Raw genomic sequence first — 57671 nt, forward strand, 5'->3', positions numbered from 1 at the left:
GGCAATAAAAAAGCCTCCCTAAAAAAGGAGGCTTAAATACTATCTATGACAGGATAATTATTTTATAAATACTTTTTGCTGACTGGCCTTATTTCCACCACTTACTTTCACAATGTAAACACCGGCATTGACATTTAAGTCTTTTGAGAACCTGCGACCTGTGAAACTATCGGACATTACCAATGAACCAGACAAGGTATAAACATCAATTCTTTTCTCATTGACATTCCATTCATTGCTAACCATTAAAGTTGAACCATTTTGTATGTAAATGACCATATCATTATCATTTACATCATCGATATCAGTTGGCACTTCTGTTTTTGGAGTAACATTAAAATGCAAAACAAAGCGTGAATGATCTTCTCCTGCAGCAGCAGTAAACTCATAAACCGTAGAGCTGCTCATTGGTGTCAGATTACCATTTGCCTTATCTTCCAGCACTACTTCATATTCTTCAGTAAGGTTATCAAGACCAACTATTTTCAACGACTGCTTTCCTTCAACAGCCTTAATACCAATTGCCTGACCATGATTGGAAGTCAATTGTGGCAAAACGTTAATTACTGCCTTTTTCTCATCAACCATTGAATAAATAAATGAGTAATCCGTTCCACTTTGCATTAACTGTTGGGAGTCAAATTTATTCATCTCAAAGGAGCCATTCTCTCTGAGTGCAATAACCGCCTCATCTGTTAAACCAAAGTCATTACTAAGCTTTAATCTTAATACGTCAGTTTCAACAGGCTTTGCTGTCGACTTTAATGAAACACCTGTCGCATGTACCCTGTTCGAGGCACTCATATACAATTTATCTCCAGCACCTGCACTTGCAGCAGTTTTGATGTAAAATGCCTGTCCCGGTGCAATAATTCCATCGAAAGAAGTTGATCCAAGACCACTGAATACATTAAACGCTTCAAAGCTTTTACCAGCATTTGTATCCGAATTGGAAACGTACACTGTACCATCTGTACTTGCAAAATCGCCTGTTCCATCCTCATTAACAGGTAGTTGGTAGTGCGATGGATAAGGATTGGCCACTATTTGCCACCCTGTTTGCAGTGTTCTGCCATAAACATCACTGTTATTAACAAGACCTGTATGAGACAAGGTTACCTGACTCACAGCCTTGAATTGATATCCGCGAAGTATATCTTCGGAATCAACCGTAGAAGTAAATTCAAAACCGGCGTCATCTGCCAGATTAACCAGACCGCTGCTTTGATAATCATACAACGCGTATTCTGTACCTCCTGATTCAACATCTCTGTATACCTGCATGGATGGATTATAAATCGGATGTCCCATAAACCACCAGTGCAAGGCACCTAAAGTCCATGTGAAAGTAATATCACCGGTTACAGTACCTTTAAAAATGACAGATGAAGGAGTTCCATCAGAATTAGATACAACTAAATTCCCATTGGTGGTAATATCATTTAAAAAGGTTACTCTTGCCCCTTCTTCAATTAATAAACTACCAGTTGTTATAGTAACGGCTGCGATCTTCACCTCACCCATCGAAGAGGTGATCTTGGCATCTGAACCATTTGTAATCTTATCTATAACAATTCTACTAAAATCTGTTGGTTGATTGCCATCCAACCAGTTCGTCGCTTCCGTCCATACATCACTTGTTCCTCCCTGCCATGTAACAGGCGGGATCAGTGTAGGATCATCAACATTCTCAATCAGATCTTCAATAACATCATCAGACAGAACAGGTGGGTCTGCGGTAATCAAATCACCTAAATCACCTAAATCACCACCATCGCCAACTAAACCACCTCCGTCATTAGGGTCACTTAGGAATACTGTTCCTTCATTGGTCTCCTTATTTCCACCAATATCATAGCTTCCACCAACAACAAGAACCCCTGTTGCTTCAATCGTATTGTCCTCACTATTACCACTACTCTGAATGTTCAGGCTTCCTGTTACAACAAGAGTTCCATTAACAGTCAATTTCGCAGCTCCATTTGTAATTATATCAAGATCACCTGCTACAAAAAGGTATGACCCCGCATCGATGGTCACAGATTCTGTTGTAACACTACCATTAATCTTAATGTCACTATTACCACTAAGAGTAATTGATGCAGTGTTTCCTCCATCGTATTCTGCAGTTACCCCACTAACATTCAATGGATCAGGTAATACTTGTGCACTTGCATTAAAAAGCACACAAAACATAACTAGCAAAACTGTGTAAAAATATCTCATATCCAATTATTTTTCTCGCATCAGGCTGTATTCACTTTAAATAAGCCATATTCGTAACTTATACGTACAAAGTACAAATGGTTACAACTATATTTTTTGTACGAAAGCACTCTGCAAAAGTAATATAATATTGTATTAATGAATTAAATTCTTTGATGATTAAACCTTTTTAAGAGACGAATACAACACTTACCCTCAATACGTTATTGTGCATTCCCGACAATAAAACATTAATCAGAGAACCTCTCACACACTTAAGTATTATGATATTAAGCAATTGCACCTTTTCATGATCACCTAAATTTATTCAGCACAAAAAAAGCCCGTCATAAAACGGGCTTCTCCTCTATAATGTTTTCTTCTATTCCACTTTTCTTAATGCTTTCCAATCGGCCACACAGCATATTTTTCCTTTTAGCGCCGGACATTTCTCTTCAAGAATACGCTCTACATCAGCAGGACGTTCCAGTCCATTGAAAAGTTCCAGTGGGAAATCTGCATCCGACAATTCAGGCTCCGTATCCACATTGCGCAATCCGAATGTTCGTACTTCAATTTCCTCGAAGCCTGGCATTATTTGCTTGTTACTTTTAATATAACTAAAGGCTCCAACCCTGTCTTCGGCTACTACAGGCACCACATGAAAGGCTTTATCTACCTGCGGTAGCAATAATTGCCTGAACTCACGCCCTGAAATACCCAATACCATCGATAATACAATACCTCCTGATATAATAATCTCACCCGGTTTGTAACGCTGGTAATTAAAATGGATCGGGTGTGTGTTTTTAAAATAGGTGGCCCAAAACAGGTTTTCACTTTTTCCCACAGGCCTTACAAAGGGATGCAAGAGCAAATCGCCCTCATTGAAATCGTCAATTTTGTTTTCAATGGATATACCCCTTACACGAGCTAATATTTTCTCTTTAAAATGGTGATTTTTCAATGAATCAGCCATGGTATTACCTGCTTCCTGTATAATATTGATTCGGGGAAACAAAGTAACACGTTCAAGGGTAAATACCGGCTCTCCCTTTTGATTGGATAACACATGCTCAGATACAACCGTTGAATAATTACCGTTTGAGGTATCCTTAACATCTTTAACCTTAATCACACATGAAAAAGTATCTCCTGCAAAAGCAGGATTCAGGTACAAGGCATTACGAATTTCAAGATGCAGGAGGCTTGAGTGCGCAAAGTTTTCAACACCCAGGCTCAGCGTCAGGTTCATCAGGAATCCATAGGGTAAAAACATCTCATGAAAACCAAGAATCCCTGCAAACTCACGGCTATTCTCCGGGTATGAAGAGGTTGGCATCAGTCCGCTCCATAAACTATGAACCGACTCATCAACGGTGATATTAAAGTGACTAACTATTTCCTGACCTATGGATACGCGGTTAATATCCAAGCCATAATTCACTTTTCTGTTTGGTTTAATAAATCCTTGCATGGTTAATTTGAATGAGTCACAAAAATAAAGCTTTTAATGGTAGAAATAATGCTCTATACAAGGGCAGTAGCAAGAAATTGACGCTCAACTTTCAATCATAACAACAAATTAGCCTTACTACTTTCAAATTTTCAGGTCATATCTTTTCATCCTTTGAGATAATAAGGAAAGATGTTTAAAAAAATCACATGCACTTACCTGCACTTATGTACAGCCTGTTATATTTTAAACGCATATCATCCGTTTTATTGAGTTTTATCACACCTTCTTCCAACTACTTTATCTCAATTTCCAATTCTGCTCCGGTCAATTCGTTTTCATTACCATATTCAACAATTCCAAGGATACTATACTTACCACTTATCAAAGACGATGGTAAATGAAAGCTGATTGCACGATTAGCTCCAGGCAATACCGTAACAGGTGTGGTTTGAATATGTGATGATTCCCCTGTTTGAAGACTTACAACATCGAGGTATGAATTACAATCTAAAATGGTTTCACCTGTATTTTCTAGCTCCAGCACCAACTCCTGTTGATTATTGGCGTTGGCTCCCTTATGAAAAAAGCGTGTTATACTGGCATCCTTATACAGGACTGCAGGAGACGTTTGGAAGATATGAATAAGCAAGCGGTTCAAGTGCCTGCTTTTTTCATTGGCAGAGATAGTATTATCCGGTCTGTTACCATTAGATAGTAAAACATTGGCTACCGCCCAACGAACCCCATTTACAGAAGGTCGATCGGGCAGCTGCAAGGTGATTTCCACATCGCGCATGGCACCAGGTGCCAGTTCGATTAATGCCGGTGACGCTGAAAGCCATTGGGCACATCCATGCTTGTAATCACTATCTTTTATAAGCTGGGTTTTTCCCTTATTGCCTTCGGAGCAAAAGTTGTTAAAAGTAATTGTAAATGTTTGAGTAACGCTGCCATTATTAGTGATTCGAATGCGTTGACTTTTAAATCCGCCAGGCGCTTCATTAAAACTTAAACGAGATGGAGAGACTGAAACGTTTTGTGCATTCAAATTCACTAATCCATACAGGCAAACACACTGTATTAATAATACAAGCTTTCTCATGTGCAAATGACTTTATCCAACTACCCTTTTTTTGCTCAGGTAACATACTGCCAATTGGGGGCTGCAGCTAATTGAGACTTTTATTAATTGATTTCAAAGACGTCAGACTCCCCTCCTGCTCCTGCACAACCGGCAAAGGAAACGCATTATCAACAGCCTTGGTAATTGGCTAATCTTTAACATGAAAAGTGGTTGTTTTCCATATGCAGATACATGAATCCGCTTCAGCAATTTCTTCGCTCTGTTCTTCTTACCTACGTCATTTACACATACTCCTGTAATCACCGAATGGTTTCAAAAAATGTGATATTTAAACGGTTGCCTTCCTTTTTTTTTAGTAACCCTTTTTAAACTAATGAACTGAATGACTGTCGCTACCAAACACCATGAATTTTTTTATCACATTTTGAACAGTGACCATCCATTTGCAAATCATTTCTAATGGAATATCCATGTCGACTGATCTGTGTTTCAAGACAGTGCGGACAAATAGTATCTGAAAACGAATTGTGGCCGATATTACCAACATAAATATATCGAAGCCCTTTCTGTGCGGCCAGATCGGCAATGGTCATTAGCACTTCAGAGCGAGTGGCATCTACATGCATGAGCTGATGGGTGGGCACGAAGCGGTTTATATGAATGGGCACATGGCAAAAATCATTATCTATCAGCCAGTCAAACATTTTATCGATCACCTGCAGATCATCGGAATACCCCGGCACAATCAGGTTGGTTATTTCAAGCCATACACCGGCCTGCTTAAGCGTTAAAAGCGTATTTAACACTGGTGTTAAACGAATACCACATAGTTGCTGATACACCTCATCATCAAAGCATTTGAGATCAATATTAGCTGCATCAAGATAGTTGCTCAACTCAATGAGCGGTTGTGGATTTATATATCCGGCCGAAACCATAATGTTCTTCAAGCCCTTTTCTTTAGCTAAACGGGCTGTATCAAGCATATATTCATAATACACTACCGGATCAGTGTAAGTATAGGAAATAGAGTCGCACGCATTGTCAATCGCCATTTTAACCACCTCATCAGGGTATAAAACAGTGTTCCTGATCTCATTGGGTGACACCTGTGAAATACTATGGTTCTGACAATTCAAGCAAGCCAGGTTGCAGCCTGCTGTTGAGAGCGAAAGGGTTTTAGTACTGGGTAAAAAATGGTTTAAAGGTTTCTTTTCTACGGGATCGATATGTAAGGCACAAGGATTACCATAAGCTGTCGTTATCAATACGCCTTGCTTGTTGGTGCGGGTTCGGCACAGGCCTGTTTCACCATCAGTCAGGCGGCATGCATGCGGACACAAACCACAGATGATAAGCCCTTCCTTTTTCCGGTAATACCTTGCCTCATGTTTCATCTTTATCCGTAATAATCAGTGCTTCGTAGGTATAAATATCTGCGTCTTTCCAGCCATCCCATCCTATTTTGGCTTTTTCTCCTGAGCAATGCCCCAAGAACTCTTCAATACTCCAGTTGTTCCTTGTTCCCACCTTTGGTAAAAAGGTACCCTGACTAAAGCCCTTCCTGATATAGATTCCATGCCTGCCCATCTCTATTTCGCTGATATCATCAATTAATTGCAAGGGTGTCAGAAGAGAAATCTCTATGCTCATATCATCCAGATCTTCTGCCACGAGTGCTGTAAAACGGGAGTCATAAAAAGCAGCATCCACAGCCAGTTTTGCTATAAGTTCATGAAGCGCCAGCTTGCTTTCAAATTGGCCGATGCACCCCCGTAATTCATTCTTACAATATACAGATACAAAAACTCCGGACACATCAAGATCAGGACTGTTCACATCTTCCTGTTCTTCATTCAGGTGACGACACACAGCATTGCGGGCTAACTGAAGCAGAGCCCGCTTTTCTTCATTGCTTAAGCTGTATACCTCTTTTGATTCAGAAACAGCGATTGCCTGATAACCGACCACACGTGAGCTATCCCTGGTCAGTTTCATACCGGAATGTTCATAATTTAGAGGAGTATAGAAAATGGCCTTATTGTGTGTTATATATTGTAAAGTAAGTACCGCGCTCCAACCACATAAGCCGGTAAGCAGATTGGGGGACAAACTCTCCTTCTGATTATCAAGACGCCGAATTAACTCTTCGGGTTTATTGAGGCAAATAACATCAGTGGTAGTTTTATCTTCCTCTACGGCATAAGAGGCAGGCGGATAGTGTGAAAAATCGGTACTGATAACAAATAGATTGGATGGCGTAAAATAATCCTGCAGCTGCGCTGCTATTTCCTGTATTTCAGTTATATCTTTTGAACCGATCAATATGGGCACAATACTTACTCCAGGAAGGAGTTCCTGAATAAAAGGCAGCTGCACTTCAAGAGAATGTTCTTCGCTGTGCATATCATCACCCAAATGAAAGCAAGTACTTTTTGCACAAAGCTCATCGATAATTTGTTTGTTAAGTACAATTTCTCCCAATGGTGTTTCAAAGCTTGAAGCTGCTGATAATGCCGCTCCTGAATAACTGGCTTTATGACTTGAACCTATCAGAAAAACTGTCTCAAAAGATTCATCTTTGATTTGCCCGTAGGCAGCGGCTGCTACATTTCCTGAAAATACGTAACCTGCATGTGGTACAATTAATGCCCGGATAGGCAACAGCTGTTCATCTTTTTGATGCTCGTTAAGGTAATGTTTCAGCTGTGCCACCAGCGATTTTTGATCACCAGGGTAAAATACTCCCGCCACAGCTGCTTCCCTCTTCATTTTTTTAAAAAACTTTCTACTAAAGTTACGAATCTTTTACGCTATCTGAAAATCAACTAACAAAGCCCGTTTTACTTTACATGAAGGGTAATTATCTGAAATATTTTTCCAACTTTTTTTATCCCAAAATTTGCAATCAAAAGAAAAGCATATATCTTTGCACCCGCAATTGAGAAAAACAAGGATGACTCAGTAGCTCAGCTGGTAGAGCAACGCCCTTTTAAGGCGTGGGTCCAGGGTTCGAATCCCTGCTGAGTCACCAACTTTAGATCTTATAACGTAAGGTCTGTATTTTGAAAGCCGACAAAAGTCGGTATGAGGATGACTCAGTAGCTCAGCTGGTAGAGCAACGCCCTTTTAAGGCGTGGGTCCAGGGTTCGAATCCCTGCTGAGTCACCAAATTTTAAGACCTGTATCAGGTCTGTATCTTGAAAGCCGATAAAAGTCGGTATAAGGATGACTCAGTAGCTCAGCTGGTAGAGCAACGCCCTTTTAAGGCGTGGGTCCAGGGTTCGAATCCCTGCTGAGTCACCAACATTAAAGCTTCGATTATACGAAGCTTTTTTTGTTTGTATTATATCAGATTCCTCTTTATTAAATCAAGCTAAGCCCGGGTAAATAACTAAGGACACGCACCCACAAATAAGTAAGGACATGTACCCACGAATAAGTAAGGCCTCTAAACTGCCCTTTTAGCTCTATTTATGCATTAAATGTTTCAGTGGTCAATACTTTGTGAAGTATATGTTGATTTGCTTACCTTAGTTATTTTAGTTTGCCTTTACCATTTCGATAAAAGCCTGAGTTATTTCTGTAGTTTGATCTTTCCCTCTTTTTTTATATTCTGCCCATGGGCATCCTCCTGAGGTTATTATGTTTCCATCTTTTACTAAACCATTTCCTGCATAAACACTCCCCTCAAAAGCACTTTTTGCGCTTTGGTCAGAATACAACGCGTATTTTTTGTCTTTGAGAGCACCTGCTTCAGCAAGTAAATATACCGAAGCAACCTGAGCTGCAATGGGTTTATTTCTTTCAACAGCACTTTTTACAAAAGAAACAATCTCCTCTGTTGTATTATCGACTATCATGCATGGAATTATAAATCCATCGTAATCATCAATTTTTACATCGCTTAGCTTGTGATCGGGAGTTAGTGAAACAGAACCTTCATGAAGTCTTTCTCCGGAAACTGTTGCAGTGCTTACTTCAAAACCCGATTTCTTAAGCATTTGACTCATCTTAAGTGCTTCATTTTCCAGCATAAATTCTAACTGTGAAGATTCTTCTTTTATTAAAATGAGCACCTTTTTGGTATTTTGAGACTGAGCAATAGAGCAGGTAAAGAGTGCAATGAGTAACAACGCAATTTTCATGATTACAGTTTTAAAGGAACAACAATGGCAAAGATTACTAGCATAACCAATTATGTTATACATTGTTCACAACAAACTTAACACTTATCAGGCTTTAGTGTATTGAAAAAGAGGAAAAAAAAGACTTTAAATAAGGAGTATACTCTGCGCTCATGTCGCTATATTCTAATCTCTGCTTACCTTCTTCATTTGCCTGTTTATCTCAACATGCCGGCATCGCCATTTAGCACTTAGTAGGTCAATGTTCCCTGAATGTATTAATTGATGCAACCCCTTTATACCTATTTCTATTAACACAGAATCATTTCGAAACTCTAATCTTTGTTAAAGACTGTAAAGCTCCAATCTTTTGGTACAGCTATTGTTTTAACACAGTCATATATTAACATTTAAAAATTTGAAGCCATGATACTAGTTAAATTTTTCCTCGTTGCCGTAGTTACCATAGTTAGTGCCGCCATATTATTAGCAGTTGTAGACACGGTAAGTCAACTTAAACAGTAATTTCTTTATAGTTTCCCTATACATTACCCGCCGCCAGTGAACCCCAATCATTGGCGGCTTTTTTAGCCTTAAAACAATGGCTTGTTTTATTGCTTATTCCACTCTCTTTTTAAGGTTGCATATACCACATCATCAACCCATTTGCCGTCAATGAGCAAGCTCTCAAGAAAATGTGCTTCCTTTCTAAAGCCCAGTCGATCAAGCAAACCAATGGACTTTATATTCTGTGGATCAACCGAACCAATAATCCTGTGCTTGCCCAGTGTGTTGAATAAATAATCCATAACCACTCTCATAGCTTCGGCTGCATAACCATTACCATGTTTATTTTTAGCCAGGGTACAGCCCAGTTCAGCTTGTTCATCTCCGATAAAATGTATGCCTAAATCACCTATTAGCATTGAGCTTTCCGCTTCAATAATTGCCAGTTGAAACCAGGTATCGGCACGGTTGATCTCCTGTGATACCTTTCGTAAGAAATCATAAACATCATTTATTGTGTCAGGAATCCACCCCTGGTATTTATTAGTTTCTGAATCTGAACGATAGTTAAACATCGCATGGGCATCTTCTGTGGCTACAGGACGTAGAATTAGCCTTTCTGTTCGTAATTCTATATAAGCTTTCATGTTAATACATCCAATAATAATTAAACGCTGTATTAGCGGCAATGTAATCCAATAATTTTCCAATCACTAAATTTTCACATGCAAATAGGTTTAGTGTCTGAAAATTAAAACCCTTGCCATAGTCCCAAATTTCTTTCTCTCCATGCCTGTTCTGATACCAGTATATGCCTTTTGAATCAGTCACATTAACAGGCCATGCTTACAATTATTTTTGAACAATAAGTTATTATAATGCAACAAATGAACCACTTAAGACGTTAGAATCTAAAATAGGCCTATCTCAAAGTCCGTTAAAAAATGATCTGCCATGAGAAAAACACACCAACTACTGACATTACTAAGCTGCCTTCTTTTTATCGTTCACCATTCCAATTCTCAAAGCATTGTAAGTTCGGTTGAGAAAGATTACCCCGGTGTACACACTGTTGTAATTAATGGTTATTACAGTCAGGTTGAAGTTATTGGCTCCAGCACTTCAACGGTTCACCTTAAAGCCAATATTTCATCATCTCTTCACCCCTACCTGACCATTCATCACAAAAGTGAAAATGGAACACTAAGCATTGAGGTTGATCAACCTAAATCGAACCCTGATAATACCAAGGGGCTTATTGCCCTTACAGTTCCATCGAGGACAAATATCGTTGTTAAAAACACCAATGGGCAGGTTATATTGAAAAACCTGTCGGGCACCAAACAAACCATCAATACCACCTTAGGAAAGGTACATGTTGAAAACATTACAGCTACTCTTGATGTAGAGACCGTATCGGGCGATGTAACAATAGCCGGATTGAAGGGGCAATTGCAGGTATCAGCCCAGCTGGGAAATCATGTACTAAGACGTATTACGGGCGAATCAACTGTTAATACAGGGAGGGGGCATGTCTCCATCAGTGAGCATAGCGGTCCACTAAAGGTTCAAACTACCAGTGGACGTCAGACAATTAAAACGATGAAGGGAAATATGGACCTGGTTTCCACAGAAGGTGATCTCACATTAATCAATATTCAAGGAAATATTAATGCTGAGTCGACTTCAGGCAAGGTTAATATTGAGCAGGCCTCTGGCATATTAACCATTAATACAGTTGCGGGAAGTCAAACGGGTAAGGCAGTGCGACTGACCGGAAACTCATCATTTACATCACTATCAGGTAACATCTATTTTCAGTTATCCAACACTCAGAACGAGTTTAGCTTTTTAATGAATTCCAAATCAGGTATGCTAAAAGCTTATTCTAATACCGGACGTAGAAATCTGACCCTCGGTTCAGGTCCTATTAACATTAATACTCAAACAGCATCGGGTAATCAAACGTTTCATTAAACCTACCATATTTCTAAGGTGCATTGTGGGTTAAGCCAATGGAACTCATACAACATTGAAACAGATGACACTGAGTAAAGAGGCTATCCAAATTTTAAGTTTCACGCAAAGGCCGCTAAGAATTACGCCAAGACAACAAAGTATATGATGTTACTTTTCAACCCCTTGCGTTCTTTGCGAGCAATATCCTTCATTTTGGACATCCTCTTGCCTGACAATAAATAGTATACCATTTAAAATTAAAAGGACACTGCCGCAATATCATGCGGCAGTGTCCTTTTTATGATCGATAAGTTATCAGTTAAACTACTGCTGTGTCCAGCCACCACCCAAGGCCTTATACAGGAACACCATTGACAGCAGTTCATCCCGTTTGGCATTATTCAGTTGTATTTCGGCATCTAGAAGACTTCGTTGGGCATCTAACAGATCCAGGTAATTAATTACACCATTGAGGTATTGCAATCTGGCCAACTTCTGATAGTTGCGTGATGCAGCTTCGAGGTTGGACTGCGCCTGATACACTTCTTGTGCTTTTCTTACGGTCATTATTGCGGCGTTGGTTTCCTGAAAAGCCGTTAAAACAGTTTGCTGATAGGCATAAATCTGTTGTTCAAGCAAGGCCTCGGTTACTTTTTGTCTCGCTTTTAACTTCCCTCCCTGAAAGACAGGTGCCAATATATCGCCTGCAATAAACCAATAGGGTGATTTTAACAACTCGCCTAAGTCATCGTTTTCCCTGCCAAAGCTTGAGGTTAATGAAAAACGGGGGAAACGGTCGGTGGTGGCCACGCCAACCTGGGCATTGGCAGCAATAAGCTCCTGTTCAGCCTTGCGTATATCCGGTCGACGCTCCAGCAATTGAGCTGGTAATCCGGCCGGCAGCTGATCAGGCATTTCCTGCTCATCAAGTCCTGTCCACTGGTCTATTTCACTTTTATAGGTACCTAATAACAAAGCCAGGGAATTTTGTGTCAGTCTTATTTTACGTTCCAGTACCGGCAATAGTGTCATCGTCTTAGCCAGTTCCACTTCTGCCTGTTGAACGGATGTTTCTGATGTCAATCCACCCCTAAATCGTTTATTGGCAAAGTTCACGCCTGCCTCCCGCGCCTTCAGGGTCTGACTGATAATCTCGAGTTCGTCATACTGAGCAATCAGAATAAAATAGGTTTCGGCAACTTCGGCCACTATCGTCATTTGCAAAGCCCGCTGCCCCTCTTGTGTGGCCAGATACTCGGCAATGGCAGCTTCACGCCCCCACCTGATATTACCCCACAGATCGAGCTCCCAGCTCAAGGTCCCTTTCAGTTCCAATTCTGGTGATATTTCCTCATTATTTCCGCCGAAATTCTCCATCTCATTCTCTGCATGAAAATCAGCCTTTAAATGTGGATACAAGTCGGCAGAAGCAATACGTTTGGCAGCCATGTATTGCTTTAGACGCGCCGTGGCTATCAGCATATCCTTATTATTCTCAAGCGCTTCATTGATAAGGTTCTGAAGAATCGTATCAGTATACAGTTCCCACCAGGCCAGATCATCAATGGTACTTGTATCAATACTCATCTCCTCTAACTTATTGGGCAGGTTCAATTCGGGACGCGTATATTTTTTGCCCACCTTACAGGAGGTACTCAGCACCACCAGCAGCGTCAATACAGTAACAACTTGAAATAAAGGTTTTAATATATGTCTGTTCATTATCGTTTACTTTAAGCGCTTAGTAATTTTCTCTTTAAGCTTATAGGTCACCACAAAGAAAAATGGCACCAATACAATACCCACTGTAATGGCGACCAACATTCCAAAGAACACTCCTGTACCAATTGAATGACGGCCTGCTGATCCTGGTCCTGTTGCCAAAACCATTGGCAGCATGCCTAATACAAAAGCAAGGGAAGTCATAACAATAGGTCTGAAACGCAGTTTGCCGGCTAATATGGCAGCCTGCACCACATCCATGCCTTTATCAACTTCAACCTTTGCAAATTCAACAATCAGGATGGCATTTTTTGCCGCTAAGCCGATAAGCGTCACCAGGCCAATCTGGAAATATATATCGTTTTCCAATCCTGTGACCCATATTCCGGCAAATGCTCCCAAAGCAGCAATAGGCAGTGATAACAAAACTGCAACAGGCACCAGCCAGCTCTCATATTGAGCCGCCAGAAACAAAAAGACAAAAAGGAAAACCAGTCCCATGATCATACCTGTCTGACCTCCTGCCTGCTTCTCCTGGTAAGATAAACCACTCCAGTCGAGCCCTATGTTATCGGGTAAATGATTCTCTACTAATTCTTCCATTACTTCCATAGCCTCTCCAGAACTGTATCCACTGGCCGGCACACCCCTTATTATAGCTGATGAAAACATATTGAAGCGCTTGATATTACCCGGTCCGGTTGTATAACTGGTGTTTCCCAAAGCCGTTAAAGGCACCATGGCTCCGTCTGCCCCTTTTACAAAGAATAAACCCAGGGTGTTTTGGTTGGCGCGATACGGTGCTTCGGCCTGAATATATACTTTATAAATACGATTAAACATATTAAAGTCATTCACATACACCGAGCCCAAAAAGGCTTTCATAGTAGAAAACACGTCGGCCAGTGGAATGCCCAACAGCTTAACCCGGTCACGGTTAACATCAAAATAAAGCTGTGGTATATCAGCCTGCAATGCCGATGAGATATTATTCAGCTCTTTACGTTGCGATGCATAGTACAATAAGGTATCAGTGGCTTCTACAAGGTTTTCCCAGCTTGCACCCGACTTAGCCTGCAGTTGCAGCTCAAAACCGCCTGAAGTACCCAATCCCGGAATGACAGGTGGTTTATTAAAGAAGAAGCGTGCCTCAGGAATTGAGTGCAGGTCTTCACGTGCTTTATCAATGACACTTTGAAGACTTAATTCATCATCTGTCCGCTCAGCCCATGGTTTTAATGTTACAGTAAGATCAGCTCTCGACTGATTAACCCCTACACGCGGGCTTGTACCTGAAATACTCTGAACATATTCAACAGCCTCCTGCTGCATAAAGTAATCCACCACTTTGGCGGTAATGATTCTCGTACGCTCCAGCGAGGCCCCTTCGTTTAATTCAATTTCGACATTGAAGAATCCCTGATCTTCTTCTGGAATAAAAGATGTGGGTATCACCCGCCCCAGTATAAAAATAAAAATAAGTGCCATTCCAAAACCTGCCAACACGCGCTTAGGATTGCCAACAGCCTTGTTAAGTATACCCTGATACTTATTATTACTGAAATCAAGCCAGGAATTTATTTTCCTAAAAACAATGTGCTTCTTTGTTCCTCCCGGTTTAAGAATTATGGCACACATGGCCGGGCTCAAGGTTAGAGCCACAACCGTTGATATCAATACTGAAACAACAATGGTTACTGAAAACTGCCTGTATAATTCACCCGTTATACCTGCCAGGAAACTTACCGGCACAAATACCGCTGCCAGCACCAAAGATGTAGCGATCAGGGCTCCCGACAGATCTTTCATGGCTTTATGAGTAGCTTCACGCGGTCCCACTTTTTCTTCTTCCATGATGCGTTCCACATTTTCAACTACCACAATGGCATCATCAACCACGATACCAATAGCCAGAATTAAGCCCAGTAATGTTAGCATATTCAATGAAAAGCCCATGGCCATCATAAAACCGAATGTTCCGATCAGTGAAATAGGAACTGCGATAACAGGTATGACCGTTGCCCGCCAGTTTTGAAGTGACAGAAACACCACGATCACTACCAACAATAATGCCTGAAACAAAGTAAGATATACTTCTTTTATCGACTCCTTAATATAATCGGTCATATCAAAGGGGATCAGGTAATCCAGTCCTTCAGGAAAATTACGGCTGATGTCAGCTATAGCCAGGCGCACATTTTCAGCAACTTCAACAGCATTGGCTCCCGGTAACAGGTAAATAGCCAGCATAGCGGCATTACCATTGTTGATACCACTTTCCTGTGTATAAGACGAAGCTTCCAGAGACACTCGGGCGACATCACGCATGCGAATGATGGTGCCATCCGTATTGGCTCTTACAACAATCTGTTCAAACTCGGTTGCTGTCTCCAGGCGCCCTTTGGTTGAAATGGGCATTGTAACATCAATGTACTGCATGGGTTGCAAACCCAGTTCACCTGCAGCCGACTCGCGGTTCTGATCTTTTAGAGCATCCTGCAGATCCTTTACTGTTAATCCAAAACTGGCCAAACGATCTGGCATTACCCATATGCGCATCCCGTAATAACGGCTTCCACGGTTAGAAACACGTCCTACTCCCGGAATACGTCTCAGCACATCCAACACATTGATGGTCGCAAAGTTACTCAGGTATATTTCGTCAAATTTAGGATCTTCAGATACCAGGCAAATGGTCATTAACTGACTGGATGACTGTTTTTCAACCTCCAGTCCGTTTTGCACTACCTCTGCCGGTAAACGCGACTCTGCAAGCTTAACGCGGTTTTGGATTTCAACGGCTGCCAGGTCAGGATCGGTGCCTACCTCAAAGGTCACGTTAACCGATATACTTCCTGAATTGGAACTACTTGACTCCATATAGATCATTCCCGGTGTTCCATTCAGCTCCTGTTCAATTGGGGTTGACACAGCCTGTGAAACAGTTAATGCACTTGCTCCCGGGTAAGATCCGCTGATCTTTACAACCGGTGGAGTTATTTTAGGGTATTGGTCAATGGGCAAAAACATTAAACCAATAATCCCGATTAATACGATCAGTATAGAAATGACGGACGAAAAGACCGGTCTTTCAATAAAAAATCCTGGTTTCATTAGTCTGCTTTTTGGTCCGTTAATACATTCGTTGTGGGCTCAACAGCTTTCACCTTTACACCTGGGTTTAGCTTTTGTTGTCCTTCGGTAATTATTTGTTCATTGGCTCCCAGACCTCTTTCAACAACAATGCTGTTTCCTATCTCAGGTCCTGTTTCAACAAACCGCTTTTCGGCAATGCTATCCCGACGCATGACGTAAACGAAGCTTCCTCCTTTTTCGATGATCAATGATTTACGCGGAATAACAATGGCACCCTCAATAATATCAAGCAGGAATTTAACCTTGGTGAATTGCCCCGGTAACAATACCTGGTTGGGGTTAGCTAACTCAGCTCTTACACCAAAGGTTCCTGTTTTAGGGTCTACCTGAGGATCAGCAAAGTCAACAATACCTTCAATCGGATATTCTCTGTTATCGGCTAAAGTTACTTTAACAGTAGGCTGCCACGAGCGTGTACTGTCAGTCTCTCCAATGGCCACATTTCTTTCTCTGCTTCGCAGATAGTCAAGCGCTGTCATTTTAAAGTCAACCAAAACGGTATCACTTTGCACAACAGTGGCTAATAAGGAGTTATTACCCGGTCCGACCAAAGCTCCTATATCTACATAACGCTGACTGATGTTACCTTTTAAGGGTGAACGAACAGTGGTAAAATCAAATTCCAGCTGATACTGAGCAAGGTTAGCCTCACTCATGGCCACTGCGGCAATGGCACTCTCCTGGGCAGCTTTGGCATTATCCAGATCAAGCTCACTGGCGGCATTTTCCATGAACAAAGGTTCAATACGCTTTAAATCACGATTGGCTTTATTAAAGGAAGCAACATCACTTTTAAGCTGAGCTTTAGCCTTATCAAGTCTGGCTTTATATTGCGACTGGTCAATTAAGAATAATACCTCGCCCTGCTCCACGCGTTTACCTTCATCAAACATCATTTTTTGAAGGTAGCCTTCTACCCTGGCTCGTACTTCAACATAACGGTAGGCCCGTATCCGACCTACATATTCACCATAAAGTTTTACATCATCTTTTTGAACAGAAGATATTACAACAGCCGGATAGTGAGGCTTTTCCTCTTTTTTACAGGCAGTAATACATAGTACTATTACTATCAGCCCAATAATCTTTTGAGTCATAGTTTGTTTAGGTTATTTGAATCGAAAGCATAAATGTAACGAATTTGATAAAAACCTTTCCTATTTTAACAAGGATTATAACAATAACCGGATAAGTGTACCATTCAAAGGCGTGGCTGATTGCGATTAAAATTAATACCGCATTAACCATTTTGTTACATTTGCTGTAACAGCGTCATGAACCAAAGTTGTTAACAATTTAAACTCAACACAGTCAATGAAAGTACTTATCTTCTATACCAAAGAATTCGCTTACACCCCATCTCAGAAGAACCTTGATAACGCCCCGGATCCGGGCGAACCTAAAACATTTAACAATTGCCTGTTGGCCTGTATTCAAATCGAAGCAGCAGACGAAGAGAAAGGCATTCGCAGCAGGGAGAAGAAACTGGCCAACCATTTGAAATGGGCAGCACGTAAAAACAACACCACCAACATTGTACTTCACTCATTTGCGCACTTATCAGACTCCAAAGCTTCTGTTGATTTCACCCATGCTTTGTTTAACGACGCGCAATCACGGCTTGAAAATGCCGATTATCAGGTTGCTCAAACGCCCTTTGGCTACTTTCTGGACCTGAAAATTGATGCTCCCGGCTTTTCACTGGCACGTATCTGGGCTGAACTGTAAGATGTTGGAATGTGCGATGTTAGATGTAAGGATGTTGGGATGTAAGGATTGTAGTAGATCTGCAGATTGAAGAACTAATTTGTATTCTGGTATGAGTAATTTTTCCTAACCTATAATAATCTAACAATGAATCAGAAAATCCTGAAAGACAGAACTAAAAAATTTGCCATTGATGCAATTAGCTTAACTGAAGAATTACCTCAAAACTAACTGAGTAATCATATAAAATCTCAATTAATCAGATGTCCATCATCTATTGCTGCCAAATACAGAGCCGCATGTTTAGCGCAATCAAAAGCAACATACATTGCCAAATTAAGTATCGTAATCGAAGATGCTGACGAATGTGAATTTTGGATGGAGATGATTATTGACAAAGAACTAGTGGCAGTAGATTCAGTCGGAAAACTAATTAATGAAGCACATGAACTTGCATCAATCTTTATAGTAACACGCAAATCTCTTAGAAATAATTGATAAAATTCATATCGTACATCCTAACATCGAATATCCAAACATCTAACATCGAATATCCCTACATCCCCTTATTTTCCCGATTCATCCTTATTTTATGAGCTCATGTTGTTAATTACTTTACATTTGTTGACGGAGAGATGAAAAAAAATTATCACGACATGCATCCTTTTAAAAACGATGTTGTCATTACCACGATTAATTAACCTATACGAATTACAACCTAAATCTTTTCCATGGATTTAAAAAGACGAATGTGGGCAGTAATTGCTCTATTTTCTCTTGTACTTGCAACAACAACAGCACAGGAGAAATTCACCATTAGCGGCGAAGTTATTGATGCTGAAACAGGAGAAGCGCTGATTGGTGTAACCATTTACACAGCTGACAAAACCACTGGTACAATGACCAATACCTATGGCTTTTATTCCTTAACACTTCCCCAGGGAGAACAAACCATTCTTTACAGTTTTGTAGGATACGAAACGCAACAGCGACAAATAGATCTGAAGTCTGATCAAAGTATTAAGATCCATCTAAAAACCAACGAAACAGCATTAAGCGAAGTAGTGGTAAGTGCTGAAAAAAAAGATAAAAACATTACAGCTACGCAGATGACGGGAGAAAAGCTGGATATGAAAACCATCGATAAACTGCCTGTTTTATTTGGTGAACGTGATGTTTTAAAAACCATACAGCTATTGCCGGGTATTAGCACCGTTTCGGAAGGTGGCAATGGTTTTAGTGTACGTGGTGGTTCCATTGATCAAAACCTGATCTTATTGGATGAGGCGCCGGTATACAGTGCGTCGCACCTTATGGGTTTTTTCTCGGTTTTTAATGCTGATGCCATTAAGGGCATGACAGTATACAAAAGTGGTATTCCTGCCAATTATGGCGGACGAGCTGCCTCAGTACTGGATATAACCATGCGCGATGGAAACATGAAGAAGTTTCAGGGATCAGGTGGTATTGGACTATTGGCTTCCCGCCTGACACTCGAAGGTCCTATCATTGAAGATAAGATGTCGTTTATTGTATCAGGCAGGCGCAGTTATGCAGACCTGATGGCCAAAGGCGCCAATCAAATTGACAGTGATACCAAAATGTATTTCTATGATCTGAATGCCAAACTTAATTGGAAAATTAACGATAACAACAGGTTGTTTTTATCAGGCTACTTTGGTAAAGATGATTTCGGATTCGAGGATTTAGGTATGGATTGGGGCAATACAACAGCTACATTGCGCTGGAATCACTTATTTAGTTCCCAATTATTTTCTAATACCACAGCCCTATACAGTGAATATGATTATGGCTTCAACTTTGGCGACCGCGGCAGCATGTCGTCGGGCATTAAAGATGTAAGTCTGAAGCAGGATTTTACCTGGTATGCCAACCCGCAAAACACCATGAAATATGGCTTAAATATGACCTACCATACTTTCTACCCTGGTGAGTTTTTGTTTGAAGACAATACCATATCAGATATAAAAGTAGCTGAAAAGCAGGCCCTGGAATCGTCAGTATACATTAGTAATGAACAAAAAATAGGCACAAAACTAACGCTCGATTACGGATTAAGAGCATCCATGTTTAACCAGTTTGGTGCCGGTGAGAACATTACTTATGATGATGACAATAATATTGTTGATAAAGAGTATTTCGGTAAGGGAGAAATCATGAAGAGTTATTATGGTCTGGAACCACGTATTGGTCTTAACTATCGTATGAATAGCAAAAGCTCATTTAAAGCTTCATATAACCGTATGGTCCAGTACCTTCATTTAATGTCAAACAGTACATCAGGGCAGCCAACCGACACCTGGATGCCAAGCTCCTTTAACATTGAACCAACAACCGTCAATCAATATTCGCTGGGTTTCTTCCGCAACTTTATGGACAACACCTTTGAGTTCTCGGCAGAAACATATTATAAATCAATGAACAACATTAGTGATTACAAGGATGGAACACAGGTAATGCTCAACGAAGATATTGAATCGTACGTATTGCAAGGGGAAGGCCGTAGTTATGGAATGGAGCTGTATCTTAAAAAGAAATACGGGGCATTTACCGGCTGGATCAGTTACACCTTGTCAAACACCGATAATAAAATAGAAGGCATCAATGATGGCGACTGGTATGATTCATCGTACGATAAAACCCATGATGTATCGGTTGTAACCAGCTACCAGTTCACCGACCGTGTTTCTGTATCGGCCAACTGGATATTCTATACTGGTAATGCAGTAACTTTTCCCAGTGGCAAATACGAGTTTGATGGCAATCAGGTTCCTTATTATACAGAGCGAAATGGTTACCGCATGCCCGATTACCACCGCCTGGATCTGAACGTTCATCTCGAAGGTAAGGGGAAAAGCCGTATCAGGTCGAGCTGGGATTTCTCCCTCTACAATCTCTACAACCAGATGAATGCGTATACGATTAATTTCCGTGAGAACGAGAATAATCCCAACGTAACAGAAGCAGTCAAACTTAGTCTATTTGGTATTGTTCCATCGGTTACCTGGAACTTTAAATTCTAAACTCCTCATTATGAAATCATATATAATATTTAAAGCCATGTTTTTCCTTTCACTATCACTATTGATTGGAGGCTCACTTCAATCATGTGAAGAAGTTATTGATGTGGATCTCAACGATGCAGATCCCAAGTTATCGGTTGATGCACAAATAACGCTTGATCAAGCGGCACAGGTTCAATTAAGCTACACAAGCAATTATTTTTCAGCTGAAGAGCCAAAACACGAAGAAAATGCTATTGTCAGCATAAGCGATCTGGATGGTAACAGTGAAACCTTATCGCACCTTGGCGATGGTCTTTATATTGGTAAATTGATGCGTGGGCAGGTTGGACAGAAATATGAATTAACCATTACTGTTGGAGATAAAATCTATAAAGGTTCAAGCAGCATGCTAACACCAACTGAAATAATCAACCTGGGTTATGAAAAGTTTGATGGCTTTGGCGGTTCTGATGGTGAAGAAGAATACAACGTTGTGATCACGCTGAAAAATAATCCTGACGAGGAAAACTACTACCTGATAAAGTATTTTTTAAATGATGAAGAGAAGGAAGATACCTACAGTGTTTGGTCGCATGAATATTTTGCAAATGAAGAAACCATTGAGTTTACACCTTTGCGTTTTTCATTTACAAAAGAGGATATTGTAACAATTGTAGCCTACTCAATTGATGAGGGCACTTACGATTATTATTCAGAATTGGATGAGATCATTGATCAGGACGGCGGAAGTGGCTCCACTCCTTTTAATCCTGCATCCAATATGGGAAAAGATATTCTCGGCTATTTCAGAGCCTGGTCATTTGACCAGCAATCGCTTAAAATTGAAGAGGAGTAAAAAAACAGTAGCCGGAAACAGATACCTGTTTCCGGCTACTCATATGCATTCTGGGTTAAGGTTATTTTATTTTTGTTTTGATAATAATGACACCGTGCTCAGCTTTATCACCGTAAAGATCTTGCGCCGACTTATCTTTAAGTACTGAAATTGATTCAATATCTTCAGCATCCAACTCTTCTAAAGAGCCATCATACTCCTCTCCATCAAGAATAATATAGGGCATTTGTTCCCCTGAGAGTCCTTTTATCCGAACGTTTTCAGCCTTATCACCACGACGAACCAACAAGTTACTTGTACCGGACAGCTTATCTTTTTCCATTGTGCCATAACCAACGACCAAAACTTCTTCTGCGGCTTGAGCAGCCTTTGTCTCAATCATGATAACACCATTCTTTGCATCTTCTCCGTATTTCTCAACAGCTTGATCACCTTTTAAGACATTTACTGATTTTATGTCATCAGCATCAATAGTATTTTCTCGTTGTTTTTCACCATCAATAATAAACAAAGGAGATTCACCATTCTCATCTATCACACTTAATTCTGAGACACTTATCTGAACATTATCTGATGATTTAAATAAAACCTTTTCTTCATTTTCTTCTTTGGTTTTAACTAAAATAACACCATTCTCAGCTCCTTCTCCATAATGCCTGGTTACTTCCGGATCTTTTATGACAGTTACCACATCAATGTTTTCTGGATTGACATTATTAATGTCTTGCTTTTGACCATCAACAACAAAGACTGGAGTCGCTTTATTATTGCTTGTAGATTTAATTTTAGCACTTCCGGAATTAAGCTGTCCTTTTTCACCCAAGCCGTTTTTGGTCGTTATTTCAACAGCGCCGTCTTTGGCTTTTTCTCCATACTTATTAGTGGCTGATTCTCCCTTAAGTACATTCATGCTGGCAATATCATCCGGAGAAATATCTTCTAAATCACCCATAAACTCCTTACCATCGACTATGTACAATGGCTTCAGTGCCTCAAATTCTGCCTGAGCTTCTTTGGTATAGATTGCAAAAACGCCATTTTTCCACTCTTTTTTGTCATTCTGCTTTAACTGCTCGATTGTTAATGCTGAAATACGACCTAAATCTTCAACTTTAAGCTTTTCAAGCTCAATAGCCGATATATCGTCTTTATTAAGGGTAAAAAACGGCATATCAACTCCATCATAATCTAACTTCAGGTGTTTACCCTTTGTTGAGATGGTTACTTTCTCACCCTTAGAATTTGTGAGACTAATGCTGTTATTAGCCAACTCATCCCCTTTTAAAGTTTTAGGGCTGCGCCATTGTGCAGCATCTTTCGACACATCCTGAAGCATAAATTCAAACTCAATTTGTATGGATTTACCCTTTAAAGATTCAGCCTGTAAAGCAGGTAAAGCTTCAACAACACGTTTAGCCTCATCTTCAAGAAGCTTTGACAGTTCATCTTGAGAAGGCGTCATTCCTTGCTCTTTACCTGTTTTTTTGGCATAAGCTACCACAACAACCTTATCTAAGGTAATAGCCCCGGCTGATGAGCCAATGTTGACATTATTAACTTTACCCTTATTGTCGACTTTAAAATTTACGGTCACATTGCCCTCAAATCCTGCCACCTGAGCTGCCTTAGGGTATTTTAGTGTCATTGCAAAGTGCTTTCTCAGGCCTTGTTCGTCATTTATTTCAATATTATCATCTGTTTTAACAACTGTTTTATCGGGGTTTGTAAAAGCCAGTAAAGCAGCTGCCACCAGCGGTAATACAAGTAATCCCTTAAGCCATCCTAATATTTTGTTGGTATGTTTTTTATTCATCATTACCAGTCTTTTTTTTGTTAAACTTTGGTTGAAGTTATTCACCAACTGTAATCGCTTGTTGCTATGTAGTAATTGAAGCAACGAGTACTGGTAGTCCCTGGGTTCATCCGTTGTTCGCACCATCGCGTTGTCAACACAGTATTCATGGTTTTGGGCAATTAGCTTACGAAGCCACCACACAAACGGATTCCACCATTGAATGATCAGCAGCCATTCGGCTAGCGAAATATCAATTGAGTGTAGTTGAGCACAGTGTTTGCGCTCATGTTCAAGAATCATCTGCCGGTTTATATCTCTCTCCAAATGCTCTGGCAGATAAATGGTACGAAAAAATGAAAATGGATTTACATCTTTTCGCTGAAGAAGCACCACGTTGAAACCTTTATATCTCTGATGCTTCCCTCTTTTATTTAAACGGTGGATATAGACATATCCCCAAATTAAACGAACGGTCAATAACAAACTAACAACGGCATAAAGTATTAAGCCTATTTGCATCCAATCTATTGGTTCAGGCACAACAATGGCTTCACCATAGGTAAGCGGCACATCCATCGTCAATACAAGTGGATTAGTGGCTACCTCTGGCTTAAACAAAAGTGACTTTAACCAAAGTGGCATAGCGAAAACCGGCACTATCCATGGTACGATAAGAGTAGCCAACAGCCATGCTCTGTTACGGTTAAAAAATTGATCTTTTGCCAATAGCAATACAAACAACAGAACAGAAACAGCAATGATCCCACCTGTCTTCAATTGTAGTTCGATAAATGTGTTCATCAGCTCTGTTTTTTCTTCTCAATAATGTCAATCAATTCCTTTAAGTCTTCCACCTTTAATTTGTCCTCGTTAACAAAAAACGAAACCACATTCTTATAGGACGACTCAAAATAGTCAGACACAACATTTTTGATAAACAGTTTACGATATTCCTCCTTAGTAACCGCCGGATAGTATTCATGCGAATTACCGTAGGAATTATGAGCTACATAACCTTTTTCTTCCAGGCCACGAATGATGGTGCTAAAGGTATTATAGTGCGGTTTAGGCTCAGGATGCTGTTTAAGCAAATCCTTTACAAAGCCTTTACCTGCTTCCCATAATATTTTCATAACATCTTCTTCGCGCTTGGTTAATCGTTTTGTAATCATCTTTATTACATTAATAAAATAGTACCATGAATGTATTGACAATACGAAGATAACTATTCATTTCGTTTTATCAACTATTTTTTTCGTTAGCAAACGAAGTTTTTAGTTAAGACATACCAAAACTCCCTTAAACGGTGAATTACAGGATGGTAAATATTTTATGCGAAAAGTGATTTTAATTCAGTCAACTGTTGTTCATTCAACGCTTTTTGATCTTTTAACAGTGTGGTGAGGGCAGTCATCTTTGCAGCATTCTCCAATACTTCAATTCGGTCAAAAGCTTGTAATAAAGATTTTCCTACCGCTAAAACACCATGATTTTCCATTAGAATAACATTAGCATTTGAGCTGGCCTTAGCCACATTGCCTGCTAACTTGTCTGAACCAGGTGCTGCATAGGCGGCTTTTTTCGGATAACCAATAATTGTATAAGCTTCTGCTAAAAGAGTGGTATTTATTGTTTGATTGGTAGTGGCATATAAGCTTCCCATCGGCGCATGGGCATGTACAATAGCTTGAACATCCGGCCGCTCTTTATAAATAGCCAGGTGCATGCCTGTTTCCATACTCACCCGATTTGTCGAATCAAGTAAATCACCATCCATTGAAACAATGGCAATTTCACTGGCTTTAATGCGCCCCTTATCTGTTTCTGAAGCTGTGATGGCAATATGGTTATCATCAAAACGCAAGCTTATATTACCTCCCAAGGAAGTTGTCAATCCTTTTTTATACAAGCGACGCATCCACTTTGCCACTTCCTTCTTGCTTTTTAAGTAAGCTTCCTTGTGCATGAGATATAGTTTTATTCAAAAATAATCATCAGAAATTAATAATTAATCCTGAATATTGTGGCTTTTATAAATATTTAAGACAAGTATTTCTTTTAAAGCAAAATGGATAACGAAAAAAATTATTTTTGTATTCAATGATTACAACTATTGCCAAGCGACATATAATATTCGGGCTATTTTTAATTTGCAATACCATTTTGATTGCACAGTCCAATAACGAGTACGAAACTGATAAACCTAAAGCAGGAGAAGGACTTCACAGCTTTTTAGTGCGACACAATCTATCGCCTAAGGAGCATAAGCAAACTTTTATTGAGCTTAACAAAGGTAAGTTTGGTAAAAATAACTCATTACTGGCACATCACACCTATTTGATTCCATCAAGCGAAATTGAGCTGTTTCAACCACTTTTTGGTGTTGACCGGGAACGCTTCCCTTTGGAGTCAAATACATTAAAAGGAAGCTCGTTTTACCTGGTGACCGGACATGGCGGCCCTGACCCCGGAGCAATTGGCAATTATGGCAGTCACGAATTACATGAAGACGAATATGCCTATGACATTACTCTTCGCTTGGCAAAAAAGCTGTTAGAAAACGGCGCTAAAGTGCATTTAATTATCCAGGATGAAGATGACGGTATTCGCGACAAACAGATACTCCGGTACGACAACCACGAAACCTGTGGAGGGAAAGAAATTCCGCTGGACCAGAATCAACGCTTGAAGCAGCGAACAACCGAAGTCAATAAATTGTATAAGCAGGATACTGAAGCCTACCGGCGTTGCCTCATTATCCATCTTGACAGCCGAAGCAAAAGAAAGCAGATCGATGTCTTTTTCTACCATCATAAAAGAAGTAAAAGTGGTAAAAAACTCGCCGGACAACTGCGCGACACCTTTGATGAGAAGTACCGGAAACACCAGCCATCAAGAGGGTTCTCAGGTACTGTCAACACTCGAAATCTTTATTTACTAAGAAACACAACACCTGTTTCTGTATTTATAGAATTGGGAAATATTCAAAATTACCGTGATCAACAACGTTTTGTTAAAGCTGATAACAGACAAGCTCTGGCCAATTGGCTATACGAGGGAATAAAGAAAGATTTTGAAAGGAATAACAAGAAATAATCCTTATTTTTGACTTTCGAAATATTTAAAATTAATCGACACATATAATACATACACATGAAACCGACACTTTTAATACTCGCAGCCGGAATGGGCAGTCGCTATGGCGGACTTAAGCAAATGGATGAATTAGGCCCGCACGGTGAATCTATCATCGATTACTCAGTTTACGATGCCATTCAATCAGGTTTTGAAAAAGTGGTATTTGTAATTCGTGAGGATTTTGCAGATGCTTTCAAAGAACGTTTTGAACCACGCCTGAGCGGTAAGATCAAAACCGAATATGTTTTCCAGGACCTGAAAGATTTACCCGAAGGCTTCTCAGTACCTGAAGGTCGTGAAAAACCATGGGGAACAGGTCATGCAATTTTAATGGCCAAAGATGCTATTAATGAACCTTTTGCCATCATTAACGCAGACGATTTCTATGGTCGCGGAGCATACAAACAAGTATTTGATTTTGTAGGAGAAAGCAAAGAGTCCAATGAGTATGCCATGGTAGGTTATGCTCTAAATAACACTCTTTCTGAGCATGGAACAGTATCTAGGGGTGTATGCGAAGCTGATGAAAAAGGTAACCTGGTAAATATTACCGAACGCACGAAAATAGGCTATGAAGGTGATAAAATCTTCTATTATGAAGAAGACAGCAAGACTGAATTAACAGGTAATGAAGCTGTTTCAATGAACTTTTGGGCCTTTAAACCCGAATACTTCCAGCATTTAGAAACAGCCTTTGTTGACTTCCTTAAAGAAAAAGGAACTGAAATGAAGTCTGAATTCTATTTTAATGCGGTTGTTGATGCCATGATTAAAAAAGGTGAAGCCTGCACTAAAGTGATTCGTACCGATGCCAAATGGTTTGGTGTAACCTATAAAGAAGATAAGCCTCTTGTACAGGAAAAACTTGATAAGCTGATCGCTGAAGGTGTTTACCCTGAAAAGCTTTGGTAAACATTAGAAAAGATACTTTGTAAAAGACCTTAAGACTTTGAAAACCTTAAGGTCTTTTTTAATTTAGGCAACCTAAACAATGATTCTGATGAATGATTTCCATACAAATCAATCACAAACCAAAAAACTTAATAAATGAAGCAATTCTTAACACTGGTTATAACCCTTATAACATTAACATCATCGGCCCAAACACCCGAAGGAAAAGTCATCGAAGGACAATCCATTTCAAGCAAAATAACCGGCTATGACGTGAACTATTCGGTGTATTTACCACCGTGTTACGAAACTTCAGAACGCTCCTATCCTGTGGTATATTTATTACATGGATACAGTGACAATGAAACCGCCTGGGTGCAGTTTGGTGAAATTAATCGTACAGCTGACAGTGCCATTGAAGCTGGTCAAATACCACCTATGATAATTGTGATGCCTGATGCTAAGGTCACCTGGTATGTGAATAAGTTTGATGGCACAGACAGTTTTGAAGATATGTTCTTCAAGGAGTTTATTCCTCAAGTTGAAAAGCAATATCGCATCCGTTCTCAAAAAGAATTCAGAGCTGTTAGTGGATTATCCATGGGAGGTAACGGCTCCTTGGTTTATGCCATTAAACACCCTGATATGTTTGGAGCATGTGCTGCTTTTAGTGCTGCTGTATACACAAACGAAGAAATGAAGGAACACCTGGTAAAAGGGAATAAACATTGGTTCGCCCCTGTATATGGCGAGTTGGATAAAAATGATAATTTACCTCAACATTGGTTGAATTACAACGTTCTTAATATCATTGAAAAAGCAGATGCCAGGACATTGAACAAGGTTAAGTTTTACATTGACTGCGGAGATGATGACTTCTTATACAAAGGCAATGCAGCCTTACATGTTTTGATGCGCGATAAAAAGATCAGGCATGATTTTAGAATTCGTGAAGGAGCGCATAACTGGTCATACTGGAGAAACAATATTATTCATGGCTTGAAGTTTGTGGGAGACGTGTTTCATAGAAAATAAGTCCTAAGCATTACCCCTCTTTTTATAACTCATTGTTAATACAGAAATATCATGACGCCCGATAAGAAAGAAAATAATGCTATCCGATATCAGGATAAATCATTTAACTGTAGCCTTGCTTTTGCTCTTCACCTCATAGGAGACAAATATAAAAGTCTGATTTTATATCATCTTAAAGATGGTCCTCAACGTTCAGGTGTACTGCAAAAAAGCATTACTGATATTTCAAATCGAATGTTTACGTACTCCATACGCGCCCTTGAAAAAGATCAACTGGTGAAGCGCACTATTTACCCTGTCACTCCGCCTAAAGTTGAATATGAGTTAAGCGAAGAAGGTAAAAGTCTTATCCCCATTATTCTTGAATTGGATAAATGGGGACAAGAATTTGCCAGAGACCATCACTTATATGCTCCGGCAGAGTAATGCAATTCGTAAGAGTGAGAGTAAATCTCGAAAACAATCCCGAAGGGATCTTCTACATAGCACATCCGAAAAGGCTTCTCTCCGGGATAATATTCCCGGATTGGCATACGTTGCTTTCCACCAGCTTCAACAATCTTTTTAACCAATCCTTCCACATCGGGATCCTGAACCGAGAAATGGAACAGTCCTGTTTTAAATGGCTCAAATTCAGGTTTAGTGTCTTTGCTTTCGTTAAACTCAAACAATTCAAAACCAATCTTATCGCCCGATGACAAATGGGCAATTCGAAAGTTTTCCCATCCTTTACCAAAAACATCAATACACATTTGACCAATGGCAGTTTCATTTTCCTCAACAACCTCTGTCGGCGGCATAATAACATAAAATCCCATCACCTCAGTATAGAACTTAACTGCTTCATTAATATCCGGAACTGTGATCCCAACGTGAGAAAAAGTCTTCGGGTATACATTCTCTTTCTTCATCTGTATGTTATTTTGTGATACAACACTGGCAGCTATCACCAGTAAAAAACTAAAAAGTATGACTATTTTCTTCATTTTTCAAATAGTTTGTTGATTGCAAACCTACTCCCCATTTAGTTGCTATACAATATCGCACAGTCGTTGCACATAGTTACACCAATGTGTATTTTTAAGAGAATCAACTCACTGTTTAAGAAAAAAATAATGAGATTAATGAAAAAGCGAGGGTCTTAAGTTTGATCTTATTACAGATTAGCTGTAACATAAATTTTAACCATCCCCTTGTTTTTAATAGTGATAAAAAATATCTTTAATACCCATAAAGCTATAAAGTCCCATTTATTAGCTTATTATAACCAGGCACCAATTAAACTCAGTGCCTGGTTTAATAACCTTATTATTCTACAAACCCATGAGCAGTGCAACCTTTGCTTTTCTGTTGCTATGTTCAAAAATCTTTGAAAATGAAAGCAATAATTAATCGACGAGATTTCTTAAAAGCCGGAACGGTAACAGCTGTCGGTGCAGCCATCCTTCCCCACGTTCTTTCCGGTTGTACAACCGGACCGGCAAAAATTGGAGGTAACATGACAATTCACGATTATTTGGAACACTTTGGTGTTACTGAACAAATGATTCAGCAAATTATAGCTGAAGGACTATCAAAAGGTGGCGACTACTGCGATGTATTTTTTCAGCACAGTATTGGCAACTACATCGGATTAGAGGATAATGCTGTTAACCGTGCCTATTCTGACATCAGTTTTGGTGTGGGTATTCGTGTTTTAAAAGGCGATCAAACAGGTTATTCCTTTAGTGAAGAAGTTAGTCTGGAAGCAATGAAATCGGCAGCCCGTACTGCCGCCAATATTGCCAACAGCAGCGCTACAGTTGAACCGGTTGCATTTGAATCACCCAAACTACCAAACTATTATAAAATCAATACAGCATGGGAAGAGGTCTCTATCAATGAGAAAATACCTTACCTGCAACAAGTTAATGAGAAAGTATTTGCACTTGACGGGCGCGTTATCAAGTCAAATGTCTGGTTTAATGATGAAACATCATATGTCCTTTTTGCCAACTCAGAAGGTCGCATGACCTGCGATTATCAACCAATGGCACAGTTATCTGTAAGCGTAACAGCCGAGCAAAATGGTCAAAAAGAGCAAAATTACTTCGATTATTCAGGTCGTCGTGGCATTGAGTTTTTCACACCGGAAGCCATAAACACCCTGGCTACTGAAGCCGTAAAACGAACAGTTTCATTATTTGACGCCGTTAAACCAAAAGCTGGTGAATTGCCTGTTGTATTAGCTGCCGGTAGTTCTGGTATTTTATTACACGAAGCGATAGGTCATGGTATGGAGGCTGATTTCAACCGCAAAGAAACCTCAATTTTTAGTGATAAGATTGGTAAAAAGGTAGCCAAAGACTTTGTATCCATTGTTGATGATGCTACGAATGAAAATATCCGCGGTTCTATCAATGTGGATGACGAAGGAAACGATACTGAAAAAACATACCTGGTGGCAGGAGGAACAATGGAATCCTATCTGCATGACCGCATCAGTGCCAAGCATTATGGCGTGAAACCTACCGGTAACGGTCGACGTGAATCATTCCGCCACATGCCTATGCCACGTATGCGTAATACGTACATGGAAAATGGTCCACATAAAAAAGATGAAATCATTGAAAGCGTGAAATATGGTGTTTATGCCGAATCATTCTCAAATGGCCAGGTTATGATCGGTGCTGGTGATTTCACATTCTACGTTAAGTCGGGTTATCTAATTGAAAACGGCAAACTGACTCGTCCTATTAAGGATATCAACATTATTGGTAACGGTCCTAAAGTTTTGGCTGATATTGAAATGGTGGCTGATGATCTTAAGATGGCAGAAGGAGGCTGGACTTGTGGTAAAAACGGACAAGGCGTTCCTGTATCGCAGGGATTACCAACCGTTAAAGTATCCAAAATCACCGTTGGAGGTGTTAATGCTTAAACTCTAACCCGAAAAACAAACAACAATGAACAATAAAGAACGACAAGAACTGGCTATGTGGGCCGTTGAGTTCGCTAAAAAGAAAGGTGCATCTGAAGTGGCTGCATCAATAGATAATTCCCGCTCTTCGGAGGTAGAAATACGGGAACAAAAAATTGAAGTGATAAAGGAATCTACCACCAATGGATTAAACCTTAACATTTATCGCGATCATAAATATTCTGGTCACTCAACCAATAACCTGAATAAAAAAGACCTGGAGAAATTTATCACCGAAGCTGTAGAGGCAACCAAGTATTTAACCGCTGATGAATTCAGATCATTACCGGATGCTTCGCTGTACCCAACCGATTTAAATAAGGATCTGAAAATTGAGGATAAAAGCTACAATACGGTGGATCCAGAGCAAAAAATTAAAATTGCCAAAGAGATAGAACAGATTGCTCTTTCAAAAAGCGACAAAATTATAACCGCGACAGGAGGTTTCTGGGACAGTTATTCTGAAAGTGTTCTGGTACATAGCAATGGATTGGTAGCTGACCGCTCTTCAACATTTTTTGGGGCATCAGGCTCTGTAACAGTCAAAGATGGAGATGCTCGCCCCAGCGGCGGTGATTGGGCCGGCGGACGCTTTTTTAGCAATGTTCCGTCTGCTGAACAAATTGGTTCCAATGCCGCTGATATTGCCCTCAGAAAAATGGGGCAGACTAAAATCGCTTCAGGTAAATATGATATGCTGATCGAAAACCGGACTGCCAGCCGATTATTATATATGTTCATGCGTCCGATGTCAGCCAGATCATTACAGCAAAAAAGCTCGTACCTGGACGGCATGTTAGGCAAACAAGTTGCTTCTCCATTGTTAACCATGATTGATGATCCGTTCATTGCAGGTGGCTTTGGCTCTCGCTTATACGACGGGCAAGGAATTGCAGCTAAAAAACGTGTGATGATCGAAAAAGGTATTTTAAAAGAATACTACATCGATAACTATTACGGGAAAAAATTAGGCATGACCCCCAATGGCGGATCCTCTTCAAATATTCGATTTGAATTGGGCACACGTGGCTTTGATGAAATCGTTAAAGATGTTAAATCAGGTATTTTTGTTACTTCGTTCAACGGTGGCAATTCCAATTCGACAACTGGTGATTTCTCCTATGGAGTGTCAGGCTTTTTGGTTGAGAACGGGAAGATCGTCAAACCAGTTAACGAAATGAATATCTCAGGAAATGCTAAAGAATTTTGGTTACAGCTGGCCGAATTAGGAAATGATCCATATAAATACTCAAGTATGCTGAGCCCTACTTTAGTGTTCAATGATATTGATTTTAGTGGATTGTAATCAACGTTATCAAGCTTATCATAGAAGCTGTCAGAAATGGCAGCTTTTTTTTGTTCACACATTACATTTTCAGATTTAGAGGTCTTTTTATATTTTTGCACTCTAAAATTGAATCGTATGGATCCGAATAGCAGTAAAAAACACCTCATAAATCGTCTTAGTCCTGAAGAATTAAAAGAACGACTGGCCAACGAAACATTCAAGCGTACAACTGTTTCTTTTTATAAATATGTTATTATTGATGATCCTGCAGAGATGCGCGACACGCTATATTCTATGTGGGATAAACTACAATGTTACGGACGCATATATATTGCCGGCGAAGGCATTAACGCTCAAATGAGCGTGCCTGATCATTTTTGGCAGGATTTTAAGGAACAGCTATACTCGATCACTGACTTTAATAATATTCCCTTTAAAATAGCCGTTGAAGATGATGGACAATCATTCTTAAAACTGCAGATCAAAGTACGTAAGCAAATTGTTGCCGACGGTCTGAAACCTGAAGAATATGATGTAACCAATGTTGGGAAGCACCTGTCTGCTGACGAGTGGAACACGGCCATGGATGAAGGGGCGATAGTTGTTGATATGCGTAATCACTACGAAAGTGAAATAGGTTATTTCGATGGTGCCATATTACCTGATGCTGAAACCTTTAAGGAAGAGCTCCCCGAGGTGGTTGATCGATTAAAAGATAATAAGGATAAAAAAATATTACTTTATTGCACGGGTGGTGTTCGCTGTGAGAAGACAAGTGCCTATCTGAAGCATCATGGTTTTTCAGATGTTAATCAGTTATTGGGTGGTATTATTGATTATTCAAGACAAGTTGAAAATGAGCATTTAGAGAATAAGTTTGTTGGAAAAAACTTCGTGTTTGATAATCGTATGGGCGAACGCATAAGTGATGACGTTATTAGTCACTGCCACCAATGCGGTAAACCTTGCGATACACATACCAATTGTTCCAATAAACAGTGTAACCTGCTTTTTATTCAATGCGATAGTTGCAGAACTGAATACAATGGCTGTTGCAGCAACGATTGCAAGAGTTATCTGCTCGCTCCACCTGCCCAAAAACAGGAACTGGCAAAACAATTGGTTTTCACCCGGGGAAAGCGTTTTCATAAACCCTTTAAATCGGCTTAATCCTGAAAGTTTATCTTTGCATCAATAATTAGATTGATTAATTTGCTTCGCAAAAGAAATACTTATGAAAATAATATCATGGAATGTTAATGGCATTCGTGCTGTGATGAAAAAAGAATTCCAGAGTTCGTTTGAATCAATGGAAGCTGACATATTATGCCTGCAAGAAACAAAGGCTCAGGATAACCAGGTTGTCGAAGCTCTCGCCGACTTCAAAGATTATCATATCTATTCCAATTCAGCAGTTAAAAAAGGTTATTCGGGAACAGCAATTATTAGTAAAGTTGAGCCTATCGCCATAACCAAAGATATGGGTATTGAGGAGCATGACCAGGAAGGTCGTGTACTTTGTGCAGAATATGAAGATTTTTACCTGGTAACTGTATACGTGCCTAACTCAGGTAGTGAATTAAAGCGTTTATCATACAGACAGGAGTGGGACAAGGATTTTTTCAATTATTTAAAGAAGCTGGAAGAAACAAAGCCAGTAATGGTATGCGGTGACTTTAATGTAGCCCATACAGAAATTGACTTAGCACGCCCAAAACCTAATTATAATAAGTCTGCGGGTTATATGCAGGAAGAAATCGACGGTATGGATCGCTTTACTCAAGGCGGTTTAAAAGATACCTTTCGACATTTTCACCCTGATGTAACGGATAAATATTCGTGGTGGAGTTACAGAGCAGGTGCACGCGGTAAGAATGTAGGCTGGAGAATCGATTATTTTTTAGCCAGCGAAAGCCTGTTACCACAACTTAAAGGCGCATTTATCCTCAATGAAATAATGGGCTCTGATCATTGTCCGGTCGGTGTTGAATTATAAGAACAATAAAGCGATAAAAAAACGGATGCTCTTGACTGAACATCCGTTTTGTATTTTATCGTCCGGCCTTGGCTAAGGCTTCCGCCAGCTCATCACACACAGCCAGTTTACCATTAATTAAAGTAGTCGTTGTAACAATTCCCTTTAAACAAAGCTGCTCATCGGGTAAGCGATAAATATCCTGGTAAAACATATATTTAATCCCCTTGTGCTCCACCCTTGTTCGTACCACAAACTTATCATTACTTCTTAAAGGCGTTTTGTACGATAGATCAATACGTGCAACCACAGCGACAATATTACGTTCAAACAGGTCTTTAAAATTTACACCAACAGAGTCAAGAAACTCATGACGCGTATGTTCAAGATAATTCTGATATACCGAATTATTTACAATACCCTGTAGGTCACATTCGTAATCGCGTACTTTAAACTCTAATTCGTAATCGTATTTTTGAGCCATAATCATTCTTTTGCATACGAAAGTATAAATAATAGCTGGTGTTTAATGCATCGACTTTCAAGGAATGCAAGAGGAAATAAAAAAAGGGTTGTCTCCACGGCATTTCTTGTATCCCTGGAGACAAACCCTTAATTAATCATCAAAGAAAATTCTAAACCTTTAGTCTCTATGATTAATGTATAATAACTGTCACGCACGTTTGCGAGTACGGTTATTACGGACAGATGATTTGGGTTAAGTTATCGGTGAGTGATCCTTCTTTGTTTTCATAAAGAACAGAACCCGCCTTTGCAGGTTCTATTCTAATATAAATCCAAATCACACACTAATATTTAAAATCGGGAAAATTATTTTACATCCCACCATAACCTGGCGGTGTAGCTATCCTGGCCTCCATTTAAAAGGGCAGCTGCAGCCTGTACATTTGCATCATTTATAACCCACTCGCGCGATGAAAACTTCAGACGGGTTGGAATATCTGCTTCTGTTTTACCAGGAGGAACATTGAACTGTGGAGTATCTAAACGGCGTGCTTCTGCCCAGGCTTCTCCTCCCTGTAAGAATAAAGCCACCCACTTTTCACGGCCAATTCGTTCTATTTTGTCTTCTGCACTGCTTACCTGGTCCAGATCAACAACATCACTTGCCAGGTAGGTATCAATATCGCTTTGAATATCTTCCAGCTCAAGGAAGTTGGCATAATACTGAATACTGGCTGCAATGGCGTTATTATAATGGGTCTTGGCATCGCCCGCTCCTGCATAACCACGAACAGCAGCTTCCGCAAGGAAAAATTCAACCTCTGCATAATCGATAAAAATACCTGGCAGGTCTTCAGGACCACCACCATACCAATAGCCATAGGTCTTGTAGTTTTTAAAAGCTATCAGGTCATAGTTGATATTGGCATACTTCCACCATGTGCCGGTTTCACCATAAGGTAAACCTTCATAGTACCATGGCCCGCCAAAAAACATACTAATACGTGGATCAGCCGTAGAGGCCATTATATCATACATGGTGTTACTGGCCACAACTCCGGGCGTCCAGCCATCTAAAACATTTTCAAAAAAGCTGTTGGCCGATGGTGAATCATGATAGGTAAACAGGGCATTCTCATCATTAGAGCTGATAACACCACCATTGTCCGGATCAATTGCCATGGCAAAGTACTTTTGCGAAAGGGTTTCGTCAACATCCGACACGCGCATGGCCAAACGCAGTAACATTGAATTGGCAAACTTACGCCACATGCTAATGTCACCTTTGAAAACAATATCCTGGTTACCCAGTTGCATGTCAACATCAAGGTTTGAAACACCACTTATTGATGCTGATAACTTTTCCATCAGGTCTACATAGATGTCTTGTTGCGAATCATACGCCGGAGTCGGATCACCAACCAAATCAAAACCTTTTGAATAAATAGCCGGTCCGTTTACATCGGTTATGTTTTGAAAACAGAACGTCTCAAGTGTTGTAACAATAAGGTTCCACCCTTGCTTCTCTTCCTGTGAAAAGACAGCATCATCCGAATCATCCACATAGTTGCGTATTTCCTTCAAATTAGCCAATGCCATGTAAAACTCGCCTATGTTACGGTCAAGCATTCCATCACGAAAGTTATAGTTACTTTCATCGGCATAGCTTGGCTGGGAAAAGTGTTGACATAAGACTCCTGTTACAATATCATTAACGTCGCAATTGAAGTAATGATTCATAGCAATAGATTGTGCTGTTGGAAGTAAATATTTTGGATGTACCTCTTTAGCACTTTTTGTATTATCATTGATGGTTTCAAAATCTTCGGTACAAGCCAACATGGCAACAACCAGAAGAGCTGACATCAAGTATTTTATTATATTTTTAAATTGCATCTTTCTACTTTTTAGAATTAACACTCTTAGTGGATAATTATTAGAATCCTATCTTAAGATTGAAAGCGAATGTACGTGCAGTAGGCATCGTACCAATATCAAGACCTTGAACATTACTTGCTCCGTAAGTCATTTCAGGATCGATGTGATCAATATTGCGGTGAAGAATAGCCAGGTTACGTCCACTTACACCGAATGACAAACTGTGTAATTTTAGTTTCGAACAGAACGCCTGTGGTACATTATAGGTCAGGTTCACTTCACGCAATTTTACATACGAAGCATCAAATACCGATGCCGCCTCCGGATTGTGCCCGTTATCAGCCGCATCTTTAATGGTAACGCGAACATCATTAGGAGTGCCATCTTCTTTTACTCCATCAACAATTACACCACCTGAATCTGCCCCGTCAGTGATAGGGTCACGTTTTGGATTACCCAGGTCATTAAGACCAACTGTAGATTTAAGAATACCTGTAGTATTTCCCCAGTAATCGGTTAACGAGAATAAGTTACCTCCCATCTTTATATCAAGCAGGGCACTCAATGTCCAGTTTTTCACCTGGAAGCTATTGTTAATACCAGCTCTCCAATCGGGAGCAACCTGCCCTAAAATCTGGTTATCATCCGTTTGCAAATAAAAACCATCATCACCAACCACTTTGTTACCATTATCATCGTAAACAAAATCAGTACCTACCAATACCGGATAAGCCTCTCCAACGCGGGCCGATACTGCTACCCAGTTACTGTTTAACACATGCGAGTCAATTCCAGGTGCCAATGATTTAATTTCATCCGTATAGGCTGAGAATGTTCCATTGATTGTCCAGCTGAAATTATTGGTGCGAACAGGCACAACAAAAGCGTCAATATCATAACCTGTAATATCGCGGCGCCCGGCATTCATATACTGGGTGTAATACCCTGTTCCAACACTGACAGAACCAGGAATAATCAAATCGCGGTTACTTTTATTAAAGTAACTAAAATCCAGGCCTGCCCTGTTATTAAAAAACTTCACATCAAACCCAACTTCCCATGAGTGAGTCATTTCAGGTTTCAGCTCAGGGTTATTTTTAAGCGACCGTCGTCCGTAACGGAATGCTTCCTGCCCATTGTAGTTACCATAATTATAGTAAGTATCATATGTTGATGCAAAAGGTGCATCATTACCTACCTTAGCCCAGTTGGCCCTGATCTTTGCAAAGCTTAACCATGAAGCGTCTGTCGCTTCACTAATGATCCAGCTACCAGATACACTGGGATAAAAATAGGAGTTATTGGCATCTGGCAATGTAGATGACCAATCATTTCGGAAACTAAAATCAAGATAAAACTGATTTCTAAAACCTAAAGATGCTGTACCGTAAGCACTATTCACTCTTCTCCCCCAGCTGCCATCTGTTTTACCGATTTCAGGATTAACACTGTTATAAATGGTATACAGGTCATCAATTTCGAGACCATTAACCGTATTATAACCTATGGTTTCATTTTCATTATCGCGACGGCTTACACCCACCATAGCTGTTAAGTTCAGATCAGAACCAAAGTTTTTGTTAATATTAAACATCAAATCATAATTCTTCTCTGTTGATGTGCGCATCCACTTGCTGTAATAGCTTTGTGCAAATGAGCCTTTAGCAATGCGTTCCTCGATTTTAAAATCGTAATGATCCAAAGTAGCACGTCCCATTACCGAGAGCCACTCTGTTAGCTTATAATCGATTTGCCAGCTTCCAATTGTCCTGTTACGTTCATCTTCAGGAAAGTTCTTATAAACCATCCAGTAAGGGTTATCCCAATAGTTGGGTTGTGGATTATCCCAGCTCTGACGGTTCCAGGTCTTTTGTTCGCCATTATCTTTCCTGTAGTAATTAGCAAGACGCTTATAGTCCACATTGGTTTGCATCCACATACCGGCTGATGCCATAAACGAACGCGCCGTTTGCCAGTCATATCCTGTACCCGGACGGTTTTTAGCATAGGTATTGGTCCATGATCCGGTAACAGTTGTCGATAAACGGTCGGTTAATTTAAGTGTGCCGTTAAATTGGAGTGTATTACGTTTCAACTCAGAGTTTGGAACTGTTCCCTGCTGATCCATATTGGTATAAGATACGCGGAAATTACCTTTCTCATAGGAGCCATCCAGGGCCACGTTGTTGTTAAGTAACATGCCTGTTTCAAAGAAACCTTCAGGACCATTGGCTGCTGCCGTCCAAGGACGTGGCTTCAGGTAATTATCCGGATCACTCGGGTCGAAAGCATCCCAGTGCAATACGTTAACGTCAGGGTCAAATTTAGGTCCCCATGATTCATCGGTTCCATAATCTACCACCTGATAGTCTGTTCCTTCGATAGTTACAGTTTCAAACGAACCACTGGTATTATTATCCCAGTCCCATCCACCGCCACCATATTCTCTCTGGTAATCTGGCAGTGTTTCTTTATTGATCTTTTCAAATGTAACACTTGAATTGATTGTTACTCCAACCCTGTCTTTGGCTGCTCCCTTTTTAGTAGTAATTAAAATTACACCATTTGCTCCCCGGCTACCGTATAAAGCTGTTGCTGATGCGCCTTTTAAAACTGATATATCAGCAATATCATTAGGGTTAATATCAGAGGCCATATTTCCAAAGTCATATCCACCGGCACCTCTATTGGTTTCGCCACTATTGACTGATGCATTGGAAATTGGAATACCATCTATTACATACAATGCCTGGTTGTTACCCGTAATACTGGAACCTCCCCGTATAATGGCATTTGTTGATCCTCCCATATTGCCCGAGCTGGTAATGTTAACACCTGCCACACGCCCTGATAAGGCACTGGTAAAGTTAGTCGACTGCACCTTGGTCAATTCATCGCCATCTACTTTCGATACGGCATATCCAAGAGATTTCTCATCGCGCTTAATGCCTAAGGCGGTTACAACCACCTCATCCAGATCTTCAGAATCAGGCACAAGGGTGATATTGACCGTTGTTCTTCCGGCTGCATTCACCTCCTGTGTTTCATAGCCTATATATGAAAACACGATGATGGCATCAGGGTTACTTAACTCAAGGTTATATGAGCCATCGATGCCGGTAATAACCCCGTTGGTGGGTGCGGATTTTTCAAAAACATTAACACCTGGAAGCGCCTCGCCAGTATCATCGGTAACTATACCGGTAACCCGGGTCAACTGCTGACCAACAGAACTGCTGACTTTAGCACGGTGCACAAAAATTAAATTATTATCGAGCACTTTATATTCATATGGCAAGCCAATAAGTGCCTCGTCAAGTACGCTGAAAACATCGGCGTTGGATGCATTGACTTTTGTTATAGCCGACGCATCCACATCATCGTTATTGAAAAAGAACTTATAATCGCTCTTCTTCTCTACTTCCTCAAAGAGTTTTGCCAACTCTATTTTATCGGAAGAGATTGTAATACTCTTTTTTTGCGAGTATCCGGCTGCAGATACCTGCAAAAATCCAATGACAAACAATATGCATGTAAGTCTCATGATCAGGTAAAGTTTTTGCATGCTTTTCTTTTCAAAAAAGTCATGACGATCCAATTTTAATTTCATAGATTTGTAATGTTTAGGTTCAACTTAAACAGGATTTAACTTTAAATAAGACCGGAAGATGTGGCAGCATCTGCCGGTTTTTTTTGTTTCTTATTGCATAGGCCAGTTAGTTTTTGGTAATTGATATTGTATCATTCGTTTTGGTGTATTTAATATTATTGGACATAGCCATGATATTCAGTACATCATCAATACTTTCGTTATCAATGGTACCGGTAAAACGCAGATCCCTCACATCATCGTCCAGTTTTATTGTAAGTCCATACCATTGTTCAAGACGCGGAGCCAACTTTGAGAACGCTTCGTTTTTAAACACCAGCTGCCCTTTAATAATAGCTGTATAAACATCCATATGTGGTTCTTTTACTTTTACCAACAGTTTACTATGCATATCAAATTCTGATTTTTCCCCGGGTAACAATTGACATTGCTGATTATTGGAATCGACATTGATCTGTACTTTGCCATCTTCTAACACGGTTTCCACAACCCTCTCATTGGCTTTGACATTGAACCGGGTACCAAGGACAGTGATTGTATGAAGCCCTGATTCAACTTCGAATGGCAAACTTGCATTATGTGCCACATCAAAAAAGGCTTCTCCTTTAAAAGTCACCTTTCGTTCAGTACTATTAAAACCCATTGAATATGTTAAGACTGAGTTGGCATGCATCCACACCTTTGAACTGTCAGGAAGTGTAAGTAATTTGCGTTCTCCGGCCTTTGTTTCATAGGAATAGAATTGAACAGTTGGTTCATTAACCGTTGAAAAGTACTTACCAAGCATCAGCATTATAATAAGTGAAGCCGCAATTCCTGCATATTTCAACCAGGCAATACTTCTTTGTTTCCCCTTAGGCTCTTCTGATCTGATCTGTTTTTTAAAACGTGTAAAAGCACCTGCTGCATCAAACTCACTGCTGTCAGATACATTCCAGATATCACGTATGTCAACAAATTGTTTTCTAACCTCCTTGTCGCTCTCAACCAGGCCTTTTAATTCATGCCTTTCCTCTTCAGTTGCTTCTTCAGAGAGGTACTTGATAATTAAGTGTTCTATATATTCGTTATCAGTCATTCGTCACCATGTTTTAATGATATGATGCACGAATTACTTTATACCCTGTATAGAAGCGTGATTTTTTTTTTTAAAATAAAGATAAACAAGATGTATGTCACTGAAATAGTGACAAATACAAAGACAATAAAATGGGGCAAAAATCCTTCAGCTCGCTATGCAAAAATTTTAAAGCCCTGGCCATATGCATTTCTACTGTTTTAATGGAAATATTAAGTTCCGATGCTACTTCTTTGTTTTTATATCCTTTAAAACGTTTCAGTGAAAATACTTTTTTAGCCTGAACGGGCAATTTTTCAATAGCTTCGTCAACTGCCTCTTCCACCTCTTTCAGGATTAAACTGTCCCGCTCGGTGAAATCTTCCAGCAGTTGGCTCGTATGGTTGGTTTCAAACTGATTTTGTATATGGTGTCTTTTTGTTCTTTCATTTGACTGCTGCCTCAGAAAGTACATGCAATTATTATAAACTGCCTGAAATAAATAAGACTGAATGGAGGTCGATATTTTTATATTCCCTTTTTGCCACATTTTATAAAAAGTATCTGACACAATATCTTCTGCCTGATCCTTTCGTTCAACATAGCGCATGGCATATGAGCATAAGCGCGCATAGTAAGTATTGAATAAATACTCGTACACGCCTTCATGCCTCTCAATATTGCCGTTATTGAATTGAGGTTTTATGGTTTGATTCACTTTGCTTTAAACTTGTTAACGTAAAATTATAAATAATTTTAACATTTAACAGTTTTAAGGAAAAAGTAAGCGGTGACTCTTAATTAAACAGCTGATTTCATCTTATTTGGTTAGTTCTCCACCTGAGGCATCGCCCTTTTGAAACAATGTCGGTGTAACGCCAAACAGGCTTTTAAAGCTTTTAGAAAAATACTTCGGATCATTAAAACCAACCTGGTAAGTCACTTCCGACACATTCAACTCACCCTGTTTCAACAATTTAGCAGCTTGCTTCAGACGTATGGTTCTTATAAACTCACTTGTACTTTGGCCGGTTAATTCACGTAATTTCATATGCAATAGCGTGCGGCTTACATTCATTTTTTTAACCAGTTCTGATACATTAAAGGAAGCATCCGACATATTATCTTCAACTGTTTGAATAGCCCTGTTAACAAATTGCTGGTCTGTTGAGGTAGTTGCGATCTCTTCAACAAAATCCCATTGTTCTTTAAAACGGGCTTTGAGCAACTGCCTGTTAGATAATAGATTTTGTATTTGCGTAACCAGCAACTGTTTATCAAATGGTTTTACCACATAAGCATCTGCTCCAATTTCAAGACCTTCACGCTTGGAATCAACATTATCCAACGCGGTCAACATAATGATCGGAATATGGCTCGTTATCACATTCTTTCGCAGTTTATCGCAGAAAGTAAAACCATCCATCTCGGGCATCATCACGTCCGATATAATTATATCAGGCAATGATGATGAAGCTTTTTCAAGACCTTCAACCCCATTCGATGCTTCATCGACCCGGTAGTGAACTTCCAATATGTTACATAGGTGCGAGCGCAGGTCAAGCTGATCTTCAACAACCAGTACCTTAGGCTTATCTCCACTTTCAGTCAGTATTGGTTCCGAGATTTTTGTATTAACATCTTCTTCTTTCTCCTCAGTCCTTGTTTTCTGGTCTTCAATTATTTCATCGGCATTAAAACAATCTTTTGTGATACAAATATCAACAACGAATACAGCTCCGTTGGGCTCATTATCGACTATTTTAATACTTCCCTTATGCATATCAACCAACTCCTTCACCAGCGACAAGCCAACACCTGTTCCTGCACCCCCTATTGCCTGGTTCTGCTCCGATTGATAAAAGCGTTCAAATATCTTCTCTTTGTCATCATCGGGCACACCAGCGCCGGTATCACTCACCATCAACTGAAGCTGCTTATCTTTCTTAACAACTAATTCTATTTTAATATGACCAGCGGCCGGGGTATATTTAAAAGCATTACTTAGGAGGTTAAATATAATAGTCTCCAGCTTTTCAGAATCAAACCAAACCATTAAAGGGCGCGTATCGATATGACAATCAAAATGAATGCGCTTCTGATCCGCTATACCCTGAAATGACTCTGCTATTCGTCTGATAAAGCTGTTGATGTTCCGTTGGCGAATACTTAAATGCATATTACCCTGCGAAACCTTTCTGAAGTCCATTAACTGGTTAATAAGGCGCAACAAACGGTCGGTATTGCTTTTCATCAGATTAAGCTGACTTCTGGTAGCTGAGGAAATAGTTGTATCATGGTCAAGCATTTCCTGTAAAGGTCCGGCTATAAGGGTTAAAGGTGTTCTGAATTCATGCGATATATTGGTAAAAAAACGAATCTTCATTTGATGCAACAACGTCTCTTTTTCCCGCGCCATGGTTTCACGCTTCAAACGTTCCCGTTCTTTAACACGCATAACTATAATCCGTTGAACCAAAACAAAACCTCCCACCAGTAGTATAAAATAACTCACATATGCATACCATGTTTTATAAAATGGTGGCTTAATAATGATCTTGAGAGTGGCTTCTTCATCACTCCATTCACCATCATTGTTGGTAGCCCTTAATCTGAAAGTATAGGTATCGGGCGAGAGATTAGAGTAAATAACAGAACGGTGATTGGCATTTGTTAAGTTCCATTCATCTTCCAGGCCTTCAAGTTTATAGCGGTAGTTATTTTTGTCTTGTTCAATAAAGGATAAAGAGGCAAATTCAAGTTGTACAACATTTTCGTTATGACGCAGCTTGATTTCTTTGGTAAGTGCTACTGCCTTATCGATAATAATCCGGTTATTCATCTCAACATTCGGCTGAATTTCCTTACCTGACAAGCTGATCCGTCGTAATATCGGCTTGGCATCATATGGATTTCGCTGTACACTATCAGGGTAGAAGGCAACAAGTCCATGATGGGTTGGCATGGTAACCAGGCCATCAGCAAACCGGCTTACTTCGCCCGGTGCAAAGTAATTACCAAGAAAACCACCCGGCATAAAATAAGGGGTTATCACCTTTGATTCAGTATTAAAACGCGCCAGTCCCTGCAATGTCCCCAGCCACATTATATTTTCGTTTTCAGCCTTGTAAATCTGGCTAACAGCAGACGATGGCAGTCCATCTTTTTCCTTAAACACTGTGTTAGTACCATTATCAGGATCGATTAAATGAAGTCCTTTAGCTGTTCCTACCCACAATTTTCCTTCACCGGCACTTTTTATAGTAAGAATTTGCCTGTCAGCTAATGCTATCGGTTGAGAGTCTTCATAATAATGGGCCAGAAGGTTGCCGCCAACCAAATCGCCGTCGATGGAAAAACAAAATAAACCTTCAAACTCGGTCCCAACCCAAAGGCGTTTTTTATCATCGATAAAATGAGTGGTAAAAGCCTCATTTATTGGAAACAATGGCGAACCATCACTCTTTTCAGAAACAAAGCGCTGACTTTTATTATTAAAAATATTAACTCCATTATTGGTAAAAACCCATAAATGCCCGTTCCTTTTAAATATACGGTATATATGGTCGCCACTTATTTTGTTGGGGCTTGGTTTTTGAGTGGTATATTGCCTGAATGATCTTAACCGACCATTAACCAACATCACACGCATCAGACCTTTGTCTTCCGTTCCTAGCCAAAACACATCATTATCATCTTTAAAAACACAACTTATTGTTTGTTTATAAACATTGGGCGTACGGGTTGAATCGGCCAGCAAGGCCTGGTAGATCACCTCACCGTTATCCCTCCGTGTCATCCTAAAAAGACCTTCGTGACTACCTATCAGCAAATTCCCATTGTCTTCTTTGACGATATCGTTAATGCGGTTGACCGATGTATTTTTATAGCGTTTTAAATTATTGGTCAAATGTAAAAAGCTATCGCGTTCTTTATAAAACTGGATCACTCCTCCTCCCAGGGTTCCGGCCCATAAATTACCCTGGTTGTCAGGGTAAATAACCTTTACCTTATTTTTAAACAAACTCTTAATCGCACTTTCCTGCACCTTTAAACGGTTAAACTTATGTGAGGCCGGTGTTTTACCACGTACCAGCTGATTAAGCCCTCCATCATATGTTCCTGCCCATAAATAGCCGTCACTGTCTTCGCACAAGGCGTAAACATTATCATGACTTATTGATGTTGAATCATTGGCATTGTGCACGTATGTTATAAATGAATCACTGGTCCTGTTGTACAGGTTTAAGCCGTGAGCCCATGTACCCATCCATAATTGCCCCTTCTTATCTTCATAAATGGCCATTATGGCACGACTGCTAATAGACCCCTCACGTTCGTCGGCATAGTAATTTTTAAAACTCCCCGCATTGGCATCCAAACGTCCAAGACCACCTTCTGTGGTTCCCACCCAAAGTGTTCCGTTTTTATCTTCAAGCACCGAATAAACATGCGGATATATTAAACTGGTCGAATCAGTCTCATCATGATAATAATGCGTTATTCCATCAACAGGAGCTGCATTATCATTACTCAGGCTCAGCTTATTTAAACCATTTTTGGTTCCAACCCAAAGATGATCGTCTTTTGATGAAGCAAAGCAAAATACCTCGTCTGATGTTAATTGAAACTGGTTATTGGCATCGATGGGAATAAAAATTCCCGACTCCAGATCAAACACACTGATACCACCACCATCAGTACCAACCCATAGTCTTCCATAATTATCTTCATACAGAGCTCTGACAATATTAGCAGACAGCGAATTGGGATTATTGGGTTCATGACGAAATATTTCAAACGAATAGCCATCATAACGATGTAATCCCTCTTCAGAGCCAAACCACATAAAACCATAGGAATCCTGAAGTATGCAATGGATATTATTATCGGCTAACCCTTCGCTGGTCGTTATGTTTTTTGAAGTATACTGTTGTAACTGTGCCTTACCAGGTACAACGCTCAATATGATTAGGACAATAAATAATGTGCTGTAAGAGTTTTTCAACATGAAATCAACTTTTAATTTCCAGTGTAATTAACTTGATTAGTTCCCCGAGTCTGCAATAAACAAAAATAACCAATATAATTTAATGGCTGATGACTATTCGACTGTTGTCTTCCACAAAGTCAACACCTATTTGAACATTTGTTACTAAAAGAGCGACTCTGCCTCCATTTTATCATTTAACAAATCTTAACTGCATTAATTTGTAATATTTCAACCAAAAAACCCATATTTGCATTAAGGATTTTTCATAAAAATTGGATTTAGTTAGCTGATTTAAGGGTAAGGACAGGTTTCACAATCTGTCCTTTTTCTTTTATATAAAACGATAAATTCTTACTTACCAGAATCACAAGTAAACACCCGTTTGAGGTAACATATATCAATCTCAGTTAAAAGTTGCTGCTTACCAAATATCCATACTTTATGGATACAAGCCAATCAACATCGCTTTCCTTCTCTATCAATTTAACATGTTGTTTAAATCCACAGGATTTGTTCTCAAAGTGCTACGTACATGCCTCAAAAAATGGCATTTTAATAACGAATTTCAATGCCCTGAACGTTAAATTTCTATTTTACAATAATACACCCTCATGAGTGCTTACAATTGAAATATTAGCAATTATCGTCCGAAAAGAGGCTTCGGGAATCCTTCGGTATTTGTTCGGGAGCGCTTCGGTAACTCTTCGGGACCGCTTCGGTATTTGTTCGGATCAACCTCGCTCCTGGCGAGGTTGATCCCGAAGAAGACCCGTATTTAGTGCGAAGCAGGCACATCTATGAAACCATGCTACAAACTGTAAGATTTCATGTGATTATGATAACAGAAGGAAGATATTCAGACCTCTCTCAACCTGTATGCACTTCCATTTTTTCATTATACACAGTCAATAGACATAACTACACTTTAAAAGGGCCACAAATAGTCGATAACCATCGTTCGCAATCTCATTCGGCAACCCATCCTTTAACAAGGATTAACGTCATTTTATACTTCTTCACTGTTATAATCCTCATATTTGCATTGTAGATTTTTTTTCATAGATTTTGGATTTAGTTAACGAACTGATTAAGGGTAAGGACAGGTTTCACATCTGTCCTTTTTCTTTTTTATACACACGGGTAAATCCTCTTTTAACAAGGATTAACGACAATTGATACTTCTTCACTATTATAATCCTCATATTTGCATTGTAGATTTTTTTTCATAGATTTTGGATTTAGTTAACGAACTGATTAAGGGTAAGGACAGGTTTCACATCTGTCCTTTTTCTTTTTTATACACACGGGTAAATCCTCTTTTAACAAGGATTAACGACAATTGATACTTCTTCACTATTATAATCCTCATATTTGTACTGTAGATTTTTTTTCATAGATTTTGGATTTAGTTAACGAACTGATTAAGGGTAAGGACAGGTTTCACATCTGTCCTTTTTCTTTTTATATACACAGGTAAATCCAGATTTAACAAGGATTAACGACAATTGATACTTCTTCACTATTATAATCCTCATATTTGTACTGTAGATTTTTTTTCATAGATTTTGGATTTAGTTAACGAACTGATTAAGGGTAAGGACAGGTTTCACATCTGTCCTTTTTCTTTTTTACAACATAAGTTCAAATTTTGCTTTCAGGACGAAACATTGTACCTTTTTAAATGTTTTCTAAGCAAAAAATTCAAACTATGGATAATCTCTTTTTGAAATACATGACTAAACGCGAGGGTAAACAAGAAAAGCCTCGCACTTCCACACAACATCCGGGTCCGGTTATCACTATATCGCGTGAATATGGCTGCCATGGAAAACGAATAGCAGAAAAACTGGCAGAAGTTTTGACCGCAAAAAGTGAAGCGAGTGGCGAAAACAAAACGTGGCGTTGGATCAGCAAAGAAATTCTGGATGAGTCGGCCAAAGAACTGAATCTCTCATCGGCATTGGTAAAAGAACTAAGCGATTATAAACACAGGAGCTTTTTTAAGGATTTAGCTTTGTTTTTTAGTGAAGACTTTTATCCTGGAGATGCCACCATTAAAAACACAATAGCACGCTACATACATGAGGAAGCTGAGCAAGGGTATGTAATCGTTGTTGGTAGAGCGGGTGAAGCCATCACGAAAAATATTGATCGTTCGTTTCACGTTAAACTGGAAGCACCCCTTGAATGGCGTGCTGAAGTTGTAGCTGAAGAGGAAAATATTTCTATTCCTGAAGCAAAAAAGGAATGCCAGGAACAAGACAAAAGACGAGCCATGTTCAGGGATTACTTTGAAAGAGGTAAGAAAGACATTGACTTCTTTGATGCAATTTTAAACTGCAAAGCGCTAAGCGACGATGAAATTCTTGAATTATTAGTTATAATAAGCGAAACAAGGGGATTTATATAAAAGCTTAAATAAAGCGCAAAAAGAAAGCCACTCAATAATTGAGTGGCTTTCTTTATATGTTCTGCCATTTTTATTCATCTGACAATACTTTCTTGTGTACGCCATAAAATATGATCAGGCTAAGACCTCCCCAAAGCAGTACCATTGATAAATAAGCTGCCGGCTCTGTCATTGTTGTACTGGCTTCCAATACACCTCCAAGTATAACACCAATTGCCAATCCTACTAAGAGCATACCATATTTTAAACTTAAATAATGCTTGGGTTTCCCATCATTGAAAAGAGAGGCATCTTTACCTGCAGCGATTAAAGCTGTCCTTTCAATGCGTCGGTTTCTGAAATAAATTAAAGAGATAATTATTGCTGTAAATCCACCGAAAATAAAAATAATTGCTAATGCACCTTCCATGATTCTATATTTTAAAGTTTTACATTTTATTTGACTTCTCTCCTGGAGCGCTCACTCGTATGACGCCGGTGTTTTCATGACGGTTACAAAAAAAGATGTAATTTTTTATTTTTATTCTTAAACATCTGATTAACTTGCTAAAAACAGCATAGCAGACTATTTTTTAAAATTAAAGTGTAACCTATTTTCCAATAGTGGCGTCATATTCAACAAATGAGTAACACTAACGACATAAAGCTGATTAAACTGATCAAGGCAGGCGATGTTGGATCGTATGCACAGTTAATAGATAAGTATCAGCATATGGCTTTTACCTTAGCTAACAGCATTGTTAAAAACAAAGAAGAAGCTGAAGAAGTTACTCAGGATGCATTTTATAAAGCGTATAAGGCGCTTGACAAATTTAAAGGTGATGCTGAATATTCAACGTGGCTCTATCGTATTGTTTACAACGCCGCTATTTCAAAATTAAGAAGTAGAAAAGGTGAAACAACAAGTCTTGAAAGTCAGGAAGTGAACAGACAAAGTGCTTTTAACTTTTCAGACAATTTAAACCGCCTTGAACAGCAGGAAAGAAAAGTCTTTCTAAAAAAAGCCCTTAAGAAACTGAAAGAAGATGATGCTTTTGTGATAATCCTCTATTATTATAAGGAGCAAAGCATTGAGGAGATTGCGCAAACAACCGGTTTATCCAAATCAAATGTTAAAATTAAATTGCATCGCGGCCGTAAGCAATTACAAACAGAATTGGAACAACTATTGCGGGAAGAATTAAAGTCTTTTATTTAGATTTGAAGCCATGACTGAGAAGAAAAAACATACGGAAGATTTAAATGATCAGATCATTAAGGATTTATTCAATGATTTTGCCCCTGAACAAGCACCAGATTCGCTTAAGGTCAATGCCATGGATAAAGTATTTAAAGACTGGACTGCTCAAAACCTGGAATATAAACCTTTAATTAACAAAGGTAATCGCTGGTGGATGTTGGGTGGCTTTGCTGCACTTTTAGCCATAAGCTTCCTGGTCGATGCATCTGTCCTTGTTAATTACTGGAAGGAACTTAATTTTGATGGAGCTTTTATCAACATGGACAGTATTAATAAGCAATTAGGAAGCATGGCAACAGCTCTCAGAAGCCTTCCAACCATTATTTATTTCACTATCTTAGGTCTTTTGGCACTATTGGGTATCGACCGTTTTTTCAATCGACTGGCAAATATTTAAAATGTCAATTTATATATACAAAAAGAGTGAATCTTAACCGATTCACTCTTTTTGTATATATTATTATGAGAACGTCTTAAACCACTCCCAGTGACCCCAGTAAAACAAAGAGGTAATGGGCAGATATACCGGCAAGCAAACCACCCACGGTGTGTGCAAGCAGGGCTTTTGAAGTTAATTCGCGGAAATTCAATGTATCTAACATGGCTGTATGTGTACTTAAATAACCACTCCAGCACATTCCCATTGCTGTGAATACGGCAATTTCGTTGCCACCAACAATTCCCTGTGCAATAAATGCCTTAACCATTGAAAGCGCAGCTCCCACTGCCCCTAATGATGTGACGGGGAAAGCAATTAACTCAGGGTGCTCAAATCCAAATAACCATTTGAATAACCAGTCAACTGAACCCGCCAGTTTTGGTAAGATAGGTACACCTTCATAAGCCAGTCCCTGGTATCCAATGGCGGCATCAGCAGGTTTAAAAGTAATAACCATTATAATGGTACTAATAACCAACACACCAGGAATAATAGCTAAACCAAGATTCACACCCGACTTACCGCCATCTAACATGGCATTTAAGAAACGCTGAAAAGTACTTCCCTTGGTCTCAAAAGAAATTTTCTCCTCATCACCATTCCCTTTAAACTCTCTATCAGCAGGAATCTTACCTTTGATCAGATACTGCATTAAACGTGTTGAAATAACAGCCCCGATAACAGCTCCTGCCAAACCAATCATGGCACCTGAGAAGAAACCCAGACCAGTCATAAAAGCCAACACGATCAATCCCATACCAAAAGCAGTACCGAAGTTTGTCAAAGAAATCAGCTCATGAGTTTTAAAGTAACGACTAAAGTTTTTGTCATTAGACAAACTGATGATAGCAGGGTTATCAGAGAAGAACGTCATCAATCCTGCAAGGGCACTAACTCCCGGAAGGTTAAATAAAGGACGCATAAGCGGCGCCAATATAACTTCCAGTAAACGCACGACTCCAAACTCAATCATTAGTCGTCCCAATGCTCCTGTCAACACTGTAATACCCATAATAAAGAAAACAGTGTTCATTAATAAATCGTGGGCCGTCCTCATAAGGGTGTTCAATAAATTGGTTACTCCCATGATGTGTCCAAGGTAGCCAAAGAAGGCTCCAAAAAACAATAAAAAGAATAACGCCTCATATCGACGTCGCTCCAAATAGCCTCTTTCTTTTAATTTCTTTAACGCGCTCATTGTATCTGATTTTGTGCTTCAAAATTAGAAAGGTCAGTAAAGTCAAAACAAGACTTAAATCAGCCTTTAAATATTTTTTTCATGAAATAAATCAGGATATTAGCTAACATTTATAATGTTGAAGCCTTTCTTCGTGTTCGAAAACCTTGAATGCATTGGTCAATTGTACGTATTTTTGCAGCACAGTACCATTTGATTCTGATTATGCAAAACATCGAACCGTTTGCCCGTTGGGAAAAACTTTACATAGCCAGTGAAGACTCTAATTCATTATTTTATGGTGAAAACCACAACGAATTTTTATGTCGTAATACCATCTATAATCATTATATCCATCCTAAATGGGATGATTTCGGCTCAAAAACCCTGTATCTGAAGATATTATTTGTTAGCTATGAGCAACAGTTTGCCATAATTGAGTTAATGGGTGAGTGGAATGATTGTCTTTATAATGATATCATGCATTTAAAGCGAACAGTCATTGAAAATCTGGAAGACAATGGCATACAAAAGTTTATTCTGATCGGTGAAAATGTACTCAACTTTCATTATTCGGATGACGCTTATTATGAAGACTGGTTTAATGACATTGATGACGGATGGATAATAGCCGTTAATTTCAGGCAGCATATTATCGAAGAGTTTGATAAAATAAACCTCAACTACTACATCCTTTATGGTGGTAAACTCAATAGTGTAAAGTGGCGAACCCTCTCCCCTGTGCAGTTGTACAATGCCCTTAATCAATATGCCAACACTGCTTTAAACCCATAAAAAAAGCCTGTCTGGGGAGACAGGCAAAGAAACATTCTAAGAAAAAAATTCTAACCTAAACCTCACACACATCCGAATGTTTCTATATTTGGGGACCAGGAGAGCCTTGTTTTAGATTCGAAAGCTAAATTACGCCCTTAATATCGTGGTGTCAAGTGCAAGCACCTAAAAAAAAAGATTTTTAACACTTTTTTTACAAATATACCTTCATCTTACTGCAGTTCTTTCCTAAAGCAAAGGTGTTTTGCTATTTTTGCAAAAAATGAAAGAAGTGATATATCCCGAAAGTTTCGAAGATAAAATAAAGTTTACCCGCATTCGTGAGTTGGTAAAAGAAAGTTGCATGAGTGGTTTGGGAAAAGAGGTGGTTGATGAAATGACCTTCAGCACCAATTTTGACGAGGTGAACTTAAACCTGTTGCGCACCAATGAGTTTAAAAAAGTATGTCTTGAGGAAGACAATTTCCCAAGCGGGTATTTTATTGATGTACGTGAACCTCTTGCCCGTATTCGAACCGAAGGACGTTTTATGGAAGAAAGTGAATTGTTTGACCTTAAACGCTCACTGACAACCATCAACGACATCTGTCGTTTTTTTAATAAAAAGGAAGAAGAAGATTACCCTCAGTTAAAAGAACTGGTCGCCCAGGTTGCTGTCTTTCCATTTATACTGGATAACATTGATGGTATTCTCAACAAGTTTGGTAAGATAAAAGACAACGCTTCACCTGAACTGTCACGTATACGTAAAGACATGTTTAACAAGCAAAACAGTATCTCACGTAAGTTGAGTGCCATACTGAAGCGAGCTAAACAAGATGGTCTGGTAGAGTCTGACGTAACTGTTTCTATTCGTGACGGACGAGCTGTCATTCCGGTTCCGGCTGCCAATAAAAGAAAACTCGGAGGTATTGTACAAGATGAATCGGCAACCGGTAAAACATCGTTTATTGAACCGGCCGAGGTGGTGGAGATCAACAATGAATTGCGTGAATTAGAGTATGCCGAACGGCGCGAGATAACACGTATATTAATTGAAATGGCCGATCTTATCCGCCCCTATATTGACGATTTGATGGAGTCGTACCGTTTTATGGGTACGATTGACTTTATAAGAGCTAAAGCGCGTTTTGCAATTAGTATTAACGCGTTGTTACCGAACTACAAGAAGCGTCAGAATTTCACCTGGAAAGAGGCTGTTCACCCTTTGCTTTATCTTCAGCACAAGGCTGTGAATAAAGAGGTGGTGCCTTTGGACATGGAATTATCTGATCCTAAGCAACGGTTGCTTTTGATATCAGGTCCCAATGCCGGTGGTAAATCGGTGTGTCTTCAAACTGTAGGATTGGTGCAGTACATGTTTCAGTGCGGACTGCTGGTGCCAATGAATGAAGGTTCAACAATGGGTTTTTTCAAACATATCTTTATGGATATGGGTGATGAACAGTCTATTGAAAACGACCTGAGTACCTATAGCTCCCACTTATTTAACATGAAGCACTTTTTGCGTTACAGCCAAAAGGAAACACTTATTTTAATTGATGAGTTTGGTACAGGTACCGAACCAATGCTGGGTGGTGCCATTGCCGAAAGTGTTCTGGAACAACTGAACCATCAAAAAGTGTATGGTGTTATTACAACTCACTACACCAACCTGAAGCACATGGCCTCACAAACCGAAGGCATTGAAAACGGAGCAATGCTTTTTGATACGGGGCGTATTATGCCTCTTTATAAGTTGCAGATAGCGCAACCGGGCTCTTCGTTTGCCTTTGAGATTGCACGTAAAATTGGTTTGCCCGAAAACATACTTTCCAGTGCCAAGGAAAAAATTGGCCAGGAGCATGTTGATTACGATAAAAACCTACGAGAGATTGTTCGTGACAAGCGCTATTGGGAACAAAAACGTAACACCATCCGCATTAATGAGAAGAAGCTGGCTGATGTGCTGGAGCGCTACCAAATGGATTTGCAAAACATCAAAAGTGAACGCAAGGAAATTCTGGACAAAGCTAAAGCTGAAGCAGAGAACCTCTTATCCAATGCTAACAAGGAGATAGAAAACACCATCAGAACCATAAAGGAAACACAAGCCAACAAAGAAAAAACAAAACTGGCTCGTCAAAAACTGGAGGGTTTTAAGGAGTCTGCTACTGATAATAAGATCAAGGATGAGAAGATCGAGCGTAAGATCAGGCAGATAGAAGAACGTGAAAAACGTAAAGCTAACAGAAAAAAAACAAAGGCGGATGAAGCTGAAACAGCAGCTAAACTTCGTCCTAAAAAAGAGGAAACCCCTTTGCAGCCTGGCGATAATGTTAAGTTAAAAGGACAAAATACACCTGGTGAAATTATTAAAGTCCAGGGCAACGAGGCAACAGTTGCTTTTGGTAGCATTAGTACAAAGGTAAAGCTCAACCGACTGGAACGTGTTGGCAATAAGGCTGTCAAACGAGCCAACATTACCAATCCTCAGGCTTCAGTGTCCAATGTGGGCGACAAAGTACGTGAACGTAAACTGACCTTTAAGCCTGATATTGATGTACGGGGCAAACGCACTGAAGAAGCCATTCAAATGGTCTTAAACCATCTGGATGAAGCTGTTATATGTGAAGTGCCAGAAGTAAAGATTCTCCACGGAAAGGGCAATGGTATATTGAGAATAATGATCAGGGAGCAACTGGACACGCTGCCTTTTGTAAATTCATTCCGCGATGAACATGTTCAATATGGAGGAAGCGGCGTAACCATAGTTCAGCTGGGATAAAAGTATTGATGAATTAAAGGCACTTATTATTGTTGATAAGTGCCTTTTTTTATTACTTGGATTTTAAATGTAAATCCATCAGCTATGAATAAACTATTTACTACTGTTGCATTAGTGTTCATAATTGCAATAAACGTTATTGGACAGCAACAGGAATTTAAAGCCTTACTGAATCAACAGGATGAAAACCTGAGTCACCGGCTTGATCGCCTTGAAAAAATGATTGATGACCTGATGTGGCATGAGCGACTGGGTGATATCGCACACATGGACAAGGTATACATGTACGGCCCTCCTAAATGGAAGGAGAAAAATCCAACAGCCTTAGGTGCAGGAAACCCTGTGAAATTATGGTCATATCTCTTTTTTCCTAAAAACATTGACATCAATAAAAAATACCCGTTAATGGTATTGCCGCATGGAGGTGTGCATGCCGACTTCACAACCTATTACACACATATCGTTCGTGAACTGGTCAGCCAGGGCTACATTGTTGTTGCTGCAGAATACAGGGGCAGCACAGGTTATGGCAAAGGGCATTATGAGAAAATTGATTATGGTGGCCTTGAAGTGGAAGATGTTTATGCCAGTAGAAACTACATGCTGGAAAACTATCACTTTATTGATAAAACACGGATAGGGATTATGGGCTGGAGCCATGGTGGCTTAATCACATTGTTCAATATTTTTGAGCATGCTGATGATTATGCGGTGGCCTATGCCGGGGTGCCTGTTAGTGATTTGGTGGCGCGCATGGGATACTATGAAGATGATTACCGTGAACTGTACGAAGTAGATTATCACATAAGGTAAGAAAATAAACTAACTATAATAAATTTAAATAAAAAAAGGTGATAATCAATAAATTACCACCTTCACCCGATTAAATAAAAGTTGAACTTTATTTAATTATTTCCTTTTTGCTCTTTCTACTATTCCTTGAATTTCTTTCTTTTCAATTTTCCACCCTCTAAAATCGAATGATGCACCTTTATGTGATAAAGTACCATATGCAAATTCATAGGTATCACAAAAAGCTTTTAAATTATTCCATACTTCAACACCTGATACCATGTTACCTTTATCATCTATTTGATATGCTACTATAATTGATTTTTTCGCTTGACTCATTTTTTCTTTTTTTTAAAGGGACCTCGCCTACTTCACTACAACAAATATAATTAAAAAATATCAATAGACAACAATATTAAGGTTAAATATTGTTATTTATTTGATTTCTAAATAATAACTATCTTTGCAGTAATCATTGATGTAATGTGTAAGCATTATTAATTGATTATTGACAAATAAAAGGGGTGAAAAATCACCCCTTTTTTCATTGATTTACTGTGTACTTACATAGAATGAATCATTGTATTTAAAACCATCCTGACCAACTAAATTATAAGCACCTGAACCAAGATAACTACTAATCTTTTTAGCTGCTGAAATAGTCTTAAAATACCCTATTTTCTTAAATCCTTTAAATAGTGCTACATATACTTTTGATATAGCTTGGTTATCTTCTTTGATAATTGCATCAATTAGTGCTTTACAATCTGTTTCATTTGTTGGTGCAACCTGTTTTTCAACAACTTCTACTACTTCTTTTTCAGTTGGTGTTGATTGGTCAAGAACTGACCAATAATCAACATCATCTTCAACAACTGCAACCACTTCAACAACAACTTCTTCTTCTTCTGTTGCTTCAATTGGTTCATAAGTATTTGCTAATGAATCTTCTTCAATTAAAGTATAATCAACTACTACAGGTGCTTCAACCTTAACAGCTTTTTTAGCTGATTTTTTAGCTTTAGGTTCTACAACTTGAAAAGGTTTATCCCACTTCCCAACACGTACAAAAACATAATGTTTAACATGAAAATAATCAGTCATAATATCTGACTTATCAAACCATTCTTTACCCTTACCAAGTTCTTTTAATTGGTCT

43 protein-coding genes and 3 tRNA genes (1 of these 46 only partly in view) are annotated in these 57671 nt (G+C 39.4%); 22 read left to right on the forward strand and 24 right to left on the reverse strand.

Annotated elements, in window-relative coordinates; genetic code table 11:
- Positions 1-57 precede the first annotated feature (57 nt).
- The 5 genes from ACRD69_RS00430 to amrB form a co-directional block, all read right to left on the reverse strand.
- Positions 58-2226, reverse strand: coding sequence for a T9SS type A sorting domain-containing protein (locus ACRD69_RS00430; RefSeq protein WP_430813080.1), 2169 nt, complete (start codon positions 2224-2226; stop codon positions 58-60).
- A 361-nt stretch (positions 2227-2587) separates the two neighbouring features.
- The gene (locus tag ACRD69_RS00435) at positions 2588-3682 is read right to left on the reverse strand and encodes an FAS1-like dehydratase domain-containing protein (RefSeq protein ID WP_430813081.1); all 1095 of its coding nucleotides are present in this window, start codon (positions 3680-3682) and stop codon (positions 2588-2590) included.
- Between the two features lie 274 nt (positions 3683-3956).
- A complete protein-coding gene (locus tag ACRD69_RS00440; RefSeq protein ID WP_430813082.1) occupies positions 3957-4766 on the reverse strand; it encodes a fimbrial biogenesis chaperone in 810 nt (269 codons plus the stop codon).
- A 374-nt stretch (positions 4767-5140) separates the two neighbouring features.
- Positions 5141-6145 carry an AmmeMemoRadiSam system radical SAM enzyme gene (amrS, locus tag ACRD69_RS00445; protein ID WP_430813083.1) on the reverse strand — a complete coding sequence of 335 codons (1005 nt, stop codon included), beginning with the start codon at positions 6143-6145 and terminating at the stop codon, positions 5141-5143.
- Positions 6135-7520: an AmmeMemoRadiSam system protein B gene (gene amrB, locus ACRD69_RS00450; protein ID WP_430813084.1), complete on the reverse strand. Its 1386-nt coding sequence runs from the start codon at positions 7518-7520 to the stop codon at positions 6135-6137. The genes amrS and amrB overlap by 11 nt, the downstream gene beginning before the upstream one ends.
- A 186-nt stretch (positions 7521-7706) precedes the next feature.
- Between amrB and ACRD69_RS00455 the strand changes: the two genes are divergently transcribed.
- The 3 genes from ACRD69_RS00455 to ACRD69_RS00465 all read left to right on the forward strand — a co-directional run bounded on the left by ACRD69_RS00455 (position 7707) and on the right by ACRD69_RS00465 (position 8054).
- Positions 7707-7782, forward strand: a tRNA-Lys gene (locus tag ACRD69_RS00455).
- A gap of 61 nt (positions 7783-7843) precedes the next feature.
- Positions 7844-7919: transfer RNA gene (locus ACRD69_RS00460), tRNA-Lys, on the forward strand.
- A 59-nt stretch (positions 7920-7978) separates the two neighbouring features.
- A tRNA-Lys gene (locus ACRD69_RS00465) sits at positions 7979-8054 on the forward strand.
- Positions 8055-8290: 236 nt separating this feature from the next.
- On the opposite strand, the gene ACRD69_RS00470 is transcribed toward ACRD69_RS00465, so the two are convergent.
- On the reverse strand, positions 8291-8896 hold the full coding sequence (locus tag ACRD69_RS00470) for a DJ-1/PfpI family protein (RefSeq protein WP_430813085.1): 606 nt from the start codon (positions 8894-8896) through the stop codon (positions 8291-8293).
- A 590-nt stretch (positions 8897-9486) separates the two neighbouring features.
- Positions 9487-10029, reverse strand: a complete 543-nt coding sequence (locus tag ACRD69_RS00475; protein ID WP_430813086.1) for a GNAT family N-acetyltransferase — start codon at positions 10027-10029, stop codon at positions 9487-9489.
- A gap of 307 nt (positions 10030-10336) precedes the next feature.
- On the opposite strand from ACRD69_RS00475, the gene ACRD69_RS00480 reads away from it, so the two are divergent.
- Positions 10337-11359 carry a DUF4097 family beta strand repeat-containing protein gene (locus ACRD69_RS00480; RefSeq protein ID WP_430813087.1) on the forward strand — a complete coding sequence of 341 codons (1023 nt, stop codon included), beginning with the start codon at positions 10337-10339 and terminating at the stop codon, positions 11357-11359.
- A gap of 306 nt (positions 11360-11665) precedes the next feature.
- On the opposite strand, the gene ACRD69_RS00485 is transcribed toward ACRD69_RS00480, so the two are convergent.
- From ACRD69_RS00485 to ACRD69_RS00495, 3 genes are read right to left on the reverse strand one after another with little or no spacing between them, the layout of a single operon-like run.
- A complete protein-coding gene (locus ACRD69_RS00485) occupies positions 11666-13063 on the reverse strand; it encodes an efflux transporter outer membrane subunit (protein WP_430813088.1) in 1398 nt (465 codons plus the stop codon).
- Positions 13064-13069: 6 nt separating this feature from the next.
- On the reverse strand, positions 13070-16177 hold the full coding sequence (locus ACRD69_RS00490) for an efflux RND transporter permease subunit (protein WP_430813089.1): 3108 nt from the start codon (positions 16175-16177) through the stop codon (positions 13070-13072).
- Complete coding sequence (locus ACRD69_RS00495; RefSeq protein WP_430813090.1) at positions 16177-17316, reverse strand: efflux RND transporter periplasmic adaptor subunit; 1140 nt, start codon at positions 17314-17316, stop codon at positions 16177-16179. The genes ACRD69_RS00490 and ACRD69_RS00495 overlap by 1 nt, the downstream gene beginning before the upstream one ends.
- 217 nt (positions 17317-17533) lie before the next feature.
- Here ACRD69_RS00495 and ACRD69_RS00500 point away from each other — a divergent pair, with 217 nt between their 5' ends.
- From ACRD69_RS00500 to ACRD69_RS00515, 4 genes are all read left to right on the forward strand, one after another.
- The gene (locus ACRD69_RS00500; RefSeq protein WP_430813091.1) at positions 17534-17947 is read left to right on the forward strand and encodes a threonyl-tRNA synthetase editing domain-containing protein; all 414 of its coding nucleotides are present in this window, start codon (positions 17534-17536) and stop codon (positions 17945-17947) included.
- Positions 17948-18169: 222 nt separating this feature from the next.
- The gene (locus ACRD69_RS00505; RefSeq protein ID WP_430813420.1) at positions 18170-18424 is read left to right on the forward strand and encodes a four helix bundle protein; all 255 of its coding nucleotides are present in this window, start codon (positions 18170-18172) and stop codon (positions 18422-18424) included.
- Between the two features lie 233 nt (positions 18425-18657).
- Complete coding sequence (locus ACRD69_RS00510) at positions 18658-20970, forward strand: TonB-dependent receptor (RefSeq protein WP_430813092.1); 2313 nt, start codon at positions 18658-18660, stop codon at positions 20968-20970.
- A gap of 10 nt (positions 20971-20980) precedes the next feature.
- Positions 20981-21808 (forward strand): DUF4249 domain-containing protein, encoded by an 828-nt coding sequence (locus ACRD69_RS00515; RefSeq protein WP_430813093.1) that lies wholly within the window; start codon positions 20981-20983, stop codon positions 21806-21808.
- A 61-nt stretch (positions 21809-21869) separates the two neighbouring features.
- Here the strand turns inward: ACRD69_RS00515 and ACRD69_RS00520 are convergent, their stop codons facing one another.
- The 3 genes from ACRD69_RS00520 to ACRD69_RS00530 form a co-directional block, all read right to left on the reverse strand.
- On the reverse strand, positions 21870-24404 hold the full coding sequence (locus tag ACRD69_RS00520) for a TonB family protein (protein ID WP_430813094.1): 2535 nt from the start codon (positions 24402-24404) through the stop codon (positions 21870-21872).
- The gene (locus ACRD69_RS00525; protein ID WP_430813095.1) at positions 24404-24775 is read right to left on the reverse strand and encodes a BlaI/MecI/CopY family transcriptional regulator; all 372 of its coding nucleotides are present in this window, start codon (positions 24773-24775) and stop codon (positions 24404-24406) included. The genes ACRD69_RS00520 and ACRD69_RS00525 overlap by 1 nt, the downstream gene beginning before the upstream one ends.
- 158 nt (positions 24776-24933) lie before the next feature.
- Entirely contained in the window at positions 24934-25569 is a 636-nt protein-coding gene (locus ACRD69_RS00530; protein ID WP_430813096.1) for a class II aldolase/adducin family protein, read from the reverse strand.
- 134 nt (positions 25570-25703) lie between these two features.
- On the opposite strand from ACRD69_RS00530, the gene ACRD69_RS00535 reads away from it, so the two are divergent.
- The 4 genes from ACRD69_RS00535 to ACRD69_RS00550 all read left to right on the forward strand — a co-directional run bounded on the left by ACRD69_RS00535 (position 25704) and on the right by ACRD69_RS00550 (position 29093).
- Complete coding sequence (locus ACRD69_RS00535) at positions 25704-26699, forward strand: N-acetylmuramoyl-L-alanine amidase family protein (RefSeq protein ID WP_430813097.1); 996 nt, start codon at positions 25704-25706, stop codon at positions 26697-26699.
- A 57-nt stretch (positions 26700-26756) separates the two neighbouring features.
- Complete coding sequence (locus ACRD69_RS00540) at positions 26757-27653, forward strand: nucleotidyltransferase family protein (protein WP_430813098.1); 897 nt, start codon at positions 26757-26759, stop codon at positions 27651-27653.
- Positions 27654-27788: 135 nt separating this feature from the next.
- On the forward strand, positions 27789-28667 hold the full coding sequence (locus tag ACRD69_RS00545) for an alpha/beta hydrolase (RefSeq protein ID WP_430813099.1): 879 nt from the start codon (positions 27789-27791) through the stop codon (positions 28665-28667).
- Positions 28668-28718: 51 nt separating this feature from the next.
- Positions 28719-29093, forward strand: coding sequence for a winged helix-turn-helix transcriptional regulator (locus ACRD69_RS00550; protein WP_430813100.1), 375 nt, complete (start codon positions 28719-28721; stop codon positions 29091-29093).
- On the opposite strand, the gene ACRD69_RS00555 is transcribed toward ACRD69_RS00550, so the two are convergent.
- The gene (locus tag ACRD69_RS00555; RefSeq protein WP_430813101.1) at positions 29069-29653 is read right to left on the reverse strand and encodes a lactoylglutathione lyase family protein; all 585 of its coding nucleotides are present in this window, start codon (positions 29651-29653) and stop codon (positions 29069-29071) included. The genes ACRD69_RS00550 and ACRD69_RS00555 overlap by 25 nt on opposite strands.
- A 389-nt stretch (positions 29654-30042) precedes the next feature.
- Between ACRD69_RS00555 and ACRD69_RS00560 the strand changes: the two genes are divergently transcribed.
- The 4 genes from ACRD69_RS00560 (at position 30043) to ACRD69_RS00575 (ending at position 34910) form a co-directional block, all read left to right on the forward strand.
- A complete protein-coding gene (locus tag ACRD69_RS00560; RefSeq protein ID WP_430813102.1) occupies positions 30043-31587 on the forward strand; it encodes a metallopeptidase TldD-related protein in 1545 nt (514 codons plus the stop codon).
- 25 nt (positions 31588-31612) lie between these two features.
- Positions 31613-32932 (forward strand): TldD/PmbA family protein, encoded by a 1320-nt coding sequence (locus ACRD69_RS00565; RefSeq protein ID WP_430813103.1) that lies wholly within the window; start codon positions 31613-31615, stop codon positions 32930-32932.
- Positions 32933-33049: 117 nt separating this feature from the next.
- Positions 33050-34084, forward strand: a complete 1035-nt coding sequence (trhO, locus tag ACRD69_RS00570) for an oxygen-dependent tRNA uridine(34) hydroxylase TrhO (protein WP_430813104.1) — start codon at positions 33050-33052, stop codon at positions 34082-34084.
- Between the two features lie 64 nt (positions 34085-34148).
- Positions 34149-34910: an exodeoxyribonuclease III gene (locus tag ACRD69_RS00575; RefSeq protein ID WP_430813105.1), complete on the forward strand. Its 762-nt coding sequence runs from the start codon at positions 34149-34151 to the stop codon at positions 34908-34910.
- Between the two features lie 55 nt (positions 34911-34965).
- Here ACRD69_RS00575 and ACRD69_RS00580 read toward each other — a convergent pair whose 3' ends face one another.
- The 6 genes from ACRD69_RS00580 to ACRD69_RS00605 form a co-directional block, all read right to left on the reverse strand.
- A complete protein-coding gene (locus ACRD69_RS00580) occupies positions 34966-35373 on the reverse strand; it encodes an acyl-CoA thioesterase (protein ID WP_430813106.1) in 408 nt (135 codons plus the stop codon).
- Between the two features lie 347 nt (positions 35374-35720).
- The gene (locus ACRD69_RS00585; RefSeq protein ID WP_430813107.1) at positions 35721-37250 is read right to left on the reverse strand and encodes a SusD/RagB family nutrient-binding outer membrane lipoprotein; all 1530 of its coding nucleotides are present in this window, start codon (positions 37248-37250) and stop codon (positions 35721-35723) included.
- A 40-nt stretch (positions 37251-37290) separates the two neighbouring features.
- Positions 37291-40842 (reverse strand): SusC/RagA family TonB-linked outer membrane protein, encoded by a 3552-nt coding sequence (locus ACRD69_RS00590; protein WP_430813108.1) that lies wholly within the window; start codon positions 40840-40842, stop codon positions 37291-37293.
- A 106-nt stretch (positions 40843-40948) separates the two neighbouring features.
- Positions 40949-41920, reverse strand: a complete 972-nt coding sequence (locus tag ACRD69_RS00595; RefSeq protein ID WP_430813109.1) for a FecR family protein — start codon at positions 41918-41920, stop codon at positions 40949-40951.
- Positions 41921-42017: 97 nt separating this feature from the next.
- Entirely contained in the window at positions 42018-42617 is a 600-nt protein-coding gene (locus ACRD69_RS00600) for an RNA polymerase sigma-70 factor (protein WP_430813110.1), read from the reverse strand.
- A gap of 102 nt (positions 42618-42719) precedes the next feature.
- Positions 42720-46910, reverse strand: a complete 4191-nt coding sequence (locus ACRD69_RS00605) for a hybrid sensor histidine kinase/response regulator transcription factor (protein WP_430813111.1) — start codon at positions 46908-46910, stop codon at positions 42720-42722.
- A gap of 1690 nt (positions 46911-48600) precedes the next feature.
- On the opposite strand from ACRD69_RS00605, the gene ACRD69_RS00610 reads away from it, so the two are divergent.
- Positions 48601-49302: a cytidylate kinase-like family protein gene (locus ACRD69_RS00610; RefSeq protein ID WP_430813112.1), complete on the forward strand. Its 702-nt coding sequence runs from the start codon at positions 48601-48603 to the stop codon at positions 49300-49302.
- Positions 49303-49372: 70 nt separating this feature from the next.
- On the opposite strand, the gene ACRD69_RS00615 is transcribed toward ACRD69_RS00610, so the two are convergent.
- Positions 49373-49711: a DUF6249 domain-containing protein gene (locus ACRD69_RS00615; RefSeq protein WP_430813113.1), complete on the reverse strand. Its 339-nt coding sequence runs from the start codon at positions 49709-49711 to the stop codon at positions 49373-49375.
- Between the two features lie 213 nt (positions 49712-49924).
- Here ACRD69_RS00615 and ACRD69_RS00620 point away from each other — a divergent pair, with 213 nt between their 5' ends.
- Both ACRD69_RS00620 and ACRD69_RS00625 read left to right on the forward strand, forming a co-directional pair.
- Positions 49925-50500, forward strand: coding sequence for an RNA polymerase sigma factor (locus tag ACRD69_RS00620; protein ID WP_430813114.1), 576 nt, complete (start codon positions 49925-49927; stop codon positions 50498-50500).
- A gap of 10 nt (positions 50501-50510) precedes the next feature.
- On the forward strand, positions 50511-50939 hold the full coding sequence (locus ACRD69_RS00625) for a hypothetical protein (protein ID WP_430813115.1): 429 nt from the start codon (positions 50511-50513) through the stop codon (positions 50937-50939).
- 76 nt (positions 50940-51015) lie between these two features.
- On the opposite strand, the gene ACRD69_RS00630 is transcribed toward ACRD69_RS00625, so the two are convergent.
- Positions 51016-52179 carry a CD0519/CD1768 family membrane protein gene (locus ACRD69_RS00630; RefSeq protein WP_430813116.1) on the reverse strand — a complete coding sequence of 388 codons (1164 nt, stop codon included), beginning with the start codon at positions 52177-52179 and terminating at the stop codon, positions 51016-51018.
- A 150-nt stretch (positions 52180-52329) separates the two neighbouring features.
- Between ACRD69_RS00630 and ACRD69_RS00635 the strand changes: the two genes are divergently transcribed.
- From ACRD69_RS00635 to ACRD69_RS00645, 3 genes are all read left to right on the forward strand, one after another.
- The gene (locus ACRD69_RS00635) at positions 52330-52953 is read left to right on the forward strand and encodes a hypothetical protein (protein WP_430813117.1); all 624 of its coding nucleotides are present in this window, start codon (positions 52330-52332) and stop codon (positions 52951-52953) included.
- A 262-nt stretch (positions 52954-53215) separates the two neighbouring features.
- On the forward strand, positions 53216-55720 hold the full coding sequence (locus ACRD69_RS00640) for an endonuclease MutS2 (RefSeq protein WP_430813118.1): 2505 nt from the start codon (positions 53216-53218) through the stop codon (positions 55718-55720).
- Positions 55721-55804: 84 nt separating this feature from the next.
- On the forward strand, positions 55805-56533 hold the full coding sequence (locus ACRD69_RS00645; RefSeq protein WP_430813119.1) for an alpha/beta hydrolase family protein: 729 nt from the start codon (positions 55805-55807) through the stop codon (positions 56531-56533).
- Positions 56534-56629: 96 nt separating this feature from the next.
- Here ACRD69_RS00645 and ACRD69_RS00650 read toward each other — a convergent pair whose 3' ends face one another.
- Both ACRD69_RS00650 and ACRD69_RS00655 read right to left on the reverse strand, forming a co-directional pair.
- A complete protein-coding gene (locus tag ACRD69_RS00650; RefSeq protein WP_430813120.1) occupies positions 56630-56851 on the reverse strand; it encodes a hypothetical protein in 222 nt (73 codons plus the stop codon).
- A 213-nt stretch (positions 56852-57064) separates the two neighbouring features.
- Positions 57065-57671, reverse strand: the 3' portion of a protein-coding gene (locus ACRD69_RS00655) for an LPD29 domain-containing protein (protein ID WP_430813121.1). The gene runs 185 nt beyond the window's last position; only the last 607 of its 792 coding nucleotides appear in the window; its start codon lies beyond the right edge, outside the window; it ends in the stop codon at positions 57065-57067.

The organism is Carboxylicivirga agarovorans, from assembly GCF_050589845.1.
GTDB classification, from domain to species: Bacteria; Bacteroidota; Bacteroidia; order Bacteroidales; family Marinilabiliaceae; genus Carboxylicivirga; species Carboxylicivirga agarovorans.

Coding starts and splice junctions, on each gene's coding strand:
- ACRD69_RS00435 (WP_430813081.1), bottom strand. CDS start 3,682: ATGCAAGGATTTATTAAACCAAACAGAAAAGTGAATTATGGCTTGGAT.
- ACRD69_RS00490 (WP_430813089.1), bottom strand. CDS start 16,177: ATGAAACCAGGATTTTTTATTGAAAGACCGGTCTTTTCGTCCGTCATT.
- ACRD69_RS00625 (WP_430813115.1), top strand. CDS start 50,511: ATGACTGAGAAGAAAAAACATACGGAAGATTTAAATGATCAGATCATT.
- ACRD69_RS00500 (WP_430813091.1), top strand. CDS start 17,534: ATGAAAGTACTTATCTTCTATACCAAAGAATTCGCTTACACCCCATCT.
- ACRD69_RS00545 (WP_430813099.1), top strand. CDS start 27,789: ATGAAGCAATTCTTAACACTGGTTATAACCCTTATAACATTAACATCA.
- ACRD69_RS00510 (WP_430813092.1), top strand. CDS start 18,658: ATGGATTTAAAAAGACGAATGTGGGCAGTAATTGCTCTATTTTCTCTT.
- ACRD69_RS00585 (WP_430813107.1), bottom strand. CDS start 37,250: ATGCAATTTAAAAATATAATAAAATACTTGATGTCAGCTCTTCTGGTT.
- ACRD69_RS00440 (WP_430813082.1), bottom strand. CDS start 4,766: ATGAGAAAGCTTGTATTATTAATACAGTGTGTTTGCCTGTATGGATTA.
- ACRD69_RS00550 (WP_430813100.1), top strand. CDS start 28,719: ATGACGCCCGATAAGAAAGAAAATAATGCTATCCGATATCAGGATAAA.
- ACRD69_RS00520 (WP_430813094.1), bottom strand. CDS start 24,404: ATGAACACATTTATCGAACTACAATTGAAGACAGGTGGGATCATTGCT.
- ACRD69_RS00640 (WP_430813118.1), top strand. CDS start 53,216: ATGAAAGAAGTGATATATCCCGAAAGTTTCGAAGATAAAATAAAGTTT.
- ACRD69_RS00475 (WP_430813086.1), bottom strand. CDS start 10,029: ATGAAAGCTTATATAGAATTACGAACAGAAAGGCTAATTCTACGTCCT.
- ACRD69_RS00470 (WP_430813085.1), bottom strand. CDS start 8,896: ATGAAAATTGCGTTGTTACTCATTGCACTCTTTACCTGCTCTATTGCT.
- ACRD69_RS00540 (WP_430813098.1), top strand. CDS start 26,757: ATGAAACCGACACTTTTAATACTCGCAGCCGGAATGGGCAGTCGCTAT.
- ACRD69_RS00480 (WP_430813087.1), top strand. CDS start 10,337: ATGAGAAAAACACACCAACTACTGACATTACTAAGCTGCCTTCTTTTT.
- ACRD69_RS00535 (WP_430813097.1), top strand. CDS start 25,704: ATGATTACAACTATTGCCAAGCGACATATAATATTCGGGCTATTTTTA.
- amrS (WP_430813083.1), bottom strand. CDS start 6,145: ATGAAACATGAGGCAAGGTATTACCGGAAAAAGGAAGGGCTTATCATC.
- ACRD69_RS00630 (WP_430813116.1), bottom strand. CDS start 52,179: ATGAGCGCGTTAAAGAAATTAAAAGAAAGAGGCTATTTGGAGCGACGT.
- ACRD69_RS00575 (WP_430813105.1), top strand. CDS start 34,149: ATGAAAATAATATCATGGAATGTTAATGGCATTCGTGCTGTGATGAAA.
- ACRD69_RS00530 (WP_430813096.1), bottom strand. CDS start 25,569: ATGCACAAGGAAGCTTACTTAAAAAGCAAGAAGGAAGTGGCAAAGTGG.
- ACRD69_RS00620 (WP_430813114.1), top strand. CDS start 49,925: ATGAGTAACACTAACGACATAAAGCTGATTAAACTGATCAAGGCAGGC.
- ACRD69_RS00650 (WP_430813120.1), bottom strand. CDS start 56,851: ATGAGTCAAGCGAAAAAATCAATTATAGTAGCATATCAAATAGATGAT.
- ACRD69_RS00525 (WP_430813095.1), bottom strand. CDS start 24,775: ATGATTACAAAACGATTAACCAAGCGCGAAGAAGATGTTATGAAAATA.
- ACRD69_RS00610 (WP_430813112.1), top strand. CDS start 48,601: ATGGATAATCTCTTTTTGAAATACATGACTAAACGCGAGGGTAAACAA.
- amrB (WP_430813084.1), bottom strand. CDS start 7,520: ATGAAGAGGGAAGCAGCTGTGGCGGGAGTATTTTACCCTGGTGATCAA.
- ACRD69_RS00615 (WP_430813113.1), bottom strand. CDS start 49,711: ATGGAAGGTGCATTAGCAATTATTTTTATTTTCGGTGGATTTACAGCA.
- ACRD69_RS00645 (WP_430813119.1), top strand. CDS start 55,805: ATGAATAAACTATTTACTACTGTTGCATTAGTGTTCATAATTGCAATA.
- ACRD69_RS00635 (WP_430813117.1), top strand. CDS start 52,330: ATGCATTGGTCAATTGTACGTATTTTTGCAGCACAGTACCATTTGATT.
- ACRD69_RS00555 (WP_430813101.1), bottom strand. CDS start 29,653: ATGAAGAAAATAGTCATACTTTTTAGTTTTTTACTGGTGATAGCTGCC.
- ACRD69_RS00495 (WP_430813090.1), bottom strand. CDS start 17,316: ATGACTCAAAAGATTATTGGGCTGATAGTAATAGTACTATGTATTACT.
- ACRD69_RS00515 (WP_430813093.1), top strand. CDS start 20,981: ATGAAATCATATATAATATTTAAAGCCATGTTTTTCCTTTCACTATCA.
- trhO (WP_430813104.1), top strand. CDS start 33,050: ATGGATCCGAATAGCAGTAAAAAACACCTCATAAATCGTCTTAGTCCT.
- ACRD69_RS00595 (WP_430813109.1), bottom strand. CDS start 41,920: ATGACTGATAACGAATATATAGAACACTTAATTATCAAGTACCTCTCT.
- ACRD69_RS00605 (WP_430813111.1), bottom strand. CDS start 46,910: ATGTTGAAAAACTCTTACAGCACATTATTTATTGTCCTAATCATATTG.
- ACRD69_RS00565 (WP_430813103.1), top strand. CDS start 31,613: ATGAACAATAAAGAACGACAAGAACTGGCTATGTGGGCCGTTGAGTTC.
- ACRD69_RS00560 (WP_430813102.1), top strand. CDS start 30,043: ATGAAAGCAATAATTAATCGACGAGATTTCTTAAAAGCCGGAACGGTA.
- ACRD69_RS00580 (WP_430813106.1), bottom strand. CDS start 35,373: ATGGCTCAAAAATACGATTACGAATTAGAGTTTAAAGTACGCGATTAC.
- ACRD69_RS00485 (WP_430813088.1), bottom strand. CDS start 13,063: ATGAACAGACATATATTAAAACCTTTATTTCAAGTTGTTACTGTATTG.
- ACRD69_RS00430 (WP_430813080.1), bottom strand. CDS start 2,226: ATGAGATATTTTTACACAGTTTTGCTAGTTATGTTTTGTGTGCTTTTT.
- ACRD69_RS00590 (WP_430813108.1), bottom strand. CDS start 40,842: ATGAAATTAAAATTGGATCGTCATGACTTTTTTGAAAAGAAAAGCATG.